We start from the raw sequence: 57671 nt of genomic DNA, 5'->3' as shown, positions 1-57671 counted from the left end.
GCAAGCCAATGCCGAGAAGAAGGTGTAACGCGTGTGATGTCGCCCTCTGAAAAGTTCGTTGCACAAATCTCATCAAAGAAACTTTTGTTTCACACGCCCACTAGCATTAGCAATAACGAGACCAGCCGCAGGGAAAGCAGCGCAACAACAGTGCGTTAGGTTACAATCAGTCAGGAGAGCACGCAGGGTAACCCAGCGTGCGTTCAGTAAAGCGATTACATTTGGTGCATCAGGCAGTCAAAGCGCACCATTATTGATGGGCGTCCCAATCGACGCTCATGATGGGCGATGCCAGCTCGTTCAACTCAGCATAGTGGTCGCTTATCGCGCTGATTCGCTCGCGGCCCTCCGCTAAGCGCTGGTGCAAAACGGCATTTGCCAACAGGCAAATCACGCTGTTGGCGGTGGCATAGCTATCGAACGCCGAGAGACTCTCTAACGGTACTTCCAACCACCACGTCACTTGCGAAGCAAACGGAGAGGCGGTGGGGTCAGCGATCAACAACACCTTGGCAGGCGAGCGTTCAAGGGCGTCCACTAACGCGCCAAATGCCGATGGACGACGGCGAAAACCAAACAGCACCACGGTGTCGTGTTCAGTTAAATCCACCAGCTCTTCGGCCAACGACTGGTTCGGCTGCGGCGCCAAGCGCACGTGGCGACGGGCTTGCACGAGCTGCTGACGTAAGTGCAGTGCCAGCGGATAGCTGTTGCGGAAACCGACGATCACGACCTGCTGCGCCACCGCTAACGCCTCGACCATCGCAGCAAATTCCTGGGGGACAAGGCTCGCGAAACAGCGCTGCAGATTCTCCTGCTCCCGCTGCAGGTGGCGCTGGAACGAGGTGCCGCTCTCGCTCTTCTCCTCCATGGCATGGGCGTCGATCACCAACGGCACGCCCAAATTACGCAGCTGTCGAGCGTGATCCTTTACCGTGCGATAGCTTTCGAACCCTAGTCGCTTGAATAGGCGGCTGACGGTGGACTTTGACACCCCGGTCAAACGCGCCAAGTCGGCGGCGCTGTACACGGCCAAATCATCGAAGTGATCCAGAATGAAACTCGCCACGCGCTGCTCTTGGGCGCTGAGCGCATCAAACTGGGCGGCAATCCGTTGTCCGATATGGGGTGTCATGGTGTCCTGTTTGTTTATTTGGGTGCTGGGTGATGCTCTGCCCAGTGACGGGCGATATCGACCCGTCGGGCTACCCACACACGGTCGTGGGCTTCGATATGGTCTAAAAAGCGCTGCAGCGCCCGGAAACGCCCAGGGCGGCCCAGCAAACGGCAGTGCATACCAATAGAGAGCATTTTCGGCGAATCCTCCCCTTCGGCATACAGTACATCAAAGGCGTCGCGCAGATAGGTAAAGAAATGATCCGCCGTGTTGAACCCTTGTGGAGCCGCAAAACGCATGTCGTTGGTATCTAAGGTGTAGGGCACGATCAGGTGGTTATGCTCCGCGCCTTGGCTATCGCTCACCGTGGCCCAGAACGGCAGGTCGTCGCCGTAATAGTCGCTGTCGTAAAGAAAGCCACCTTCGTCCAGAATCAAACGGCGCGTATTGGGGCTGTCGCGCCCGGTGTACCAACCTTGGGGCTTTTCACCGTACAAGCGCTGGAAGATCTCCATAGCCTTTTGCAGATGCTCGCGCTCGATATGCTCGGGTACTTCCTGGTAGTGGATCCAGCGGTAGCCGTGGCACGCCACTTCATGGCCCAGCTCTTTGAATGCCTGGGCCACGTCCGGGTGGCGCTCTAGCGCCATGGCCACGCCAAATACGGTGAGCGGCAACCCGCGGCGCTCGAACTCGCGCAGAATACGCCACACGCCAGCGCGGGAGCCGTATTCGTAGATGGACTCCATGCTCAAATGGCGGTCTGGATAGCTGGCTGCACCAATGATCTCGGACAAAAACTGCTCCGAGCCTGCATCGCCATGCAGTACGCAGTTTTCCCCGCCCTCCTCATAATTCAGCACGAATTGAACGGCGATCTTGGCCTTGCCTGGCCAGTTAGCGTGGGGCGGCGTACGGCCATAGCCGATGAGATCGCGAGGGTAATGAGAGGTCATGGACAGGCTCCTTGATAAAGGCAGAGCGTTTTATTTTGTATACAAAATAGCCATTTTGAATAGTCATCGCAATTCAACGCAGGGCTAATCAATTGAGATGACGGCGCTTTTCGGCTCAATAGCACGCTAACCCTTTGAAACTTGAACACTTGGTCAACTCTTCCAGCGCCTACACGTCGCATGAAAGGGCTTGCGCATCGCAGAAAAGCGCCCTATTTTCGTATACAAGATAGAAAATATTGTTCACATGCGAGTATCACCCCGTGCATATACGCCTGATTAACCCCAACACGACGGCTGCCATGACAGCGACGATTCGGCAAGCGGCCGAACGATTGGCGGCTCCTTCGACCACCGTGAGCGCCACTCAGCCCGACGCGGGACCGGTTTCTATCGAGAGCCATTTCGATGAAGCCGTGAGCGCGGTGGGCGTGGCCGAAGAGGTTTTGAAAGGCGAGCGAGAGGGCAACATCGATGCTTACGTCGTGGCCTGTTTTGGTGATCCCGGCCTACTGGCTGCCCGCGAACTGACCCGCGCGCCGGTGATCGGCATTGCCGAAGCCGCCTTTCATATGGCGACCCTGATTAGCACGCGCTTCTCGATCGTGACCACGCTAGGCCGCACCGGGATTATTGCCGAACACCTGCTCGAGCAGTACGGCTTTAGCCACCACTGCCGCCGCATTCGCGCCGCTGAAATCCCGGTACTGGATTTGGAAGACCACCCTGACGCCGCCTTCAGCCGGATCGTGCAAGAGTGCTGCCGTGCCCGCGATGAAGATGGTATTGGCGCGATCGTGCTGGGCTGTGGCGGGATGGCGAACCTCACCCACGCCATTAGCCGAGAAGTGAGCCTGCCCGTGGTGGAAGGGGTCAGTGCGGCGTTGAAGCTTGCCGAATCGCTGGTGGGGCTGGGCTTATCTACCAGCAAATACGGCGATTTAGACTACCCGCGCCCGAAACCTTTTACCGGCAAGTTTGCGGATTTTTCAAACCTCACCTTGCCACCTACACGCCGTTGAGACATTCCGCATCACACTAACAATAGGCTACACAGCACGACTAAAAAAGATAACAACACAACGACTACCGCCATCAGCACGCCACGCCGCAAGCGTCTCCTGGGCCAGTAGCGCCCAGGTTACCAATAACATCGATAATCTTGCGAGGACGGTAACATGAGCACTTCAACCTCTGCTCTTACCTCAGATGAAGCGCCGGGAGCAACTAGCCCCGCCACCGCCAAAGCCGTTGGGGCCGAAAGCCTAGCTCCGCAAAGCACCCGCATCATGGGGCGCACCTCCTATTTTTTAGCCTGGTTTGGGGGGTGCGTGTCGATTGGCACCTTCGCCATGGGCTCAAGCGTAGTGGGCACGCTCAACTTACTGCAAGCCACCCTGGCGATTGCCATTGGCTGTTTTGTGATTGGCGTGGCGCTCGCCATTAACGGGGCCGCTGGTTATAAATATGGCATTCCGTTCATGGTGCAGGCCCGCAGTGCATTTGGTTTTACCGGCACGCGTATTCCCGGTTTGGTGCGCGCCGTGCCCGCCATCGTCTGGTACGGTTTTCAAAGCTGGATTGGCGCGGGCGCCCTCAACATGGTGTCGGCGACGCTGTTCGGTTTCGATAACCTGATCTTCTATTTCATTGCCTTTCAGTTTTTGCAGATTGGCCTTTCGGTACTCGGCTTTCAGGGCATCAAGTGGCTGGAGAACATTGGCAGCGCCTTCATTCTCTGCTCGCTGATGTACATGTTTTACGCCACGGTGCAGCGTTACGGCGACGAGCTTTCCACCAGCCTGCTGACCATGGAAGGCTCTTGGGGGATGCCCTTCTGGAGCGCCACCATGCTATTTTTGGGCATCTACAGCACCATGATGCTCAACGTTAGTGACTACTCCCGGGAGCATAAAAAGGGCACCGGCCCAGGGCTATTGACCACCATTTACGCGATGTCGATTCTACCCTGCACGCTGTTTATGGGCCTGATTGGCTACATGGTGTCGCAAGCTACCGGCACCGCCGACCCTATTCAGGTGTTCGCCAACGCGGTAGATAATACACCGCTACTCATGATCACCCTGCTGTTCATCGCCTTCGCCCAGGTGACCACCAACGTGCTGAACAATGTGGTGCCGCCCACCTACGTGCTGATGGACGTGTTCAAACTCAAGTTCTCCGTTGCCACCGTTATCGTGGGGCTGCTGGCCTTCGCCACCTTCCCTTGGAAACTGGTGCAGCCGGAATCCGCCGCAGGCCTACAGCTCTTCGTGCAAACCTACTCCGCATTCCTTGGCCCCATCTTCGCTATTCTGGTGGTGGACTACTACGTCATTCGACGCCGCACGCTGGATATCGGCAAGCTCTACGATGAAAACGGCCCCTATCAAGGCATTAACCAAGCGGCGTTAATAGCGACAGCGGTAGGGATTATCGCCGCGCTCTCGTTCTCGGCGGTCTCTTGGTACGCCAGCCTAATTCCTGCCGGGCTGACTTACTACCTGCTGATGAAACACTGGCCCGCCTGCCAGCGCTTCACCCAATAATCCGCCCTACCCGCGCCTGTCACCTTCGTGGGGCAGGCGGCCATTCCCGGATAACGAGCCTTGCCATGAATGAACAGCCCAACCAAAGCGATCTCAACATCCAGCAGATCGATCCAACGCTCTATAACGACGACCTCGCCCCGCTAAAGCCAGAGCACCGCACCTGGGGCGCATTCGAGATTTTCAACGTCTGGTCCAACGACATCCAAAGCCTGTTTGGCTATACCCTGGCAGCGTCGCTGTTTCTCTCTTACGGTCTGAACGGCTGGGCCGTGATGGCCGCGATCATTCTGGCCGGGGTGGTCGTCATGTTTCTAGTCAACCTGACCGGCAAACCCAGCGTGAAATATGGCATTCCCTTCCCGGTGATGGTGCGCGCCAGCATGGGCGTGCGTGGTGCCAACCTGCCCGCCATGCTGCGCGCCATCGTGGGGATCTTTTGGTACGGCGTGCAGACCTACTTCGCCTCCACCGCGGTGGCGCTGCTGATTACCGCGCTGTTTGGTGTAGGCAACGGGGGGACTTTCCTCGGCCTTTCCGGAGTGGCGTGGCTTTCGTTCGTGATCGTGTGGCTGTTTCAGATCGCGATTTTTTGGCAGGGCATCGAGCGCATCAAGCACTTCCTGAACTGGGCAGGCCCGCTGGTCTATGCGGTGATGGTGGTGTTGATGCTCGTGGTATGGATGCAAGCTGGTAGCGAGCTGCTCCCCGCCATTAGCACCATTTTTAGCGGCAGCGGTGAGCAGGGTGGCCTGGGGGCGTTTCTCGCCATCGTGGGTACGATGGTGGCCTACTTCGCCGCGGTGGTGATCAACTTCGGCGACTTCACCCGTTTTGTGAAAACCGAGCGCCAGATGAAGCTGGGCAACCTGCTGGGCCTGCCGTTAAACGTGGCATTCTTCTCGTTCATTGCGCTGATCATCACCGCGGGCACGCTGGTGCTGTTTGGCGAAGCGCTCACCAACCCAGCGGATATCGTGGAGCGCGTCGATTCGCTGCCGCTGACCATCGTGGCCGCTCTCACCTTCTTTGCCGCCACGGTGGGTATCAACTTGGTCGCCAACTTCATTCCCCCCGCCTACGACCTCGCCAACCTGTTCCCCAGCAAAATCAGCTTCAAAATGGGCGGCTTGATTACCGCCGTGATTGCCTTTTTCGTCGGTGCACTGTGGATCTCGGTGATCAGCCAAATTGGCGTGCCGGGCTTCGTGAATGCGCTGGGCGCTATCGTCGCGCCGTTTTACGGCATCATCGTGGTGGACTACTACCTGATCAAACGCCAGCACCTCAATATGCAGGAGCTATTCTCCTCAGCCACCGGCAGCGCTTACTACTACGTCAACGGCTGGAACACTCGCGCCCTCATCGCCTTTGGCGTGGCGGCGATGTTCTCGCTATCTACCGTATTGGTACCGGCCTTATCCAGCCTGGGCGGCTACGGTTGGCTGATCGGAGCAGGCTTAGGTGGGATATTTTACTACGGGCTAATGAAGCGGTTTGAGGCAGCACCTGTGATGGCTGAGCAGAAAACGCACTAAGCCATGACGTGATGACTCACAGAAAAACGCAGTAACCACTCAACACGCCACAGGATGAGCTTTGGTGGCGTGTTGACGTTAATAGAAAGCCTCAAAAACGCTGCCTAACCGTCATTGCCGTTGAGCAGAGCGAGCAGAGCGGCTACGTCGCTAAACGCCAAAAATCTGCTGCAGATCCGGTACGTTTTCCTCCTCTTCGACCATGGAAAGCGACGCCTCGATGGCTTTGAGATGACGGCTCATGAAGGCTTTGGCGCGCTCTCCGTTGCCGGTTTCCAAATAGCCAATCAGGTCGTCATGGTCGTGGGATTCGCAGCCTAGGTGGCCGCGATGCCCGTAGACGGCGAGGATCAGCGAAGAGCGGGAGCAGAGGCGTTCCACGAACTCCGCCAGGGTGGCGTTGCCGGAGAGCTGAGCGAGCCGCACGTGAAAATCCGCCGAGAGGCGAATGGCCACGCTCTGCTGACCGCTGCGCAGGGCTTGGCGCTCTTGGCGGGCCATCTCGCGAAGCTCCGCCGCTGCGGCGGTGTTCATTCGCCTGGCCACATCGGGCATGAGGCCGCATTCGATCAACTGGCGGGCATCGAACACGTCTTTCGCTTCCTCGGCGGTAGGTCGCGTCACGCTAGCCCCACGACGCGGGGTCAAGGTTACGAGCTGCTCCAGCGCCAGCCGCTGGAGAATTTTACGAATCCCCGTGCGGCTAATGCCGAACACCTCCGCGAGCGCATCTTCCCGCAGCCGAGCGCCGGGTTTGAGGCGTTGCTCCACAATGGCATCGCTCACTGCCCGGTAAATCGCTTCGTGGCGCTCGTCACCCTCTTTCTCAGTGGGTCGTCGTTTTAACGCCGCCTGCGCATCGCTCATAGTGTCTCCTGTCCGCGACTGTGATCACTCCTTCCAGGCCGCAATGATATCGCGCTCTTCGTCACTCATGTTGGTGATATTACCCAATGGCATGTAGCGACTGCCAACGACCTGCTGGATGTGCGCTTTGTGGCCTAGAATATCGTCCCAGCTATCGAAGGCATAGCCTGCCGGTGGCGCGGAGAAACCGGCGTGCTCAGGGTTGCGGGCATGGCACTGGGTGCAGTGTTGCTCAATCAATCCAGAAATCTGTGCTTGTGTGGGCGCACCGCCAGTGCTTTCTGCGGTGCTACTTGGGCTGGGCGCCGCCATCCAGAACGCGAGCAGAATCAGTCCAACGCCCACCGCCGGGTAAGCAGGCTGAATCTTCCCGGCATGCATCAGCACGAAGAACTGACGAATCAACGCACCGGCAAAGATGAACAGCACCATCACTACCCAAGCAAGTTCATGGGCGTAGATAAAGGAGTAGTGATTACTCACCATCAGCAGCACCACGGGGAGCGTGAAGTAGGTGTTGTGCACCGAACGCTGCTTGCCGCGCTTGCCGTCTAGTGGGTTGGGAGCCTCGCCCGCCTTCATGGCTTTCACCATGCGGCGCTGGCCGGGAATGATCCAGAAAAAGACGTTGGCCGACATGGCCGTGGCCATCACCGCGCCAGTGAGTAGAAACGCCGCACGTCCGGTGAACATCTGGGTACTTAGGTAGGCCACCACCACCATCATCACCGCCACGGCAATGCTCAGCAGGCCATCGCGCTCCATGTTGGGACTGATGCGCTTACATAGCTCGTTATAAACCACCCAGCCGCCGAGTAGGAAGCCAAGCGCCAGCAGGTTCGCCTGCCAACCGGTCAGGTTAGCCGCCCAGGCCCAGTTGCTGTCCGGGTTCACCAAGTAAAAACCGGGATTCACCATGTAAAGAATGACGAACAGCGCAAACCCCGATAGCCACGTGGTATAGGCTTTCCAGAACGACCAGTGCAGGTCGTTGGGCAGCTTGGCGGGGGCCGTCGCGTATTTCTGGTTATGATAGAAACCGCCGCCGTGGACGGCCCACATCTCACCAAAGATGCCTTTCTCACGATCTTCAGCGGCTTTGGGAGTGCGCAGGCCGTTATCGAGCATGACGAAGTAAATCGATTCGCCGATCCAGGCAATGGCCGCAATCACGTGCAGCCAGCGCAGCAGCAGGTTGACGAATTCGATGATGTACGCTTGCATGATCTGCCCTCTTAACTACCGCGATAGGTCGAGTAGCCATACGGCGAGAGTAGCAGCGGCACGTGGTAGTGCTGGCTTGCATCGGCTACGCCAAAGCGCAGCGGAATCACGTCTAAAAAGCGTGGCTCGGCGGCTTCGATACCCTGACGGCGTAAATAGTCCCCCGCGTGGAACACTAACTCATACTCACCGGGCGTGAGCGCATCGCCTTCTAACAGGGGCACATCACAACGGCCATCGCTGTTGGTGACGGTGGAGCCTAAGTGCTCGCGGTGGCCGCTCGCTAGCCGAAAGACTTCAATGGTAATGCCTTGGCCGGGCTGCCCTTTGGCGGTATCCAGCACGTGGGTAGTTAAGCGTCCCATCGTCACTCCTTACATTGGCGAGATTGTTGGCGTTATGAATAGACGTTATGAGTAGGGTTTGACCTATTGGTCAAAGAGTACCGTCGATGCTATTTATTGTATACAGCATTTCCCTTTTCGCACGCCTGGAGAATTTTTGTGTCAACCGCCACCTCACTCACGTTATTCCCTCTTCCCAGCCAATCCAACTTGGAAACGTTCATTGCCCACTATGGTGATGTGTATGAGCACTCCCCTTGGGTGGCGGAAGCCGCTTGGCAACACGGCTTACGCCAAGAGCATGATGCCCCTGATGCACTGGCCGAATTGATGGGCTTGATGCTTCGACAAGCTACTCCTGAGCAGCAGATTGACGTCATTCGCGCCCACCCCGATCTAGCGGGCAAGGCAGCGTTGGCGGGCGAGTTGACCCACGACTCCACCAGCGAGCAGGCCGGCGCAGGGCTCGACCAGTGCTCGCCCGAGGAATTTACTCGCTTCGAACAGCTGAACGCCGCTTATAAAGAGAAATTCGGCTTTCCGTTCGTGATTGCGGTGAAAGGTCTGGATCGCTACGACATCCTTGCGGCGTTTGAAGAGCGTTTGGATAACGGCTTGGCCCAGGAACGTGAAACCGCGATTCAACAAATTATTCGCATCGCGCGCTTCCGTCTTCGAGCCCGTGCTGACGAGGCATCCTAGTCATCTTTCCTACATCCCAACAAAAAATGCCGCACCCAGAATCGGTTCTGGGCGCGGCATTTTTGCCATCAGACGGTTGCTTACTGCTTGGCAGTCTCTACCGCTTTCTTGGTGGTTTCTTCGGCCATTTTCTGGCTGTCTTGCATGAAGCTCTGGCTAATGGAGGTGACTTTTTCAGAGTCGCCTTTCATGCGCTCCATCAGATCGGTAGCGGTTTTTTGCTGGCTCTCCATCGCTTTTTTGAAGCTGTCCGCGTCTTTCACGTCTAACCATGTACGCGCTTGGGCGATGGTCATGTCGGAGTAGGCACGGGCTGCATCCATCTGCGCGCCCACTAGCTGCTCGTAGTAGTTCAGCGCAGCGAGCGTGTAAGAACGCATCGGGGACACGAAAACAGAGTCGAACTGTTGGCTGGTTTTTTCTGCGGCCTTGTTCATCACGTAATCTCCTTGAGTGAGATAGTGGTTCGGCCTGCACTGACGCAGGTCGTAAGCGGGCGTTTGCCTTTGCTACCCACAAAGCTAGCAGCGCTTTTTGTGCAGCGCAACATGATTTTTGGTCATACTGCGCTTGCTCATCTGTCGTTCTCTCGGACGCTCGAAAAGGCCGTTTGATTAACGATTTCCAAACAGGTGCTTACGAGCTTCAGCATCCATCGTCACGCCTGACTCGGGGTTCACATCTTCCACTAAGGCATAGGCTTTACGCACGGCGGGGCGTTGCGAGACGTCGTCGAACCAGCGTTCAAGATCGGGAAACTCCTCAAGCGTTTGGCGCTGCTTCTCCCAGGGAACGATCCAGGGATAAATCGCCATATCGGCAATGGAGTAGCGGTCACCGCCAACAAAATGCTGCTGGGAAAGCCGCTGATCCAGCACGCTATAAAGACGATTGGTCTCACGCACGTAACGCTCGATGGCGTACTCGATTTTTTGCGGCGCGTAGTGGCAGAAGTGGTGATTCTGCCCCGCCATGGGACCCAGTCCGCCCATTTGCCAATGCAGCCACTGCAGCACCACGTAACGTTCGCGCCCTTCTGTCGGTAGAAACTGGCCCGTCTTGTCGGCGAGATACTCCAAAATAGCGCCAGATTCGAATAGCGCCATGGGTTGGCCGCCATCTTTCGGGGCATGGTCCACGATGGCTGGGATACGGTTATTCGGCGCAATGGTCAAAAATTCAGGGTCAAATTGCTCCCCCCGACCAATATTGATCGGCTTGACGCGATACGCCAGTTTGGTCTCTTCGAGCATGATGGAGATTTTGTGGCCGTTCGGGGTTGTCCAGTAGTACAGGTCGATCATCGCCATCTCCTTTCACACCAACGACCTAGGTCGTTGGTGTTGCCTGTGGGTCGTCTGACGGCTTATGGCCGTCTCAACGATTATAGATCACGAACAGTGACGGCCTTGCCTGCCTCTGAATCGTGCACCTCTAGCATACGCTTGAACCAAGCCGCGACAGGGTCTTTTTCATCCACTAGTGTTTCGGTTGAAACGGTGTAGGCCCACATCATGCTGCCAAACAGCAAATAATCGGCACCGCTTGGGGTATCGCCATCTAAAAACGGGCTCTCTTTCAACTGAGCATTCACCGGTACCAGCGCTTGCTTCAACAGGTGTCGCCCCTGCTCAGGATCGTTGACGGCCTCTAAAGTAGCTCCAAAGCGCGCCTCACGTGTTTTACGAAAGTAATCACGATCCTCAGGATGAATCGCGGCTAACAGATCTAACGCAACGATCTTGAATAGCGCAGGAGTAATGCTCCGCTCTACCGACTGCTTGAACAGCATCAAGCGCTGCAGACTCATCCCTTCACCCACCACGGGGGCATCTGGGTAAGCGCGGTCTAAGTAGCGCATGATGTCAAAGCTATCGGTGACCACGTTGTCACCATCCGTCAGCACGGGCACTTTGTCGTAATCGGCAAACGCGAGCGCCTCTTTTTCCTGAAAGCGCCAAGCCACGGTGGTGACCTCCAAGCCTTTGTGGGCCAGCGTCATACGTACACGCCAACAATAGGGAGAAAAACGCAGGCGTTCGTCACGGCCGCACAGGTCATAAAGGGTGATTGCCATCGAGTCATACTCCTTTTGTCATTGGGGGGCATCGCCACTACAGTGAGTCTAAGTGATCGACAGCGCAAGCGGCGCGTTTGGCGATGTCGGTGCAAGCGCTTCACACTGTCTATTAGTCTAATGAGGCCCACCTAGCTAGCATGCTAACGCAAACTTTAAAGCTCCATAAAAACAACATCTTATTTTAAAACGACCGCTTGGTTCCCATGCTATCTTGCGCCTATTTACTGGTAAGACCAATTTTCCAATGTAGTCATTCAGCCTGCCTGACCGTATCTTTCACGCTGACCCAACTATCATTGCAATGACAAGTTGGCTTTCGCGGAGCATACCAAATCAATAACAAGGGGCCGTTCCTCCCATGAATGAATCTATACTCGCTCTTCTGGCGTTTCTGCCGCTGTTGCTAGCCGGAATATTGCTCATAGGCTTTAAGATTCCGGCCAAAATAGCGATGCCAATTGTCTTCCTCACGGCAGCCATCATTGGTCTGACCGCCTGGGATATGTCGTTTAGCCGCGTGGCGGCATCCACGGTGCAGGGTCTTATCCAAACCGCTGGTCTATTGTGGATTATCTTCGGCGCCATCTTGCTGCTCAACACGCTCAAGCACTCGGGAGGCATTACCGCGATCCGTAACGGCTTCTCGGGCATCAGCCCTGACCGCCGCGTACAGGCGTTGATCGTTGCTTGGCTGTTTGGTTGCTTCATCGAAGGCGCCTCCGGTTTCGGCACACCGGCGGCTGTCGCCGCTCCGCTGATGGTAGCGCTGGGCTTCCCGGCGCTAGCCGCGGTGGTCGTGGGCATGATGATTCAATCCACGCCGGTATCGTTTGGCGCTGTGGGCACGCCGATCGTCGTGGGTGTCGGCAGCGGCTTGAACCGTGCTGACATTACTGCTCAGCTGGAAGCGAACGGCTCCACCTGGGACGTGTTTTTTCAACAGGTGACCAGTTCGGTGGCGATCACCCACGGTATCGTGGGTATTTTGATGCCGCTAATCCTCGTGCTGGTAATGGTGCGCTTCTTCGGTGCCAACCGCTCTTGGAAAGAGGGGCTCTCGATTGCACCGTTTGCCATCTTCACGGGTGTCTCTTTCGTGGTGCCCTACATGCTAGTAGGCGTACTGCTTGGCCCGGAGTTCCCCTCCATGATTGGGGCAATGGTGGGCTTGGCCATCGTGGTGCCTGCTGCTCGTAAAGGCTTCCTGCTGCCCAAAGAGACCTGGGACTTCCCTGAATCGACCTCGTGGCCTGATGAGTGGATCGGTAATCTGCAAATCAAGCTCGACGATGTGGCCGGTAAAGCCCCGATGTCCACCTTCAAAGGCTGGGTACCCTATGTACTGCTAGCACTGTTCCTGGTGGCCTCTCGTACCATCGAGCCACTGCGGGCGGCGTTGACCTCGGTTAACCTGAACTGGGCCAACATCTTCGGCGAAGCAGGCGTGAGCGGTGGCGTTCAACCACTTTATCTGCCGGGCGGCATCATCCTAGCCGTCGTATTCATCACTTACTTCCTGCATAAGATGAACCCTCGCCAGATGAGCGCAGCAGTCTCCGAGTCCACCAAGACCATTTTCGGAGCTGGTTTCGTACTGATCTTTACCGTGCCGATGGTGCGGATTCTGATCAACTCTGGTGTTAACGGTGCCGACTTAGTCTCGATGCCGGTCATGATGGCGCAAGCGGTGGCTAACGGTGTGGGCGGTATCTACCCGTTCTTTGCGCCTGCCGTCGGGGCAATGGGAGCTTTCATTGCGGGCTCCAATACGGTGTCTAACCTCATGCTGGCAGAATTCCAATTCAGCATCGCTGAAACACTGGGACTATCAACGGCCATGATGGTGGCACTGCAAGCCGTTGGTGCTGCGGCAGGTAACATGATCGCTATTCACAACGTGGTGGCAGCATCAGCGACCGTTGGTCTCTTGGGACGCGAAGGTACCACCATTCGTAAAACGATCATCCCGACCATCTACTACCTGGTATTCACCGGCGTTATCGCGATGATTGCGTTTTATGTTTTAGGGGTGACAGATCCGTTGATGTAGTCCTCTTCTCAACCCCGTAAAACGATTTACCCCCAGGCATTGCCTGGGGGTAAATTTTTTACGACTTACTCACCTCAACCAATCCGCTTCAGAGTCGTTGCATGCTGCTGGCCTCGAATCACATAGCTTTGCGCATTGAGCTTCAGTGCTTCCACCGCCTCCGCCGTCAGCTCTGTGACCACTTTGGCGGGTGAACCGACGATCAACGAGTTTGGCGGAAATACCGCCCCTTCCTTGATGAAGGCCCCCGCGCCTACCAAGCTGTTCTCGCCAATCACGGCGCCGTTGAGCACTACCGCCTGAATGCCGATCAAACAGCCCTCCCCTACGGTACAGCCATGCAGCATCGCCTGGTGCCCGACGGTCACCCCCTTTCCTACCTTCAGCGGGTAGCCGGGGTCCGCGTGCAGCACGGCGCCATCTTGAATGTTGCTCTCTTCACCGATGTCCAGATGGTCGCTGTCGCCGCGCAATACGGCTTGATACCACACGCTAGCGCGAGCCTTCAGGGTAACCTGACCGATGACGTCCGCCGTGTCGGCAATGTATACGTCTTCATGAATAGCGGGCTGATGCTCGCCAAATTGATAGATGGCCACGTAACGCTCCTTTTGTTGGTTATCGCTATCAGGCTAGCGCTTGCGCCAGCAGACGAGCAACGTGAATCGCTTGGCGTCCGCTGCCATCCTGAATTTGATGGCGACAGCTGGTGCCATCGGCCACCAACACCGCCTGCTCATTCGCGCTTCGCACGGCAGGCAACAGCGTCAGCTCTGCCATTTTCATCGAGGCTTCGTAGTGTTCGGCTTCGTAGCCAAAACTGCCTGCCATGCCGCAGCAGGACGACTCGATCGTCTCGACCGCCACGCCAGGAATCCAGCTCACCACTTGTTCTACCGGACGCAACGCATCAAACGCTTTCTGGTGGCAGTGGCCATGCAGCATCACGCGCTGGCCTTCCATGGGCTTGAGCGTTAACGACAGCGCTCCTGTCGAGTGAGCATGTAGCAAAAACTCCTCAAACAGATAGGCAGCTTCCGACAATGCCTGCGCCTGTTCGCCAAAGCCATACTGCAAGAATTCATCACGCATGCTGAGCAAGCACGAGGGCTCCAACCCCACCACGGCCACGCCACGCTCCACGAACGGCATCAGGAAATCCAGCGTGCGCTGTGCCTCGGCCTTGGCTTTCTCGAACTGGCCCGAAGAGAGGTAGGTGCGGCCACAGCAGAGCGGCCGCTGACCTTGGGTCACGTTAAGATGAACCTGATAACCAGCGGCCTCCAGCACTCGCTTGGCGGCGGAGGCATTGTCGGCCTCCATATAGTTATTGAAGGTATCCACAAACAGCAGGACTTCTTTCTCTGCAATTGGCCTCTCTGCAATTGGCCTCTTAGCGATTGACGAAGAGGCCGCCGTCGCCAGGAAGTTGCCGTTAAACGCGGGGAGCGCTCTTTGCGGGGCGAGCTTGAGCGCCTGCTTGATGCGCTTCGCCAGCCAGGGAGCCCGTTCGATACCGTTCACCAAACCTGAGAACCGGCTAGCCCAAGGGGCGTAACGGGGCATTTCGCCAACCATGCGATCACGCAACGTGAGGCCTTTGGCGCGCACCCGGGCCGCCCGCGCTTCGATCTTGAACTTGGCCATATCAACGCCCGTGGGGCAGTCGCGTTTGCAGCCTTTACAAGAAACGCATAGGTCCAGCGCTTCTTTCACCTCATCGCTGGCGAGTCCTTCATCCCCCAACTGCCCCGAGAGCACCTGTCGAAGCGTGTTTGCTCTACCTCGGGTCAGGTGCTGCTCCTCTTTGGTGATGCGGTAGCTTGGGCACATGGTGCCTGCATCGAACTTGCGACAGTGGCCGTTGTTGTTGCACATCTCGACCGCCATGGCCAAGCCATGGGTCGTGTCTCCGGCACTGCCAGGAGGCGTTTGCTCACCCGTGAGCGGATCTCGCTTCACGTTCCAGGAGGACCAATCGAATACCGGTGTCATCGGAATACGCTGATAGGTGGACGGAAAACGGAAGTAGCGCTCGTCATCCATTTTCGGGGTATCGACGATTTTTCCAGGATTGAGCAGGTTCTGCGGATCAAAGAGCTGTTTCACTTCGCGGAAAGCGTCATTGATGGTCTCGCCAAACTGCCAAGCAACCCACTCGCCACGGCAAATACCGTCGCCGTGCTCACCCGAGTACGCGCCCTTGTACTCACGTACCAGCGCAGAGGCCAGCTCTGCGATTTCACGCATTTTTTGCGCCCCGTCGCGGCGCATGTCCAGAATGGGGCGAACGTGTAGCGTGCCGACCCCCGCATGGGCGTACCAGGTGCCCTCTGTGCCATAGCGATTGAATACCTCGGTGAGCTTTGCGGTGTACTCGGCAAGGTGCTCGAGAGGAACGGCGCAATCTTCGATGAAGGAGACCGGCTTACCATCGCCTTTCATGCTCATCATGATATTGAGCCCAGCCTTGCGCACGTTCCACAGCGCTTTCTGCTCGGCCGCCTCCGGCATATTCACCACGCTGCCGGGCAGTCCTAAATCACTCATCAACTCGTTCAAGCGGCGTAACGCTTCAAGCTGGGCATCTCGGTCTTGCCCGGCAAACTCCACCAGCAAAATGGCTTCCGGCTTGCCGATTAGCGCTTTTTCGATCACCGGCCTGAACGCCGGATTCTCAAGCGAGAGCTCGATCATCGTGCGGTCGACGAGTTCGACCGCCATAGGCCCCAGCTTGACGATATGCTGGGTAAAATCCATGGCTTGATAGAACGTGGGGAAGTTGACGACCCCCAGCACTTTTTGTTCGGGGAGCGGCGACAGCTTCAGCTTGATACGGCGGCTTACCCCGAGCGTCCCTTCAGAGCCGATAAGCAAGTGCGCTAAATTCGCCCGCCCATTCGGGTCATAGGGGATAGGGTTTTGGCAGTCGAACAGGTCGAGGTTATAGCCCCCCACGCGACGCAACACTTTGGGAAAGTGGTCGCGAATATCATGGCCGACCCGCTCGGCAATGGCTTTTACCTGCTGGGCAAGTTGGTGTTCTCTTGTGCCCTCAGCGAACCCATCTACAAAGCTGAAATTCACGTCGCATCCATCGGCCAGCGTGGCTTCGATGCCCTCGACGTTGTGCACCATGTTGCCGTAGTAAATAGAGCGCGACCCGCAGGAGTTGTTGCCTGCCATGCCGCCAATGGTGCACTGGGCACTGGTGGAGACATCCACCGGATACCATAGCCCATGGGGCTTGAGCCAAGCATTGAGATGATCCAGCACCATGCCTGGCTCCACCACCACGGTGCGTGCGTCGGGGTCGAACTCCACCACTTGGTTCAGCCAGCGCGTGGTATCGATGACCAATGCCTCACCCACGGTTTGACCACACTGGCTGGTGCCTGCCCCACGTGCCAACACCGGCACGTGGGCGTCACGGGCAATGTCCAGGGCAATTTTCAAATCTTCCTGATGGCGTGGGAGTATCACGCCCACGGGGGTTACCTGATAAATGGATGCGTCAGTGGCATAACGCCCCCGAGTCGCCTGATCAAATAAGACATCGCCTGTGAGCTCTCGTGAAAGCCGTTCAGCCAGACCGCTGATCGGCTTGATCTTGGCATCTCTAGGCGCAGGTTGGCTGGTCAGTGACGTCATGACACTTCTCCCCTTTTTAACGCGCCTGATGGTCGCTTGACGCTTGCAACGGGTTCGCCGCGAAGTACTCCAACGCTGCCAAGACACCGCTGCCGCGCAGTGAAACGCCTGCCAACTTCATGCCCGCTTCGCAGCCGCCCAGCGTGGCAATCAGGGTCAGGTCGTTGCAATCCCCCAGGTGCCCGATCCGGAACATCTTGCCTTTCGCCTTGCCAAGGCCCATTCCCAGCGACAGGTCAAAACGCTCATAGATGATCTTGCGCACGGCATCCGCATCCACGCCTTCCGGCATCACCACCCCGGTGAGTACCGGGGAGTACAGCGCGGGGTCCTGACACTGAATCTCCAATCCCCACGCTTGTACCGCCGCACGCACCCCTGCCGCCCAGCGCTGGTGGCGGGCCAGTACCTGTGGCATGCCCTCATCCAGCAGCATGTCGAGCGCTTCATTAAGGCCGTACAGCAAGTTGGTGCTGGGGGTATAGGGCCAATAGCCGTTCTGGTTGGCTTCTAGGATTTCATCCCAGGCCCAGAAACTCTTGGGCAGCTTGGCCTGTTTGCTCACCTTGATCGCTTTGGGTGAGAGCGCATTGAAGCTGATGCCCGGTGGCAGCATCAGGCCCTTTTGTGAGCCGGACACCGTGACATCCACGCCCCACTCATCGTGGCGGTAATCGGCACTGGCCAACCCGGAAATGGTATCCACAATCAATAAGGCCGGATGATTGGCCTCATCGATGGCGCGACGAACCTCAGCGATGTCACTGGTGACCCCCGTGGAAGTTTCGTTGTGCACCACACAGACCGCTTTGATCTCGTGGTCAGGGTCGTCTTTTAGCCGCTCTTTGATCATCTCGGCCTGCACGCCTTGGCGCCAGCCTTCATACCCCGGCAGACCAATGAATTCCGGCGTTAGATCCAGACGCAGCGCCATCTTGTGCCACAGCGTAGCGAAGTGGCCTGTTTCGAACATCAGCACCCGGTCGCCAGGCGACATGGTGTTGGCAAGCGCCGCCTCCCATGCGCCCGTGCCAGAGGCGGGGTAGATCACTACCGGGTGCTCGGTCTTGAATACCTGCTTGGTCTTGGCCAGCAGTTCGCGGCCCAGCGCGCCGAACTCTGGCCCGCGGTGATCGATCGTTGGCAGGCTCATGGCGCGCAGGATGCGGTCGGGCACCGGCGATGGGCCAGGAATCTGCAGAAAATGACGACCGGAGGGGTGAAAATCGAGTTTCAACATGATGTCGCTTCCTATTGTTGTTGTGAGGCGGTTGTCGCGAAACAGCACGGCACAAAATTGGATAATGAATTCAAACTGTATTTTTAAAAAAACTACTTTATGCACCCTTCGGCACGCAGTGTGTCACGCTCTTCATCCGACAGGCCCAATTGCTCGAGCACCTCGTCGGTATGCTGAGCAAAGAGCGGTGCTGAAGAGCGGATCTGAGCAGGTGTGCGTGAGAACTTGCTGGGAAAGCCGATGGTTTTCATTTTGCCGATCACCGGATGGTCCATCTCCTCCACCATGCCACGGGCCAAGTAGTGCTCATCCTGCATGGCCTGGGCAAAGTCATTGATGGGGCCTGCCGGTACGCCTGCGGTATCGCAGAGTGTCAGCCACTCATCGACGGTCTGGTGGGCCATCAGCTCTTCGAGCAGCGCCTCCAGTTCATCCACATGCTGGCCACGATCATGGTTGGTCAGAAAGCGGGGGTCTTCCATCAGTGCGGGACGTTTCAATACATCGCCGCAAAACCGCTCCCAGGTTCGTTGGTTGGCGCAGCCCAGCATCAAATAACCATCCTTGGCCTTCACCGCCTGATAAGGCGCAGACACCCGATGGCGCCAGCCAGTGGGGCCAGGCACGGTGCCTTCAGAGAAGTAAGCCGCCGCTTCCCAGGTAAACCAGGGCAACCCGCATTCGGTAATGGCGATATCGATATGCTGCCCTTCCCCCGTCTTCATCTTGTGGATGTGGGCGGCCAAAATCGAATAGACCGCCGTGATGCCACCACCAATGTCGTAGACCGCGATACCGGTTTTTAGCGGGCGCCGCCCGGCTTCGCCGGTCATCGACATCAGCCCGGTCATTCCCTGCGCCACCAGATCGAATCCGCCTCTGTGGCTGTAGGGCCCGGTTTGGCCATACCCCGAAATGGAGCAGTAAACGATACCTGGGTTGATGGCTTTGATGGTGTCGTAGTCGATCGACAGTGACTGGGTGACCCCCGGCCGATAGTTCTCGACGATGACATCCGCATCGGCTGCCAGTCGATAAAAGATCTGGCGGGCACGCTCGTCTTTCAGGTTGAGTGAAATGCTTTTCTTGTTGCGGTTGATTTGCGAAAAGCAGGTCGACTCGCCATTCACATACGGCCCCATCTGACGGCTGTCATCACCGCCATTGAGCTTCTCTACTTTGATGACCTCGGCCCCCATATCCGCTAGCACCATGGTGCAGTAAGGGCCAGCCATGATTTGTGACACATCGAGGACTTTTATATCTTGTAAAGGAAGCATGCGCTTTCCTCCTCAAGCCTGTGATAGGCATCTACTGAGCAGAGCGGCAGCCTTACTGGCCGCGCCACTCAAAAGGCGTTTTATTGACGAATTTGTTCACCGCTGCCGAGAAATCCTGGCTCAGGTAGCAAGTGGCCACCCAATCGTCGCTGGCATCGGCCGGGAGCCGCCGCTGGGCCTGCACGCGATTGATCAGCGCCTTGCTGGCCTGCAGGGTCAGGGGTGCACGTTTGGCAAATTCGGCGGCAATGATGGCAACTTCGGCGTAGATATCCGCCCCATCGAACAGCTGATTGACCAAACCCGCGCCCAGCGCCTCTTCTGACGTCACCAGTTTCGCCATCATCAACACTTCTTTCGTGCGCGGGATTCCGACCATATCCACCAGTCGAGACACGTTGGTAATGGAGAGCGTATTGCCCAGCGTCTTGGCAATGGGCACGCCAAATTTCAGCGTGTCGGTGGCATAGCGAAAATCACATACCAGCGCCAACGCCGCGCCACCGCCTACACAGGCCCCTTCGATCAGCGCCAGCGTGGGTTTCGGAAAGGCTTCCAGCTTTCCCACCACGCGGTCGATGCGCCGCTCGTAGCCAATGGCATCCTCCGCTTCCGCAAAATGTGCAAACTGGGTGATGTCGGTACCCGCCACGAAGGCTTCCCCGCCGACACCGTGAAGCACCAGGGCGTGGATCTCGGTATCGTCGGCTAACGTGTCGCAGTAGTACTCCAAGGCGTTGTACATTTCCCACGTCATGGCATTGCGGCTTTGCGGACGGTTGAACCCTAGCCAGGCCACACCGTCTTTCACCTCGAAGCGCACACTCTCAGTGGTGGGTGCTTGTCGTTGCTGTGTCATGGAGCACCCCTTATCCGTAGATGAAGTTGACCAATGCCAGAGCAAAGGCAGGAATGTAGGTATTGATCATCAAAATCGTGAACAGTACGGCAATGAACCAGAGATTGGTTCTGGACGTGGCCCAGATGTCTGATTTCGCAATGGAGCAGGAGGCAATCAATACGCTGGCAACCGGCGGGGTCTGCTGCCCAATGGCCAGGTTCAGCGTGACGATCAGACCGAAGTGCAGCGGGTCGATACCCACTTCCAGTACCAGCGGCAGCACGATAGGGACGACCAGAATGATGGCGGCTGCCGAGTGCAGGAACACACCGAGAATCAGGAAGATGATGTTCAGCAGTGCCAGGATCACATACTTGTTGCTGGTCAGGTCGCTGATTTGCAAAGCAATGGCCTGAGGAATACGGGTTTCGGTCAGATACCCGCCCACCACCGCAGACGCCGCCACGAGCAGCATGACGACGGCAGTTTGCACACCCGCGCTTTTGCACGAGTCGATGAAGTTCTTGAGGGTAAACTCGCGATAGACCACCGCACTGATGAAGATGGCGACACACACTGCCAGCGCAGCACCTTCCGTCGCCGTCACGAAGCCGCCGAAAATCCCACCCAGAATGATGACCGGAATCAACAGCGCCCAAACGGCCTCTTTCAGTGCCTTCCAGAGTTGCGACACCCGGAAACGACCTTCAGAGGGGAAGTTGTACTTACGCGCCAGGTAGTAGCACATGGCCGCCAAGCCCATCGCCCCCAGCAGGCCAGGAAAGATACCGGCCACGAACATCTGAACGACCGACTCCCCCGACATGACCGCGTACAGAATCATGGGTATGGAAGGCGGAAGGATAATTGCCAGACTGGCCGCCGAAGAGGAAATCGAGGCGGCAAACTCTTTGGAGTACCCCTTCTTGCGCATGGCAGGAATCAAGATACTGCCAATCGCCGACACGCCCGCCACCGATGACCCGGAAATTTCGGCAAAGAACACCGACGCACCGATGGTCACCATCGACAGGCCACCCTTGATGAACCCCACCATGGCCATGGCCAGATCGATCAAGCGTCGCGAGATGCTGGAGGCGTTCATGATGGCACCTGCCAGAATGAACAGCGGGATGGCAATCAACGGAAAGTTGGTTGCCCCCTCGAACATCGTCATACCCACCGTCGGCATCGCCATGCTGCCGTAGGTAATGAAGGTGGCGATCGTCCCCACCAATGCCAGAGCGACCGCCACAGGCACATTGATCAAGATCAGCGCAATCAGTGCAATGAAGATATAGAGAATGATCATGATGGTTACTTATCCTCGCGGCTGGGTGCTAACGGCTTCAATGTCGTCGGCATCGATACCGGCCTCTTCAAGCTCGTGGTCGATGAAGCCTTTGCCGCGGGCACTTCTCACTATGTCGGGTAGCCGTAGCAGCTCCGCGATGATGAACAGCACCGATGCAATGGGAATGGCCGACTGCACCACTTGCATGGAAATAGCCGGCAGACTCACCATGTTCATGCCGTCGAGAATCATCATGACTTGATAGCTCGCCAGCCCCAGAAATATGAAAAAACCAATGGTGATCGCTTCGGCGAGTAATGCGGCTGGCACACGAATGGAGGGCGGACACATATTCAGTACACTAGGACATGTAATGTGAGCCCCTTTAGCGGCCGCCAAAGCCGCCCCGTAATACGTTACCCAAGCCAATAGAACGGCCGCCAATTCGTCATACCAACTCAACGGAGAACCTAAATAGCGAGAAACGAAGCCAATGGTGACCACCCCCGCTAACGCAATCACCAACACCACAACGATACCTTCAAGAAATGCAAAGTAAGCATTCTTGAATTTGGTATAAGCGCTCATTGAAACCTCCTTTAGGAAGAGACGCCCACCTCCAAAGAGGTGGAACGCCGCTTCGAGATGATGGCTTGGTTATTCGCGCAGGGCAGCGACGGCATCCAGCATTTCCTGGCCGCCTTCGACATCATTGGCAAAGGTGTCATAAATGGACTGAGAGGCGGCCACGAAGGCATCGAAGTCTACTTCGTTCACTTCCATTCCCGCATCACGCATCAGAACCAACGTCTCATCATCCAGACGCTGCCCCTCTTCCAGAGCAAAGTCTTCGAGTTCAAGAGCGACTTCCTGCAGCACGTTACGGACATCGTCAGGTAGGCGATTCCAACTGGCACCGGCGGTTAAATAGGCGGGGGTATAAACGTGATTGGAAATAGAGAGATAGTCTTGCACTTCGTGAAAACGCGAGGAGTAGGTTTGAATCAGCGGATTCTCTTGACCATCCATGGCTCCTGTCTGCAGGGCTACAAATACTTCGGAGAGCGACATGGGAGAAGGCGCGGCACCATAGCTGCGGAACATCTCTATCCGCCAAACACCGCTCGGGGTGCGTAATTTGATGCCGCCAAGATCTTCAGGAGTGGTAATAGGGCGTACGTTATTGGTGATTTGGCGGAAGCCATTTTCCCACACGGCAATGATGTTAAAGCCCTTGGCTTGGGCCGCCTCATAGAGCGGGCCACGGACGACTTCATCGCGAACGCGTTTCATGTGCTCGCGATCCTCAATCAGATAAGGCATTTCAAACAGTGCAAACTGCTCGGCTTCTGAGCTCATGACCGTTGAGGGAATCGCAAGATCGAGCGAACCAAGACGCAGACGACGCATCATGGACTCGTCGCTACCTAACTGGCTATTGCCATAGACATTCACTTCGGCAGCGCCGTCCAAGCGTTCATTGGCCAGCTCAGCAAAGCGGTTAGCAGTAATTTCAAACAGCGAGCCAGGCCCACCGACGTGGCCAAGCCTCACCTCGAGGTTAGCGCTGGCAACCGATGCGTGTAGCCCGAAGGTAACGGCAGCTGCCGCTAGCGCAGTCTTGATAAATTTCATGGGGTACTCCAAGTGAACCGTTGTTGTTGTTGGGTCTTCACCGTTTCAATTTGAATTCAAAATTCAAAATTAGGTATTAAACTTTCGTCTTGAAGCAGCCTCCTAAGCGTCAACTTACTGATACACCTAGCATTTAAAAAAGTGATGACATAAAAAAAGCAGCGTTCGACGAACGCTGCCTGCTTGAACGACCACCTCGTTGGCCTAATGCTCTTCGCCACCGGGCGCTAACCCCCAGTGCAAATCGGCCGCTTTGATACCGGCAATGGCGACTTGCTGATCCTCTTCTGACGAAGCGCCACTCACCCCCACGGCACCTATGACACATTGCTCTCCATCAAGAATAGGCACGCCTCCCGCCACCGGCACAAAATGCCCTTTCGAAGCCGCTGCAACGCTAGCAAGAAACGCAGGGCGTTCGATATTGCGTTCACCAATAATGCCGCTGGCAATGCCCATACCCAGTGCGGCGTGTGCTTTTCCCTGAGCCACCGGAAAACGTAGTGGCGCGCAGCCATCTTCACGCTCGGCAGCCACCACATGGCCACCTCCATCCAGCACTACGAGCGTGAGAGGCGGAAGACCGACTTTTCTCGCCTGTGCCCTCGCCCCGTCTAAGATGGCTCTGGCCTGCTCTCGACTCAACTGAACGCTACACATGAAAATATTCATTGCCATACATTGGCTCCTACATGGTTATTGATTGTTATGGGGAGCAGTTGGGTCACTGCCGCCTATCTAGCATAGCTCGACTTGCTACAATTGAATTCATAATTACTTTTGCGAATCATACAAAGAGTCGCCAATATAAGCGTATGGCTTTGTGTTCAAATGGTGTTTACAAAGCGGCACCCGTCGCTTGGTGGATACCAAGCGGATACACAAGAAGGGACAGAACAATGACGAAAATTTTACAGCGTAATCTTTATCGTGAAGTCGCTGACCGCATTGGTGAGCTGATTGAGCACGGTGAACTGGCCCCGGGTGAGCGGATCTCAGAAAAGCAGCTTTGCGAACGGTTCGGCGTATCACGCACGCCGCTTCGAGAAGCACTCAAGGTGCTGGCCACAGAGGGGCTTATCGAGCTGCTGCCCAATCGAGGTGCGCGGGTGGTGCGCTTGACGTTCAAAAAAGTGAAAGATACCTACGACTTAATGGCAGCATTGGAAGGTTTGTCCGGCGAGCTCGCCTGCCAGCACATCAGCGACGCTGAAATTGCGGCTATACGTGCCTTACACGATGCCATGCTCGAACACTATCGCCATCGAGATCTGGCCACTTATTTCGAGATCAACCAGCAGATCCATGAAGGCATTTTGGCCGCTTCGCGTAATGAGGTGTTGCAAGAGATGTACAGCAACCTCAGTCAGCGCGTAAAGCGAGTGCGCTACTCGAAAAAAATGACCCAAAAATTTTGGAGCCAAGCCGTTCAAGATCACGAGAACATGATCTCCGCGCTCGAGCAGCGCGACAGTAAACGACTTGGGCAAATTTTACGCGACCACCTGTGCAACAAGCTGGAAGTGGCCACCTTGGCAGGCGTCATTGAGGATGACAGCCTGAGTGCGGCCAACGCTTAACCTGCTATTGCCACTGTTCGAGGCGCATTGCTGAACGCTCTAAACGATCATGCTCCGCTTCTAGCTCACGAAGTAGCTCGCTGATACTGGTCAAGTGTTCCAACGCAATCTGTCGCGCCTGCTCGGCATCACCACTTACCACCGACTCATGCAGCCGAGCGTGCTGCTGATTAATCATCTCGCGAGGACCAGGCCGATGGTAGAGATGCTTTACCGAAGCAAACACGGAGCTGAGCAGCAAATCGGTCAAACTCTGTAAGGTATGCACCAAAACCGGGTTATGGGAAGCTTGCGAAATGGCGAGGTGAAACGCATGATCTAGTCGGGCCAGATGCTCTACCTCTAACTCATCTGGCGAGGCAGCAGCATACGCCGCCATTTCGCGGTAGCGGCGAGTGATCAATACTCGATCCATCGATGTTCCCCGCCGTGCGGCCAGATAGGCGGATTCTCCCTCCAATAAGGCACGCACTTCGAGCAAATCAAACAGGGTACGCGGATGGTCGTTAAACAAGTGCATCAGCGGGCTTTGCTGGTGCATGGGGAGCAGCGACGCCACGGTCGAGCCGTGACCCTGGCGGGTATTGATAATGGCTTTACTGCGCAGAATGCGCAGCCCTTCCCGCAGCGAAGCCCGCGAAACGCCTAGTCGTTCGCACAGACGCCGCTCGGAAGGCAGCAACTGCCCAGGCCGAAAAACACCTTCCAGTATCAACTCTTCCAGGCGAGCAGCCACATGCTCGGGCGTGCGCCGCCCCATGGAGATATCGTCTCTGCTAAACGCCATACGCCGCTCCCTTGGATCAATTGGCCATCTCAACTGGGTAAGACCAAGTCATTCAGGCTCTTCTACAGACTTACCACCGCCCTACTATCGACCAATTACTGGTCAGACCATTGCACCACAACCTAGACAGGCGCACAAAAAAAGCTCAAATTGAGCGCCATGGTAAAGCAACGCTACCGTTACTTTTAATGATAAAAACTTAGGGATGTCGTTATGAATATCCTTTTCGACGAGCGCCTCGATGGCGAGCTTGTCCACCGTGATAAAGCTGACGTACTCAGCGACCTGCAAGGCGCTGTCCCCTCTTTGACGCTATTGCATCGCGAGGAGGATTTACGTCCTTTCGAGTGCGATGGCCTCGCCGCCTATCGCGTGCTGCCCATGTTGGTGGCGCTACCGGAAACGCTTCAACAGGTCGAAGGCCTGTTGAAGCGCTGCCACGCGCTGGGCGTACCGGTGGTTACCCGCGGCGCAGGCACCGGCCTGTCCGGCGGTGCGCTACCGCTCGAACAGGGCGTGCTGCTGGTCATGTCGCGGTTCAACCAGATCATCAGCGTTGATCCTGATGCTCGCATTGCCCGCGTGCAACCAGGAGTGCGCAATCTTGCCATTTCAGAGGCGGCCGCCCCTTACGGGCTCTACTACGCCCCGGACCCCTCCTCACAAATTGCCTGCTCGATTGGCGGCAACGTGGCTGAAAATGCAGGCGGCGTGCACTGTCTGAAGTATGGTCTTACCGTGCATAACGTCATGCGCGTGGATGTCCTGACCATTGAAGGCGAACGTATGACGCTGGGCTCTGAAGCCCTGGATGCCCCCGGTTTCGACCTTCTGGCTTTGATGAACGGGTCAGAAGGCATGCTAGGCGTGGTCACGGAAATTACCGTGAAGCTGCTGCCCAAGCCGGAAACCGCCAAGGTATTGATGGCCAGCTTCGATGATGTGGAAAAAGCGGGCCGCGCGGTGGGCGACATCATTGCCGCAGGCATTATCCCCGGTGGCCTGGAAATGATGGATAAGCTCGCCATCAAAGCGGCGGAAGATTTCATCAAGGCAGGCTACCCCGTGGAGGCCGAAGCCATTCTGCTCTGTGAGCTGGATGGTGTGGAAGCCGACGTGGACGACGACTGCGAGACCGTGCGCCGCGTACTGGAAAAGGCTGGCGCCACTAACATTCAACAGGCACGTGACGAAGCCGAGCGCGCCAAGTTCTGGGCCGGGCGCAAGAATGCTTTCCCTGCCGTAGGCCGCATGTCGCCGGACTACTACTGCATGGATGGCACGATTCCCCGCCGCGAGCTGCCGCGCGTGTTGAAAGGCATTGCCGCACTTTCAGAAGAGAGCGGCCTACCCGTGGCCAACGTCTTCCACGCGGGTGACGGCAATATGCACCCGCTGATCCTGTTCGATGCCAACAAAGAGGGTCAGCTTGCCCTGGCGGAAGACGTAGGCGGCAAGATCCTGGAGCTATGCGTGGCCGCCGGTGGCTCGATTACTGGCGAGCATGGCGTAGGTCGCGAAAAAATCAACCAGATGTGCAGCCAGTTCCAGCCCGATGAGCTGACGGTCTTCCACGCGCTGAAAGCGGCGTTCGACCCCAAACGGCTGCTCAACCCAGGGAAAAACATTCCCACCCTGGCGCGCTGTGCCGAATTTGGCGCGATGCATGTGCATAACAACGAGTTACCGCATCCGGAGCTGCCACGCTTCTGATGCTATAAGGAACCACCATGACCGAACTAGCGATACACGCTGCCGACCGAGACATTGCCATTGATCTGAGCGAACAGGTTCGCAGCGCCTACCACGACCGTACTCCGCTGCGCATCGTGGGGGGCAATACCCGGGCCTTTTATGGTCGTCCGGTGGAAGGCACGGAACTCAGCGTCGCTGCCCATAGCGGCATCGTCTCTTACGACCCTATCGAACTCGTCGTCACGGTACGGGCAGGCACCCGCCTGAGCGCGCTGAACGCGGCGCTGGCAGAAAAACATCAGATGCTGCCTTTCGAGCCGCCCATTTTTGGCGACGCCAGCACCATTGGCGGCGCGGTGGCCACCGGTATGTCAGGCCCTCGTCGCCCTTGGGCAGGTGCCGCACGGGATTTTGTCCTGGGCACTCGAGTGATTACCCAAGAGGGCAAACTGCTGCGCTTTGGCGGCGAAGTCATGAAAAACGTGGCGGGCTATGACCTGTCCCGCATGATGGCAGGTGCCCAGGGCACGCTGGGCGTGCTGGCCGATATCTCGTTTAAGGTGCTGCCCATTCCCACCGCCAGCCACAGCCTGCGCCTTGACATGGGCTTGCAAGATGCCTTAGCGAAGCTCTCTGAGCTTGGCCGCCAGCCGCTGCCCATCACCGCTGCGGCATGGCACGCAGGCGAGCTTTTTATTCGGTTGGAAGGCGGTGAAAGCTCCGTCAAGGCCACCAAAGAGAGCCTGGGCGGTGAAGCGCTGTCTGCGGATTTCTGGCAGCAGCTGCGTGACCAGCAGCATGGCTTTTTCAGCCTCAATGAAGGGCAAGCACTGTGGCGCCTCTCGCTACCGCCCCATACCCCAGCGCTAGAACTCGCCGTTGATGAAAGCGATATCTTCTATGATTGGGGCGGCAGCCAACGCTGGGTGAAAACCGCACTACCCGCAGACACGCTGCGCGATGAATGCCAGAAGGCCGGTGGCCACGCTACCTGCTATACCCCGCATGCCCAAGGGGGTGCAGAGTCACCCTTTACGCCACTGAATCCTGTGGTCGAGAAGTACCATCGCAACCTGAAGGCCGAGCTGGACGCCCACGGTATTTTCAACCCTGGTCGTCTTTATGCGGCATTTTAATCAGGAGAGCTGACATGCAGACGCACTTTACCGATGCCGACCGCCAGAAACCGCATATTCAGGAAGCCGAGCGCATTCTGCGCACCTGCGTACACTGCGGCTTTTGTAACGCCACCTGCCCTACCTATCAGCTACTGGGCGATGAGCGAGACGGACCGCGCGGGCGCATCTACTTGATGAAAGAGTTGCTAGAGAGCCGCGATGACGATGACCAAGTCACCGAAGAGACTCGTCTTCACCTCGACCGTTGCCTAACCTGCCGCAATTGTGAGACGACCTGCCCCTCTGGCGTGGAGTACCACAAACTTTTGGACATTGGCCGCGCCGAAATCGACCGCCGCGTGCCGCGACCAGCCGCCGAGCGCGCCCAGCGCTATGCGCTGCGCAAAATGCTGGTGGACCCGAAACGCTTCAAAGCGCTACTAACGCTAGGGCAAACCTTCAAGCCTCTAGTGCCCGGCAAACTGCGTAGCAAAATGCCGCCTGCACCGGTCGATGCAGGCCAGCGACCCAACAGCCAGCGCCATGCCCGCAAGGTGTTGATTCTAGAAGGCTGTGTGCAGCCCGGCCTGTCGCCCAACACCAACGCAGCCACGGCGCGCCTGCTCGACCGTTTGGGCATTAGCGTCACACCGATTAGTGAAGCTGGCTGCTGTGGTGCTATCGACTTCCACCTCAATGCCCAAGAGGCGGGCCGCGAGCGGATGCGCGCCAACATCGATGCCTGGTGGCCGCAAATCGAGCAGGGAGCCGAAGCCATCGTACAAACCGCCAGCGGCTGCGGCGCGTTCGTCAAAGAGTATGCTGACATGCTCAAGGACGACCCCGCCTACGCTGAAAAGGCCAAAAAAGTCAGCGCACTGGCGAAGGATATCGTCGAAGTACTGCGCGACGAGCCGCTCGAGTCGCTGCAGCTTAAAGAGCACCAGCGCTTAGCCTTCCACTGCCCCTGCACGCTGCAGCACGCCCAGAAACTCAACGGCGCAGTGGAAGGCGTGCTTAGCAAACTCGGCTTTGCACTAACGCCCGTGAAAGATGCCCACCTGTGCTGCGGCTCAGCAGGCACCTACTCGGTCACACAGCCAGAGCTCGCCACTCAGCTGCGCGATAACAAGCTGAATGCGCTGGAGGCAGGCAACCCTGAGGTGATCGTGACCGCCAACATCGGCTGTCAGACGCATCTCGCCAGCGCCAACCGCACGCCGGTACGTCACTGGGTGGAAGTCGTGGACGCTGCCCTGGTATAAACCTCTAACACTTGCGGCGCTCGGCACAACGCTAACCGTCGTGCGCCTCGCTTCACCCCCGATGACAAAAAGGAATCTTCGATGCAAACCAAAGCTGTTTTAGGCCAAGCAGACGTTATCCAAGTTCTCGACGCTGCCCAGAAAGAAGCTGACAACAACGGCTGGCCGGTCACCATTGCCGTTACTGACGATGGTGGCCACCTACTGGCACTGCGCCGTTTAGACGGTGCTGCCCCGTTCAGCGCCGATGTTGCTACCCAAAAAGCGCGTAGCGCGGCCCTGGGTCGTAAGGAGACCCAAGTGTTTGAAGAGATGATTAACGGTGGCCGTACGGCGTTTGTCTCTGCACCGCTACAGGGTCTGCTATCTGGCGGCGTGCCGATCATCGTGGATGGTCACGTCGTCGGCGCTGTCGGCATCTCTGGCGTCAAGCCAGATCAAGACGTGCAAATTGCCAAAGCAGGCGTCAGCTCGATCGCCTAACGCTTACCTAGTCAGTAACAGCAGCGTGCAGCGTATTGACTGCACGCTGTTCGTTAACGTGTGGTGTACACGCAATAAAAAAGCCCGAATCAAGATTCGGGCTTTTGGGAATTTGTTCGGCTTTATCAAACGATTGCCGATGAGTGCTTAATGGCGGACCGGACGAGACTCGAACTCGCGACCTCCGGCGTGACAGGCCGGCATTCTAACCGACTGAACTACCGGTCCACTATAAGACACATAACCATTCAACAGACAATTTAAGCGGTTCAGAGGCGCATAAATGTGAAACTGAATGGTGGGTGGTACTGGGTTCGAACCAGTGACCCCCAGCTTGTAAGGCTGGTGCTCTCCCAACTGAGCTAACCACCCAATATACTGAAAGCTCATTGCTTATCAATATTGCTGCTTATCAAGTTATCGTGGCGGACCGGACGAGACTCGAACTCGCGACCTCCGGCGTGACAGGCCGGCATTCTAACCGACTGAACTACCGGTCCGAATAACGATAACCAACTGCAGGCTTATATGATGATGGCGGACCGGACGAGACTCGAACTCGCGACCTCCGGCGTGACAGGCCGGCATTCTAACCGACTGAACTACCGGTCCACTAATGCATCATTGACTGCGTTACGTTTCCAGGGCACCAAATGAATGGTGGGTGGTACTGGGTTCGAACCAGTGACCCCCAGCTTGTAAGGCTGGTGCTCTCCCAACTGAGCTAACCACCCGCTGGTCACGTGGCGCTGCATTCTACAGAAGCCTGCTTGAATGTCAACACATCGTGTTTAAATTTATGATTTAAACCAGTGTGCTGCACCTACTCAAGGCAACCGCTTACTGAGCGCGGACGAAGGATGCCGCAACTATGGCGGCTTCGTCAATCAAAACCTGCTGATTGACGCCAGAACGTCGTCGCGGTTTAAAGTCATGGTCACCATCGGTGAGCCAATGAATGCGTAGCGAGTCAGGTAACGCATAACAGGCTACCTCTTCACGCATGCCGAATGGGTCACGCTCACCTTGTAGAATGAGCATGGGCACCGAGAGCTGAGAAAAGTGGCCGGTGCGAAGTGACTCAGGCTTTTTGGGAGGGTGAAATGGATAGCCTGCTGCGATGACGCCTGCGCAAGGATATTGGATGGCAAGCAGCGAGGCCACTCGACCGCCCATCGATTTCCCTCCCAACCAAAGCGGCGTATCGTGCAGCGGCGCGAGCAAGTCATACCAAGCGGCAAAATGATCGACAGATGTCGCCACGGGCGGTGGAGGCCGACGTTTCGCTTGCTCGCTCATCTGCTGCATATAAGGAAAGTCGATGGCCCAGACTTGAAGCCCTTGGCTAACCAGCATCGCGGCAAATTGCCGCATGAAATCGGACAGGTGACCTGCACCAGCACCATGGGCCAGAAGAATTCTTCCCCCTACGGGCACTCCCGAAACGCTCACCGGTCCAACACCCTCCACGACGAACCGCTGAACTGCGGGGCTAGCGGGCCGTGCCTTCAGGTCATTTGGAGCGACAGCCTCGAAACCATGATCGGCGTAGTACGACACCCTGCTCTCCTAATAATTCAGCGTTACATCCATTGGCGTGTTCAGCTTAGGGCGCGGCTGCGATAGAATCTAGGCCGGATCTTGACCTGCATCATCAAGCGGGTGGCCGCACCCGTGCACAATGCGATGGCAGCGTGCGATTGCAAAATGCCACGGGTTACCCCCTAACCGCGTTCGATGGGAACATGAAATGAGCACAGCATTGGAACACCCGACCTACAATTACAAGGTAGTTCGGCAGTTCGCGATTATGACCGTTGTGTGGGGCATCGTAGGTATGACGCTTGGCGTTATCCTTGCCTCCCAGCTGGTCTGGCCGCAACTGAACCTCGGCCTACCTTGGACGAGCTTCGGGCGTCTTCGTCCGTTACACACTAACGCCGTTATTTTCGCCTTTGGTGGTTCAGCGCTCTTTGCGACGTCTTACTACGTCGTGCAGCGTACCTGTCAGACTCGCCTGTTCTCTGACAAGCTCGCAGCATTCACCTTTTGGGGGTGGCAAGCGGTGATCCTGTCGGCGGTAGTCTCTTTACCGCTGGGCTACACCACGACCAAAGAGTACGCAGAGCTCGAATGGCCGATCAACATCCTGCTGGCGGTGGTGTGGATCAGTTATGCGATCGTGTTCTTGATGACGATCAAAAAGCGCACCACGTCGCATATCTATGTGGCCAACTGGTTCTTTGCTGCGTTCATTTTAACGGTTGGCGTTCTGCACATCGTGAACAACGCCGCGATCCCCGTCACGCCCATGTACTCCACCTCCATTTATGCCGGTGCCGTCGATGCCATGGTGCAGTGGTGGTACGGCCACAACGCGGTGGGCTTCTTTCTGACGGCGGGCTTCCTGGGCATGATGTACTACTTCGTACCCAAGCAGGCTGAGCGTCCGATCTACTCTTATCGTTTGTCCATCGTCCACTTCTGGGCGCTGATCATGATCTACATGTGGGCGGGCCCGCACCACCTACACTACACCGCACTGCCGAACTGGGCGCAGTCGCTGGGCATGATCATGTCGATCATTCTGCTGGCACCGTCTTGGGGCGGCATGATCAACGGTATGATGACCCTGTCGGGCGCTTGGCATAAGCTGCGCACCGATCCGACCCTGCGCTTTTTGGTCGTCGCGCTGTCGTTCTACGGCATGTCGACGTTCGAAGGCCCGATGATGGCGATCAAGACCGTCAACGCGCTATCGCACTACACTGACTGGACCATCGGTCACGTCCACTCAGGCGCACTGGGCTGGGTAGCGATGATCACCATCGGCTCCATGTACCATCTGATCCCGCGTCTGTTTGGCCGCACCGAAATGTACTCCGTCAACCTGATTGCCGTGCACTTCTGGCTAGCGACCATCGGCACCGTACTCTACATTGCCGCCATGTGGGTCAACGGTATCATGCAGGGCCTAATGTGGCGCGCCATCAATGCTGACGGCACGCTAATGTACACCTTCGTGGAATCAGTCGAGGCCAGCGGCCCAGGCTATTTCGTGCGCATGGTGGGTGGCCTTTTCTGGGTAACCGGTATGCTCTTGATGGCCTTCAACGTGTATATGACCGTGAAGCGCCGCGAAGCCATTGGCCTCACTGCGCCACAAGCCGCCTAAACCGGGGAAGTTAAGACCAATGAAACACGAGATTGTCGAAAAGAACGTTGGCCTACTCGCCGTATTGATCCTGGTCGTGATCAGCTTTGCCGGTTTGGCCGAAGTCGTTCCGCTGTTCTTCCAAAAACAAACTACCGAGCCGGTCGAAGGGCTACGCCCGCTGACGGCGCTCGAATTGGAAGGTCGCGATATCTACCGCCGCGAAGGGTGCGTGGGCTGCCACTCACAGATGGTCCGCCCCTTCCGCGCCGAGACCGAGCGCTACGGCCACTACAACGTTGCCGGCGAGCAGGTGTATGAGCACAATTTCCTGTGGGGCTCCAAGCGCACTGGGCCAGACCTGGCGCGCGTAGGCGGTCGTTACAGTGATGATTGGCACCGAGCCCACCTCTACAACCCGCGCGATGTGGTGCCAGAATCGATCATGCCAGCCTACCCCTGGCTGTTTGAGCGTACCCTCGACGGCGAAGCCACACCGGATAAAATGCGCACCCTGCGTCAGCTCGGCGTGCCCTACACCGATGAGGACATCGCCAATGCTACCGCTGACGTACGCGGCACCCAGGAAATCACTGCCCTGGTCGCCTATTTACAACAGTTAGGAACCGTGCTCGAGGGCACACGTTAAGTTATGGATACGGGAACTTTCCGCGGCCTGATCACGCTGATTTTGATCTTCGCTTTTATTGGCATCTTTTTCTGGGCCTACTCGAAGCGACGCAAGCCAGACTTCGACGAAGCGGCTAACCTGCCCTTTGCCGACGATGATGAGCAGCCGACCCGTGACAAGCATGCTTCGACCAAACACGAAGCGGATTCCCGCCACGACAGGGGAGATAAGAATAGATGAATAATTTATGGGGTGACTCCCTATCCAGCTTCTGGAGCGCCTGGATCATCGTCATCACACTGGGCACGATCGCGCTAAGCGTTTGGATTTTGCTAGCCAACCGCCGCACCGACAAAACCCCAGACGCCGATGGCAATGTCGAGACCACTGGCCACGCAGCTGATGGCATCGAAGAGTATGACAACCCGCTGCCACAGTGGTGGTTCAAACTCTTCATCTTGACCGTGGTGTTTGCGCTCGGCTACTTGGTGCTCTACCCCGGCCTGGGTAACTATGCCGGTATCCTGGGCTGGTCCCAGGAGAGTCAGTGGGAAGAGGAAGTGGCCGAGGCCGAAGAGCGCTTCACGCCCATTTTTGCTCAGTATCAGGAAGTGCCCATCCCCGAGCTGGCGCGTGATGGTGACGCCATGCAGGTGGCCGAGCGTATCTTCCTGAACAACTGTGCCGTGTGTCACGGCTCGAACGCCCAAGGCGGCTACGGCTTCCCCAACCTGACCGACGATGACTGGCTTTACGGTGGCGAACCCGAGAACATTCTGACCACGCTGAACAACGGCCGTAACGGCCTGATGCCGTCCTGGCAGCAGCTCGGTGAGAACAACATCGAAAACCTGACTCAGTACGTGCTGTCACTCTCCGGTGAGGAGCATGACGCCGAGCGCGCTGCCAGTGGTGAAAGTACCTTCCTGGCCGCCTGTGCGGCGTGCCACACGCCCAGCGGCACGGGGAACACTGCGCTTGGTGCGCCGAACCTGACCGACGACGTGTGGCTCTACTTGGCCCCAGGCCAAAGTGTGGCCGACTCGATTCGTCAAACGCTGCGTAACGGCCGTAACGGCCACATGCCTGCCCAGGCAGCGTATATCGGTGAGGAACGCGTCCATCTCGTCGCCGCTTACGTGTATAGCCTGCGCTTCAACGACTAGTCCCGTTGACAGGCGTTTAACGCAAGCGTGAACGAAGGGGTGCGGTTACATACCGCACCCTTTCTACATCTAGCGACCGCTCAGCCGCCCGACGATCCGTTACACTATCGCTAGTCATGTGCGAACAACGACTCGGCATAGCACAACGCAACCTGCGCTGTGTGTTGACGTCGAGTTTGCCGGGCTGATGTCCACTCCTGCCTATTGAGCTGCGATCACCGCCATGGAAAAAATACCTAGCCACGATATTACGCCGCCAACCGTTGGGCACCACACGCCGGGTGACACCACCACGCAAGAGATGTACGCCAAGCGGCGACATATCTATGTGCGTGAGATCAAAGGGCTGTTTCAAAAGGTACGACGCAGCGCCAACTGGGCGCTCATGTTGGGCTTCTTTTTGCTGCCTTGGGTGAACTGGGGGGATCGCCCCGCCGTATGGTTCGATCTGCCAGGCCGCGAATTTCATATTTTTTCGGCGACCTTCTATCCGCAGGAATTCATCCTCTTATCGTGGCTGCTGATCATTTGCGCCTTTGGATTGTTTTTTATTACCGTTTTCGCTGGGCGCGTTTGGTGTGGCTATACCTGCCCGCAGAGCGTCTGGACCTTTCTGTTCATCTGGCTCGAACATCGCATCGAAGGGTCGCGCAATCAGCGCATGAAGTTGGATAACCAACCAATGAATGCCCATAAAGCCTGGCGCAAAGGCGCCAAACACGCCGCCTGGTTGCTGATCGCCCTGGCCACCGGCGTGACGTTCGTCGGCTACTTTACGCCGATTCGAGACCTGGTCACGGAGCTCCCCACTTTGGAAGCCCACGGCTGGTCCTATTTTTGGGTAGGCTTCTTTTTAGTCTTCACCTATCTCAATGCGGGCTGGCTGCGCGAGCAGGTGTGCATCTATATGTGTCCCTATGCCCGCTTCCAGTCGGTGATGTTCGATCGCGATACGCTGATCGTTTCCTATGACGCCGCGCGCGGCGAACCCCGTGGCCATCGTAAAAAATCCCTCGACCACGCCCAGGTTCGTGAAGCGGGCTTGGGCGACTGCATCGATTGCGAACTCTGCGTTCAAGTTTGTCCTACCGGTATCGATATCCGCGACGGGCTGCAGTACGAGTGCATCACCTGTGCAGCCTGTATCGATGCCTGCGATAGTGTGATGGACAAAATGGGCTACCCCCGCGGCCTCGTTCGCTACACCACCGAAAACGCGCTGGAAGGTAAAAAGAGTCATATCCTGCGTCCGCGTTTGATCGGCTATTTCGTCGCACTGCTGGTGATGATAGCGACCTTTGCCTGGGCGGTGAACGATCGTACGCCGCTGAGTTTCGATGCCGAACGCGAGCGAACGCAGCTCTATCAAGTCACTCGCGATGGGCTGATCAGCAACGTTTATAGCCTCACCGTACGCAACCTGGATTCGCAAGATCACACCTACGTGATCAGCGCCGCCGGGCTCCCCAACCTACAGGTGGACAACACCTCGCTGCGGGTACCCGCAGGCGAGTCGCGCATTCAGGTCATTACCGTACTGGCAACCCCAGATACGTTGAGCGAGCCTAGCCACGCCATCACCTTGACGCTGCAAGCGCAGCAAGACGAACAGATTCAACAGACCCGTGAAGCGCGGTTCTTGAGCGACATCAGGAGATAAGTACGTCATGTCCGACACCCCCATTCCGCCTTGGTACAAACAGTTCTGGCCGTGGTTTTTACTCGGACTGCTGTTTTCGTCCATCCTCTTCAGCACTGGCTTCGCCATCATGTCGATCAAAAGCTACGACGGCATGGTGGTTCAGGAGGATTACTACGAGCACGGTAAAGCCATCAACATGGTGCTAGCGAAGCAGGAGCGCGCACGCGAACTCAACTTGAGCGCCGATCTGCGCATCGATCCACTCACCAGCGATATCGTCATCGACCTGACTGGGGACGCTCGGCCAGATAAGCTCTATCTCGATCTGATCTTCCCCACCGAAGATGATCGCGATCAATCCTTCGTACTGGAGCACGTGCGGGAGGGCCGCTATATCACGCAAGGTCCAGATAACCTGCGCTACCGGTGGTACCTTCAAATTCAGCCCGAGCAAGGCAACGACGCGGACTGGCGTCTCATTGGCGAAGCTCGCTTTCCCAATGAGCAGACTATTGCGCTGCTACCGGGAGGGCGGTCAGAGAGCGAATGAGCACCCACCCGCAAAGCTGCTACCACTGCGGTAGTCAGGTGCCTGACGGGGCGACATGGCGCATCGTCGTCGATGACACGTCCCACCCCTTGTGCTGCCCCGGCTGCGAAGCCGTGGCACACGCCATTGTGGATGGCGGGCTAGAGAGCTACTACCGCTACCGCACCGAACTACCCGAGCGGCCCGACGAGCGCCAAGCGGCCAAAGCGGAAACCTGGTCCGTGTTCGACGACCCTGGACTTCAGGCGCAGTTCGTTCACCCGGACGGAGAAGAGGGCCACGTCAGGGCAACGCTGGCCATCGACGGCATTACCTGTGCCGCCTGCGCCTGGCTCATCGAACACCGCCTGAACGCACTCGAAGGAGTCGCTTCCAGCGCGGTCAACCTGACCCATCACCGCCTACGCGTCTCCTGGGATCCCAGCGCCATCAAGCTCTCCCAGCTCTTTGCCGAGCTTGCCGCCATCGGCTACGAGGCACAGCCCTACGAGCCCGACCACGCCCAAACGCGCTTGCAGCACGAAGAGCGCATGAACGTGCGCCGGTTAATCGTGGCAGCGGTAGGAATGATGCAGGTGATGATGTTTTCCATCCCGATCTATGTGTCAGGGCCTGGGGAACTCAGTGAAGATTTCTTTGCGCTTTTTCACTGGCTCTCGTTCGCGCTGGCCACTCCGGTGGTCTTCTTCTCAGCACTACCCTTTTTCCGCAACGCCCTTCGTGATCTCAAAACGGGCGTCTTGGGCATGGATGTGCCCGTCTCACTGGCCATCGGCGGTGCCTATCTGGCCAGCAGCTATGCCGTGCTGTTCAACGTTGGCGAGGTCTATTTCGACTCTGTCGCCATGTTCACCTTCTTCCTACTATTTGGCCGCTACGTAGAAGGACGCGCGCGGCGGCGCAGTGGCCACAGCGGCAATGCATTAAGTGGCGTGCTGCCAGTTTCTGCTACCCGACTGGAGGCAGACGGCAGCGAACGCATTCTACCCGCCAGCGAGCTGGCTCCCGGGGATCGAGTGCTCATCAAGCCCGGCCACGGTGTGCCCGCCGATGGCATCATAGAAGATGGTGAATCCAGCCTGGATGAGTCGATGCTAACCGGCGAATATCTACCCGTCACTCGCCGAGTAGGCGAACAGGTCGTGGGCGGCAGTCAAAACATGGAAAACCCGCTCACGGTGCGGGTTACCCATGCCGGCAGCCATGCGCGCGCGGCGGGTATCGTGGATTTGACCGATCGGGCCTTTGCCAGCCGCCCAAGGCTGGCCCAGATGGCAGCGCGAATGGCGCACCTATTCGTTCTACGCCTACTGGTGGTCACCGCCTGTGTCACCGTGGCGTGGTGGTTCATCGACCCGTCCCGTATGCTCTGGGTGCTGCTGTCGGTGCTCGTGGTCACCTGCCCGTGTGCACTGGCGCTCGCCACTCCAACGGCTCTCACGGCAGGGCATGGTCAGTTGCGCCAACGCGGCGTCCTGATCACCCGAGCCGATGCTATTGAGTCACTTTCGAACGTGACACGGGTGATTTTTGATAAGACCGGCACGCTGACCCGTGGCGAGATGCAGCTCACCCAGACGCATCCGTTAACCGAGCAGAGCAGCGAACGGCTACGCGCGATCGCTGCCGCACTAGAAGCTCACTCCGAGCACCCGATTGCCCGCGCTTTTCGACCGTATAGGGACGCCACGCTGCAAGCGCGGCAGGTCAAAAGCGTTACCGGCAGCGGACTGGAGGGCATACTCGACGGCGCTACATGGCGCTTGGGCAAGCCCGATTTTGCAACGAGCCAAACACTCAGCACGCCTGGCCGCGGTCAGTGGCTACTACTTAGCGAAGACGATGCACCACGCGCCTGGTTCAAGCTCCATGACGGTGTCCGGGAAGACGCTGCGCACACCGTTGCCGCCCTACAAGCGAAAGGGCTTACCGTGGAGCTACTCTCCGGCGATACCCAAGAAGCGGTAGAAAGCCTGGCCGAGCAGCTCGATATCCCCGTATGGCACGCGGGCAAGTCACCGGAAGGCAAACTCGAGCGGCTGCGCGAGCTACAGGCCCAAGGCGAGCGCGTGGTGATGATTGGGGATGGCATCAACGATGTGCCGGTCTTGGCCGGCGCCGATGTGGCCATTGCCATGAACGGTGCCACCGACTTGGCGCGTACCCGCGCCGATGCGGTCTTGCTCAGCCCACGTTTGATGCGTATTTTCGAGGCCATCGAGATTGCCAACGCCACGCGACGCATCATGCGTCAAAACATGATCTGGTCGGTGTGCTACAACTTCTCTGCACTGCCTCTGGCTGCGATGGGGTTGGTGCCGCCCTGGCTGGCGGCCATTGGCATGTCGCTCAGCTCACTCGTGGTCGTGGGCAATGCGCTGCGCTTGACCCGCTGGCGTAGCTCGACCGTTTCCCAGGCAGCTCCCGCGAGACCGGTGACCGCATGACGATTCTCTATTTATTGATTCCACTGTCGCTGATTTTGCTAGGGCTCGCAGTGTGGGCCTTCTTCTGGGCGGTGAAGAATGACCAGTTCGACGACTTGGAAGGCCCTGCCCATCGCATTCTGTTCGACGACGATGAGAACGATCTCACCCCCGAACAGCGCGCCGAGCGCAAAAAAGGCACCAAGCCACCCCGTGACCGTGAGCCACCGCCGTGAACCCGACCGGACTTGACTTGCCGCCACTGCTGGCAGCCTTCGTATTTGGCTTGATGGGGGGTGCCCACTGCATTGGCATGTGCGGCGGCATCATGAGTGCGCTCACCTTTGCCGTGCCACCCAGCATGCGACACCCTGCACGTATGGGTGGATTATTGCTCGGCTATAACCTAGGGCGCATCATGAGCTACATGACGGCTGGCGCTTTGGTAGCCGGACTAGGCACCTTGATCTCACTATCGCCTCAGGCGCGTCTCGCGCTACAGGTCGTCGCGGCGGTGATGCTGATGTTGATGGCGCTGTATATCGCTAACTGGTGGAAAGGCTTATTGAAAGTGGAAGCGATAGGGCGCAGGCTTTGGCGCCATATCGAACCCATCGGCAGGCGCTTGATGCCCGTCGTGTACCTGCCCCAGGCGTTTGCTTTAGGCGCCCTGTGGGGCTGGCTACCCTGCGGATTGGTCTACTCGATGCTTGCTTGGAGCCTAGCCATTGCCGATCCGTTACAAGGGGCGCTATTGATGGGTGCCTTTGGTTTGGGCACCCTGCCCGCGCTGCTTGCGACGGGCCTAGCGGCACGCCAGCTCAGCCACTTGATTCGCCACCGTGCCACGCGCAGTATCGCCGCGCTGACCATCATCAGTTTTGCGCTGTGGCAGCTCTGGACGCTGTTCTCTCCTACCGGGCACTGAACCTATCGGCGGGCCGCACTTTCTCACCTTTCTAACTAGCTTAGCCGCTTCGGCATGGGCTTTTACGCCATTGCTTGATACAGCTCAACGCATTGCGCTGCCCCCTGGCGTAGCATGAACGCATCCGTTCACTCGCTTGTGCTGTTACACCGGAGCGTTGCCTATGCCCGTTCATGCTACTGCTGCCCACGCTCAGCCCACTTCATCAGTGGCTGAGGCCACTGCATGGGACGACGCCCTGATACGTCGTTATGACACGAGCGGCCCGCGCTATACCTCTTATCCGACAGCGCTGTCGTTTCACGACGGCTTCACCGCCGACGATATGGCCCAGGCACTAGAACGCAGTAACGCCAGCCAAAAGCCACTGTCGCTCTATGTCCACGTCCCATTTTGCCGCAAGATCTGCTTCTACTGTGCGTGCAACAAAATCGCTACGAAAAATACGTCGCTGGCCGAGCCCTACCTGTCTCGGCTAGATCGTGAGATGGTGCTCACGTCGCGCCATTTAGATACCCAACGACCGGTGCAGCAACTGCATTGGGGCGGCGGCACGCCGACGTTTCTTACCTTGGCGCAAATGAGCGATTTGGTCGACCGGCTTGATGCCCGTTTTGGGTTATCGAACGCGCCAGATCGGGACTATGCCATTGAAATTGACCCACGCGAAGCGGATGTCTTTACCCTGCGACATCTCCAATCGCTAGGATTTAACCGCCTAAGCCTTGGCGTTCAAGATCTCGATCCGCAGGTTCAAGCGGCGATCAATCGCGTGCAGCCCCGGGTGCTCACCGAAACGCTCATGGACGAAGCGCATCGGCTCGGCTTTCGCTCGCTCAACCTCGATTTAATCTATGGCCTTCCCTTTCAAACCGAACGGCGTTTTGCCGAAACGCTTCGTCAGGTCATCGAGCTGGGACCAGCACGATTATCGGTCTTCAACTACGCCCACATGCCAGCCCGCTTTGCGCCCCAGCGACGTATCCAGTTGGCCGACCTGCCCAGCGCCGATGAAAAGCTGGCCATGCTGCACACCACTATCGAGATGCTCACCCAGGCGGGCTATGTGCATATTGGCATGGACCACTTTGCACGCCCCGACGACAGCTTGGCCCAGGCGCAGCGCAACGGCACGCTGCAGCGTAATTTTCAAGGCTACTCCAGCCACGCCGAGTGCGATTTGATTGGTTTGGGCGTATCCGCCATTTCTCGGGTCGACGATATTTACGCCCAAAACCCTACTCAGCTCGCCCACTATGAAGCCGCCTTGGATGAAGGTAGGCTGGCAACGATAAAAGGACTACGCTTAAATAAGGATGACCTAATAAGAAGAGACGTCATCGAGCGGTTCATGTGCGATATGGCCATCGATCTCGACGCGATCGGTCAGCGTTGGCATATCGATGCGGCAGACTACTTTGCCACTGCCTTCGAGCGACTGGCGACCGCCGAACGGGATGGCCTCGTACAGCGTGAGGGCCTTCGGCTGAGCGCCACGCCGATCGGGCGATTGCTCATTCGGCATTTGGCCATGGCCTTCGACACTCACTTACAACGTCAGGATGGTCAGCGCTACTCGAAGATCGTGTGAGCGCCTTGAGCCGCCTGCCCCCTGTGCCTATGATGGCGAAAGAAGAAGGGAGACTCCTATGCCATATCCTGCCAGCCAACGACGTTCACTGCTGCAAGAGGCGCGCTGCCAGACGTGTAGTCTAAGCTCGCTGTGCTTACCGCTCGCCTTGGAGCTCGAGGATATGAGCCAGTTCGATGCGATCATTCGCCGCCGCTCGCCGTTGAAGAAAGGCGAACCCCTGTTCCGCCAAGGGGACGCTTTCACCAGTGTCTATGCGGTGCGCTCGGGTAGCTTGAAGCAGGTCACCAGCGAAGGCAACGGCCATGACCAGCTCACCAATTTCTTTCTACCCAGCGAACTGGTGGGTTTGGACGGCATCGACGAAGAGCACTACCCCGGCACGGTGATGGCTCTGGAAACGACGACGGTGTGCGAAATTCCATTCGACCGCCTGGACTCGCTCTCCGAGGAGCTGCCCGAGCTGCGCGGCCAGCTCTATCGCAGCATGAGTAAAGAGCTGCGCGACGATCGGCGAATGATGCGTCTACTGTCGCGTAAGACCGCGGATCAGCGGCTGGCGAGCTTTTTGATTACGCTCTCTGATCGCTTCCGGCGGCGGGGCTACTCGCCGTACAGCTTCCGCCTATCCATGTCCCGGGCCGATATGGGTAACTACCTGGGCCTAGCGGTCGAAACGGTCAGCCGCATTCTTAGCCGCTTTCAGCAGCAGGAAGTCGTGGCCGTCTCAGGGCGCGAGGTCAATATTTTGGACATGCAGCGCCTCATTACCCTGGCAGAAGAGGAGGCGCCAACGGTCACACGTTGAAGGCTTGGATGCGTCCTTCCATCAAGGCCGCCTGCTTGGCTTCGAGACCGGCAAAGTCGAATAGCTCGCGATCGGCAAGCTGCGAGGGTGCCACCTTGGTGACTGCTTTGAACATGCTCTCCAAGCGCCCAGGATGCTTCTTGTCCCACTCCGCCAACATCTCTTTGACGATTTGTCGCTGCATGTTCGGCTGCGACCCACACAGATTACAGGGAATGATGGGAAACGCCATCTGCCGCGAAAACTCAGCAATATCCGCCTCTTTACAGTAGGCCAGCGGGCGGATCACGATGTTTTTACCGTCATCCGAGAGCAGTTTCGGCGGCATGGCTTTTAGCGTACCGCCGAAGAACATGTTCAGAAACAGCGTTTCTAGAATGTCTTCGCGATGGTGGCCGAGGGCAATCTTGTTCGCGCCGATCTCTTCGGCAAACCCATACAGCGAGCCGCGGCGCAAGCGCGAGCAGAGCGCGCAGGTGGTTTTACCCTCCGGGGTTTTCTCCTTTACCACCGAGTAGGTGTCACGCTCGAGAATGTGATACTCCACCCCCAGCTTATCCAAATACTGGGGCAAGACGTGCTCTGGGAAACCAGGCTGTTTTTGGTCCATGTTGACCGCCACCAGCGAAAAATCGACCGGCGCGTTGCGTTGCAAGTTGCGCAAAATCTCCAGCATCGTGTAGCTATCTTTGCCGCCGGAGAGGCACACCATGACCCGATCGCCATCCTCGATCATGTTGTAATCGATGATCGCGTTTCCCACTTCGCGCCGCAGGCGTTTTTGCAACTTGTTGAATTCACGCTTCTGCTTGGCATCCTGCAGCTCGTGCTGCGTGGCGGTAGGCTCGTCAGACGCGCTGTCTGACAAAGTAGGGTCAAAGTAGTCAGGTGATAACATGGTCGTCGCACTGCCGGTGGGTAAAGGAGCAGTATGTATTCTAACAACACTCCGAAGCTCTACCCAATACAAACCCTAGGCGGTCAGGGCGATCTCGCGCTGCAAACGTAGATACAGAAGTGCACTCGCGGTGGCTTCGCTGGTCACGCTAGGCCAGATCAGCCGTGGCAGCCGCCAACGGGTCAGCGCCTCGCCAAGCGATTCGAGGGTATCGACCTGCGGATGCAGCCGCCGTAGCTGTCGCCCGTGCAACTTGGCAACGTCGACCTGGGCGTTGGGTAAACCGAACCCCAATACGCGTTTGAATAGCCCGTTGAGCGGCTCGATCGTGCGCTCTAACTGCCAACCGACGAGCGGCCGATTCTCGATGAATTCGGCCAGCTCTGTCAGGCATTCGATATCTGGGGAGCGCGGGGTATCCGTCGCGTGTAACTGCTGATGGCGGCGCAGGGTGGCAGACACTGGCACGGGAGATTCTGACAGTGTGGCCCACCAGATACGGCTAGTGTGCACACGCCGCGGACTAAGCACGACGGCCGCCACGCTGACGACATTGGGCTGACCGTCACTCACCTGGCAGGCCATCGCGACGGACTCCTCGCCCATGTACGGCTGAAATAGCCACGCGTAGGGCGAATCGGCCCATCGGCGTCGATCGCTTTCCCGCTGCAGCAGCGTTCTTAACGAGCCGCTCAGCAGCGTCATGTGTCGATCTAACAAGCGCATTCCGCTCACGAATACTCCAAATGATAGCGGTGGGAAAGGCGCTGCTTGAAGTCCTTCACAATGTGGAGGGCTTCTCGCAGCAGGTCTCGCTCCAGCGAAGAGAGCTCTTGCACTACGACCCGGTTAGTGCGCTTGGCGTGGGCGCTATCCAGCTCCTGAAGCTGCTGACGCAGGCGCAGCTCGGTGAACAGTGCCAGCGCCTCACCCACATCGTCGGCAAAGCGTCGATCCAGACGCCCGTCGGTGGCCAGATCATCCAAACGATCCAGCGTCGAAGTGACCGTTATCCGCCGCTCGAGGGCCATGGTGCGCACGCCGTGCACGATGGGGAAAATCCCGCCTTTTTTGATATCGATACCGTGCTGCGGCTTCTTCAGTGAGCCAAATAGGGTCAGCGGCGTCGAGAAGCGCAGTGCCGCACGGGCAAAGTACGAGAGCAGCAGCTCATCGTGGGAGCAGTGCTCGAACAGCGCGTGGCGGACTTGGTCGAGCAGCGTCGGATTGCCCGCCACGCCATGAGAGTCGAGCAGAATGGCCAGTTTCATCAAACTGTCACCATCGCGGGCACTGACCCATTTGGCGATACGCTGCTGCCACTGGGAGACCGTGCCCACCCACTCAGGGTTGGACACCATGATATTCCCCGGACAGGGCGGGTAACCCAGCGTTATCAACGTTTGGGTCAAGGTCGCCATGTCGTCAGCGACCGTGGGCCACTGGCAGTCGTCAGCGAGGATCAAACCGTTATCCTGGTCGGTTTTTAGGATTTGCTCGCCGCGCCCCTCACTGCCCATCACCATCAGGCAACTTTGGCGGTGATACTGCTCGGGCACCGTAAAACCCCAGGCTTTACTCATGATGCGGCCATTGAGCGCTGCCAGTAACTCCATGGCAAAGCGCAGCTTCACGCCCTGCGCCATTAGCGCGTTGACCAACTCTGGGGTACGTTGGCTGGCAGCCGCCAAAGCTTCCAGGCCATTGGCTTGCTCGACCTGTAAACTCACCACGTAGCTACGGCTGGAGAAAAAGCTCAGCACGTCCATCAATTCCACGACGCCTCGGGCGTGCTCATCCTCCATTACCACTACGCGAGCGACCTTATGCCGAGTCATCATAATCAGTGCTTCGAACAGGTATTGATCGGGCGCGACGGTGACCAGTGATTGGTTGGCCAGCGACGCCACAGGCGAGTGCTGGGTACTCTCCCCCAATACCAACCCATTGAGCAGGTCGGTTTTAGTGACCATGCCCAGCGCCTCTTGCGTATTCACCAGCAGGCTATCGGCATGGCTATCGTTCAGTTGGCGAACGGCGTCGTGAATGGTGCTCGATGCATCGATGAGTACCGGCTCGCGCATACATTCGCGCACTTTGGCCAGCATGAAACCCGCCATCGTGACGCCACCATCAGCGCGTTTTTCCGTTAGCAGGCGCGCTTTGTGTGACAGCGACTGCTTGAAAAACTGTTCAAACGGTGGGTAGTGACGGCAGAGCTGGGTAAACAGTGCTTTGGGCATCACATAGCACAAGCACTCCTGCTCGGCTTGGAAGCGGTAACGGCTCTTGCCATTGAGAATACTGATCGCTCCGAACAGATCACCGGCGGTGTAGTGACCAATTCGCGCGCTAGCGGCAGGCAGCGTGGGGTCCAACTCAGCGACCTCCCCCTTATGAATCAGAAACACCGACTCGCCTGCCTGCCCCATCTCGAGGATGACTTCATCGCGATCGAAGAAGGCAAGATCCATCCCACGACGAACATGATCACGCCCGGCGTCATCGATCAGCGTAAACGGCAGCTGGGAGAGATCCACGTCTACCATGGGCGACCTCGCTTAAGGGCAGTGATTGAGACATACCACCCACGGGGTGGCGAACGTTAGACATATCGACTCATTATACTTTTAGCTATAGCGCTTACGTCTTAACGACCTTTGTTTAGCGACGAAAGTAGTGACTTTCCCGAACGTTTTAAATTCGGCTAAACACCTTTGGTTAAGGTAGCAAACATTGTTTTTAAGCGAGCCATAGACCATTGTCCTATCGCGACATGAATGGCGTTAAAATAACGCTTAAAATTCATCAAAAATAATGCTTTATGTCTTCACGCCCGGCTCTTACCCCGCCATTTAAACACCCTGATACCAAAGTCTGGGATTTATTTTTGGTGATTATTGCCCAGTATTACCCATGAGTCATACAGGGTAATCGCATGCCGCTTGTCTTATGCACTTCAAGCCGCTAACGATAACTTGCCGACCACCCCTTAACGACATAAACGGCTTAACAATAAGAAGGTGACGTGTTTGGCAGCACTGTTTTACCGCTCACTCAACAGCGCGGTTTTCCATGCGGGGTTGCCCTGATGAACCACACGCTATCTTGAGTTCACTTTCCAACCCTAAAAATCACAACTGGAGAGCAACACAATGGCAGACGATAAATCCAATGCTGCTGAATACTGGAAGGCCAACGTCCGGCTGATCTTCGGATGCCTCGTAGTCTGGGCATTTGTCTCCTACGGCTGCGCCATCCTCTTTCGCCCACTGCTCGCGGGCATTCCCGTCGGCGGTACGGATCTGGGCTTCTGGTTTGCTCAGCAAGGCTCCATTCTCACCTTCATCGTGCTGATCTTCTTCTACGCCTGGAGAATGAACGCGCTCGATAAAAAATACGGCCTGGGGGAGTAAGCCAGCATGAGCCAGTTTGCAATCAACTTACTGTTCGTTGGCGCCTCGTTTGCGCTCTATATCGGCATTGCGATATGGGCGCGAGCAGGCTCCACCAAAGACTTCTACGTTGCCGGCGGCGGCGTACACCCGATCACCAATGGTATGGCCACGGCGGCCGACTGGATGTCGGCGGCGTCGTTCATCTCCATGGCGGGCCTGCTCGCGTCGGGCGGCTACGCCAACTCCACGTTCTTGATGGGCTGGACCGGTGGCTACGTCATTCTGGCGATGTTGCTGGCCCCTTACCTGCGTAAGTTCGGCAAGTTCACCGTGCCAGACTTCATTGGTGACCGCTTCTACAGCAACACAGCGCGTTTGGTCGCGATCATCTGCTTGATCGTGGCTTCCGTCACCTACGTTATCGGTCAGATGACTGGTGCGGGCGTCGCGTTTTCCCGCTTCCTGGAAGTGAGTAACACCTGGGGCATCTGGATTGCCGCTGCCATCGTCTTCATGTATGCCGTATTCGGCGGTATGAAAGGCATCACGTATACCCAGGTAGCGCAGTACATCGTACTGATCATTGCCTATACAATTCCGGCGGTGTTCATCGCCATGCAGCTCACCGGCAACCCGATTCCGATGTTCGGCATGTTCAGCACCCACACCGAGTCCGGTATCCCGCTGCTGCAAAAGCTGGATGACGTCGTGAATGCACTCGGCTTCCGTGACTACACCGCCGACGTGGACAACAAGCTCAACATGGTGCTGTTCACCCTGTCGCTGATGGTCGGTACCGCCGGTCTGCCCCACGTGATCATTCGCTTCTTCACCGTACCGAAGGTCGCCGATGCACGCTGGTCGGCAGGCTGGGCACTGGTGTTCATCGCCCTGCTCTACCTGACAGCCCCCGCGGTTGGCTCCATGGCACGCCTGAACCTGATGACGACCGTTTATCCGGAAATGGCTGGCCAAACGGAAAACTACGAAGAAGCTGCGCGTAACCCGATCCTCTACGAAGATCGTCCTGAATGGTTCCGCACCTGGGAAGAGACCGGCCTGATCACCCACAACGATCTGAACGACGATGGCCGTATCCAGTTCTACAACGGTGCTGCTGACTATTCAGACCGCGGCTGGGAAGGCAACGAACTGGAGGTCAACAACGACATCCTGGTACTGGCCAACCCTGAAATTGCCAACCTGCCCGGCTGGGTAGTGGGCTTGATCGCGGCAGGTGGTATCGCAGCGGCACTCTCCACGGCAGCGGGTCTGCTCTTGGCGATCTCGTCAGCGATCAGTCACGATTTGATCAAAACCATGATCAACCCGAAAATCTCTGAAAAAGGCGAAATGCTGGCAGCCCGTATCTCCATGGGCGGCGCGATCTTACTGGCGACCTACTTAGGGCTCAATCCGCCTGGGTTTGCCGCACAAACGGTAGCACTTGCCTTCGGTATTGCCGGTGCCTCGCTGTTCCCTGCGCTGATGATGGGTATCTTCTCTAAGCGCATGAACAACAAAGGCGCGGTTGCCGGTATGCTGGCGGGTCTCATCTGCACCCTGCTCTACATCTTCACCTACTTGGGCTGGTTCTTCATTCCGGGCACCAATATGCTGGCCAACACGCCGGATAACTGGATGCTGGGTATCTCACCGCTCTCGTTTGGTGCCGTAGGTGCGATCATCAACTTCGCCGTGGCCTTCATTGTCTCCAACGCCACCGATGCACCGCCGCAAGAAATTCAGGACCTGGTGGAAAGCGTACGTTATCCGAAAGGTGCTGGTGCTGCGGTCGATCACTAAGTCATAATCGTTCCACTCTATTGCGCCGTGGGCCAATAGCGAACGGAACCACCCTCCATCGGGCTTCCTTAGGGAAGCCCGATGGCTTTTCAGAAGGAAAACGTATGATTTGGCACTTAGTGGCCGCCGTGTTTGCAGGTCTTGCCGCGGCTGGGATTGGCCTTCTGCTTCGCACTTTGAGCCGCAAGCGGCTTCCCAAATGGATTGTGCCAGTGTTTGGCGGACTGGGCATGCTGGGCTATCAAATACAGTTCGAGTACGGCTGGTATGAGCATAAACAACAGCAGTTACCGGAAACGGCCAAAGTGATCTCCAGCGATACCACTCGCCAGATCTGGCGGCCGTGGACACTACTGTTTCCCATGACGACTACCTTCAGCGTGGTGGATAGCGACAACGTGCGTTCGCAAACCGTCGAGGGCGACATCATCGCCGAGTTCATTTTGTACCAGTTCGAGCGTCGCCATACCGACCTGATCACCACGCAGCCCTATCTTCTCAACTGCGCTAGCCGAGAGCTGATTCCCCTCAACCTAGAGAGCGGAGAAGCAGATCTCAACGAGCTTCGCCCTCTACGGGAAACGTCCCCCCTACTGACCACCGTTTGCCAACTAGCCAACGAACGGCAGACGTAGCGCCTCACCTTCGCCTAGAATGGAGCCCTTTACTGGGCGAAGGGCGGTTTAAAGCTCCGTTCAAAGCAGGATGGGTGAGGAGACACTATGTTTCATGGCGGGCTGCTGGTCGCAGTGTCACTGCTCTATATTGCAGTGCTGTTTGGAATTGCCTGGTTTGGCGACCGGCGGGCGCGTACTCATGGCGCCAGCCGCCGCCGCCCCCTCATTTACAGTCTGGCGCTCGCCATTTACTGCACCTCATGGACCTTCTACGGCGCGGTCGGCCAGGCTGCCACGGCGGGCTGGTCGTTTGCCAGCATCTTTGTCGGGCCCATTCTGACGTTTTTGCTCTTCTGGCCCGTGCTGGCGAAGATGATCCGCGTTGCCAAGCACCAGAACGTCACCTCCATTGCCGACTTCATCGCTTCTCGCTACGGTAAAACCCAATCTCTAGCAGCCTTTGCGAGCCTAGTAGCCCTGATCGGCACGCTGCCTTATATCGCGCTTCAGCTAAAGGCCGTTTCGACGACCTTTAGTGTCTTGACCGACACCCCCGACATGTCCCACGCCCCTCTGTTTGGCGATACGGCCTTTTACGTAGCGGTGGTGATGGCCATTTTTGCCATTCTGTTTGGCACCCGGCACACCGATGCCACCGAGCATCACGAAGGGTTGATCCATGCGGTCGCCTTCGAGTCGCTGGTCAAACTGGTAGCGTTCTTGGTGCTGGGTGCCTTCGTCACCTGGGGGATGTTCGACGGCCTTGGCGAATTGATGGGCCATGCCGAAAGCCAGCTCGAATTGCAGCGCCAGCTCGCCAACCAAGACTTTGGCCAAAGCTTCTGGGCGCAAACATTGCTCGCCATGCTCGCCATTTTGTGCCTGCCGCGCCAGTTTCACGTGGCCGTGGTGGAAAACATCCATCCAGACGATGCCACCAAAGCGCGCTGGTTGTTTCCACTCTATTTGCTGGCCATTGCCTTCTTCGTCGTGCCACTGGCGGCCGCTGGCTTGCTGCTGTTCTCAGAAAGCGGTGTAGAGCCCGATACCTATGTGCTTGCCCTCTCCATGGCCTCCGGCCAGCAGTGGCTCACGCTGCTGACCTTCATCGGCGGCTTCTCTGCCGCCACCGGCATGGTCATCGTGGCGGCGGTAGCGGTCTCGATCATGATCTCGAACGAGATCGTGATTCCCGCGCTCTTTAGATTGCGCTGGTTCGACACCAAGGCCCGCGACTATGGCCGTTTGGTACTGCGCGCTCGCCGCTTGACCATCGTGGCCGTGCTGGCCATGGCGTACGGCTTTTACCAGCTGATTGGCGAGTTCACCTCGCTGGCCTCCATCGGCATGCTCTCGTTTGCCGCAGCGGCCCAGTTTGCCCCCGCGCTGATTGGCGGGCTGTACTGGAAGCGCGGCAACCGCTTGGGCGTGATCGTGGGCATGAACGTGGGCTTTGCCATTTGGGCGTATAGCCTGCTGATGCCCGCCATGATCAATGCCGGCGTGCTGCCACAAGCTTGGTTAGCGGGCGGCCCGCTGGGGCTTAACTGGCTGTCACCCACGGCGCTATTTGGTTTGAACCTGGGGGACACCTTTACTCACGGGGTCATGCTGTCACTCGGCATCAATCTGTTTTGCTATATCTTCGTCTCTCAGGTGACGTCTCAACGAGTGGTAGAGCGCATTCAAGCGTCGCTGTTCGTCGATAGCGTCGAAACCCGACAAACCTCGGTGAATCGCCCCTGGACGGGGGCCACGACGGTGGGCGATTTGAAAGTGCTGTGCGAGCGCTTCCTGGGTGCAGGTCAGGTCGACCGCGCCTTCGATGATTACGCTCGCCGAGCGGGCAAGCCGCTGGATGATGGCACCCGCGCCTCCATCGACGTGATCCAATTCACCGAGCGGTTTCTCGCCTCTGTCTTGGGGGCATCGTCGGCGCGGATCGTAGTGAACTCGGCCCTTCAGGGGCGTGGTATCGGCATTTCCGATGTGATCTCCATCGTGGATGAAGCCTCCCAAGTGCTCGAGTTCAACCGCGCCCTGCTGCAGGCGACCATCGAGAACATCAATCAGGGCATTAGCGTGGTCGACCAGAACTTACGCCTGGTGGTGTGGAACCAGCGCTATCTGGAGCTCTTTCGCTTCCCCGACCACATCATTCGCGTTGGCGCACCGATGGACCGTATCTTCCGCTACAACGCCCACAACGGCGAGTACGGGCCCGGCGATCCCGAAGAGCACGTTCAACTGCTGCTGGACAACATCCGAGAAGGCCAGCCCCACCGCTACGTGCGTTACCGCCAGGACGGCAGCGTGCTGGAAGTACAGGGCAACCCCATGCCCGGCGGCGGCTTCGTCTATACCTATCAAGACATCACCCAGCAAAAGCGTATCGAAGAAGCGCTGATCCGCTCAGAAAACAATATCCGTATCTATACCGATAACGTCCCGGCCCTGATCGCCTACTTCGATAAAGAGAGCCGCTACCTGTTTACCAACCGTGCCTACGAGCAGGCCTTCAACATCGACCGCAACGCGGTGATCGGGCGTCGCTACGAGGACGTGCTACCGGTGAAGCAAGCCGAAGAGCGGGTGCCCTGGGTACAGCGCACGCTGGCCGGTGAGCGGGTGAGTTTTGAAGTTTCCATGCGGGTCAACGACGCCATGCGCTATATGTTGGTGACCTACACCCCGCACTTTGGCGATAGCCAGTCGATTCTGGGCTTCTTCGCGCTGTATCAAGACATTACCGAGCGCCGCCAAGCAGAAATTGCCCTCAAAGAGACCAACGAAACCCTGGAAGAGCGGGTGCGCGAGCGTACCCAGGCGCTCTCCGAAGCCAACGCCGCGCTTCGCCAAGAGAACCGCGTGCGTGCCGAAGCGGAGCAGGCCCTGCGCCAGGCCAAACAGCTAGCGGAAGACGCCAATGCTTCGAAAACGCGCTTCCTGGCGGCCGCCAGCCACGACTTGTTGCAGCCTCTGAACGCGGCGCGCTTGTTTACCTCGGCACTGATGCAGAACGTCACCGCCAGCGATACCCAGCGCACCATTGGCCATATCGACAACTCGCTACAGGCCGCCGAAGAGCTGCTGGGCACGCTGCTGGACATCTCCAAGCTGGATGCAGGGGCGCTGACGCCTCGGCGCAGCCACTTTGCCCTGGCCGATATTTTTCGCCCGCTGCGCGCCGAATTCGACGTCATGGCGGACGATCGAGGGCTCGATTTGGTCGTGGTGCCCACCCAGCAATGGGTGGATTCCGACCCGCAGATGCTGCGCCGGATCGTGCAGAACTTCCTTTCCAACGCAATTCGCTACACTCAAGAGGGGCGCGTGCTGCTTGGCTGTCGCCGCCAAGGAGGGCGACTGCTGATCGAAGTATGGGACAGCGGGCCAGGGATACCTGAATCCAAATTGACGGAGATCTTTCAGGAGTTCCGACGCCTCGATCAGGTTTCCCGTCATAAAGAGAGTGAAAAAGGCCTGGGGCTGGGGCTCTCCATCGCTGATCGCATGAGCCGAGTGCTCGACCACCCCATCAAAGTGCGCTCCTGGGAAGGCGTTGGTACGGTGTTCTCGGTCAGCGTGCCTATCGTAGCCGCTCGGGAAGTGTCCGTTGCCGAGCAGGAACCCAGTAGCCGTCGCAGCGGCAATAAGCTGGCCGGTACACGGATCGTGTGTATCGATAATGAGACGCTGATTCTAGAAGGGATGACCGCCATGCTCAGCGGCTGGGGCTGCGAGGTATTCACTGCCACCAGCATTGGTGGGGCCAAATCCATTCTGCGCAACATGGATGGCGACCCTGATGCTATCTTGGCGGATTACCATCTGGATAACGAGGTCACCGGCCTGATGGCGCTAGAGGCACTGAGCGAGCGTTTTGCTGGTGCCGTTCCTGGAATTGTGATCACCGCCGATCGCACCGAAGCAGTCGCCGAAGAGGTCAAGCGTGCAGGCTACCAGCTGCTGCTGAAACCGGTGAAGCCCGCCGCACTTCGCGCACTGCTCACCCGCACCCTCCAGGCCAGCCGCGCCAAAGCGTGACTGGACAAGGAGTTCCAACCAAAACGACGGCGCCGCGCTTAGCATTCTCTAAGCGCGGCGCCTCTGATCGACCGTCCGCCGTTACGACTCGACTTTTGGCGGCTCCACTTCCAGTTTCTGTGCCGCGATCACCGCTTGGGTGCGTGAATGGACACCCAGCTTGCGCAAAATGGCCGTCACGTGGGCTTTGATGGTCGCCTCCGAAACGTTTAGCTCGTAGGCAATCTGCTTGTTCAACAGCCCTTCGGTGAGCATATTGAGCACGCGGAACTGCTGCGGCGTGAGCGAGGCGATCGCCTCGGCAAAGCGCGACTCCTCTTCGCTGGTCTCTTCGAGGACGTTGGCCAGCGCCTCCGGCAGCCACACCTCCCCCTGCAGAATCTCACCCACCGCCTCGGCAATCAGCTGCAGCGATGACGACTTGGGAATGAAGCCAGAAGCACCGTAGTCGATGGCACGACGTACCACGTAGGGTTCATCGCTGCCAGATACTACGGCGACCGGAATATCCGGCATCTGACCGCGCAGTTGAATGAGGCCCGAAAAGCCGTGGGCACCGGGCATGTGCAGATCCAGCAGAATCAAATCTGCATCGGGGTGTCGATTGACGACCTCAGTGGTGGCTTCCATGGTGTCGGCTTCGACAATCTCAGCCTGGGGGGCCAACTGGCGCAACGCCTGGGTGAGTGCTGCACGAAACAGCGGATGGTCGTCAGCGACGATAAACTTATGGGCTACTGCCATGGATATTCCTCCGGTTCCTCGAGCAGCGGGGTTGCCTGCCGCCGCGACGCTAGGCTCATACGGTTGAAGCATGGTACCCCATGGGCTTCATCATGCCCAAGCATCACATGCACAATTTGTCGTTGAGACGTCATCCGCACAAAAACAGCAGTGCCGGCCCTGTGGCCGGCACTGCATCGGGTAAGCGCAGTTTGCCTGACAGCAATGCGCCAATGCTTGACGCCCGTCATTGAATACCCCCACTGCCATGGGCAGCGGGGCGAGTCGATTACTGATTGGCCCGATGCTCGATCAAATCGTCGACGACCGACGGATCCGCCAAGGTACTGGTATCGCCCAGACCATCGCACTCGTTGGCAGCAATTTTACGCAAAATACGCCGCATGATTTTACCCGAGCGCGTTTTCGGTAGCCCCGGAGCCCATTGAATCACGTCGGGTGATGCAATCGGCCCGATATCTTTGCGTACCCACTGGGTCAACTCTTTCTTCAGCTCGTCCGTGGGATCGATACCGTCGTTCAGGGTCACGTAGATGTAGATGCCCTGGCCTTTGATATTGTGGGGGAAGCCCACTACCGCCGCTTCGGCCACGGCAGAGTGCGCCACCAGCGACGACTCGATCTCGGCGGTGCCCATGCGGTGGCCGGAGACGTTCAGCACGTCGTCCACCCGGCCGGTGATCCAGTAGTAGCCATCCTCATCACGACGGCAGCCGTCGCCCGTGAAGTACATGCCGTCGTAGGTAGAGAAATAGGTCTGAACGAAGCGCTCATGATCGCCCCAGATAGAGCGCGCTTGCCCCGGCCAGGAGTCCAGAATCACCAGGTTGCCCTCGGTGGCTCCTTCGAGTTGGTGGCCTTCGTTATCGACCAGGGCAGGTTTGACGCCAAAGAAAGGCGTGGTCGCCGAGCCTGGTTTCAGGTCGGTGGCCCCCGGCAGCGGTGCAATCATGATGCCGCCGGTTTCGGTCTGCCACCAGGTATCGACAATCGGACACTTCTCATTGCCGATGACGCGGTAGAACCACTCCCAGGCTTCGGGGTTGATCGGCTCACCTACCGAGCCCAACAGTCGCAGTGAATCGCGTTTGCTAGAGTCCATCACGCCGTCACCGTGAGCCATTAGCGCACGCACGGCGGTGGGCGCCGTATAAAGGATATTGACCTGATGCTTGTCGACGATCTCGCCCATGCGGCCGTGGGTCGGATAGCTCGGTACGCCCTCGAACATCAGCGTCGTGGCGCCGTTTGCCAGCGGACCGTAAACGATATAGCTATGGCCGGTCACCCAACCCACGTCCGCCGTACACCAGTAGATCTCGCCCTCCTGGTAGTCGAAGACGTACTGATGCGTCATGGCCGCGTAAGTCAGGTAACCGCCGGTGGTGTGCTTCAAGCCTTTTGGCGCGCCGGTGGAACCGGAGGTGTAGAGAATGAACAGCGGATCTTCGGCGTTCATCGCCTCGGCCGGGCACTCGGTTGACTGCTTATCGACCAGCTCGTCGAACCAGATATCGCGACCTTCCTGCCAATCGATATCGCCGCCGGTGCGCTTCACCACCAGGACGTTCTTGCATACGTCGGTGCCGTCACGCTTGAGCGCGGAGTCGACGTTCTCTTTGAGCGGTACATGCTTGCCACCACGCACTGACTCATCGGCAGTGATGACCAGCTTGGAGTCCGCACCGATGACCCGCTGGGCCACCGCGTCGGGGGAGAAGCCGCCAAACACCACCGAGTGCACCGCGCCGATACGGGCACAAGCCAGCATGGCCATGGCCGCTTCGGGTATCATCGGCATGTAGAGCGTGACAGTATCGCCTTTCTTTATACCCAGAGATTTCAGGCCGTTGGCTAGCTGGTTCGTTCGCTCGTAGAGCTCACGGTAGCTAATGTGCTTGGATTCATTGGGATTATCGCCTTCCCAAATGATCGCCGTTTGGTCACCGCGCTTCTCCAAGTGACGATCCAGACAATTCGCCGCGACATTCAGCTCGCCATCTTCGAACCAGCGAATATCGACGTTATCGCGGGCAAACGAGGTGTTCTTGATCTTGCTGGGCGGTTTGATCCAGTCAAGGCGTTTGGCCTGCTCGCCCCAGAAACCTTCCGGGTCGTCCATGGACTGCTGATACATTGCCGCATATTTATCTTTATCGGCCCATGCCTTGGCAGCGATGCTATCGCGCACTGGATAGACGTTGTTATGCTCGCTCATGAAATTGCCTCTGTCCGTGAAGTTGCACTCTCTGGTAAGTGTGGTCGGTTTTGTTATTGGCTGCACCGACGCGCGTAATATTTACCTAGCATAAACCTGTCCCGATCGGCTTCCCTTTAGACATTGGTATTAACAATTTTTATTTAAAAAACAGTAGCTTAAAATAACAATTACGAACTAACGAAAGCACGATAGACCAAGGTCTGATCGCAATGACGGCAGCGGTAGCGACGCCCCTTTGCGACTAAGGCATGACGTCTCGACGTAAAGCGATGCACCCGACAGCCACACTCATAGTGAAAAGGGCGCGGTTGCGAGCGCTGAATATCGAAACGGTGGGTGACCCGAGGCGCGAGCCCAAACAGATCCCGCATGACCGTCTGCCACTCGCGGCCATGCGGTTTAAAGCGAGTCCCCTGGGCCAGATGAAAGACCAGCCAGTGGGCCATCTCATGAGGAATCACCTCGTCGAAAAACGCCTCGCGATTATCGGCCAGCAGCACCGGATTGAAGCGCAATCCGCCCCGCCCAAGGTGTGCCTGCCCCGCCGATGCGCCCTTTAGATCAAACCACACCTTGGGCGCGGGCAGCGCGGGATGTACCTCTCGACAGCGTGCCAAAGCTTGCTCGACCCGCTCTTGGACGGCGCGAAGCAGTGCCGGATGAGAAAGCGCCGATAGTTCATCGCGCGGCCAAGGGGGGAGTGGAGACGTCTTCATTAGTGATAAACTAGCCATTAGTGACGTTGATC

50 protein-coding genes and 5 tRNA genes are annotated in these 57671 nt (G+C 57.6%); 25 read left to right on the top strand and 30 right to left on the bottom strand.

The window, feature by feature from the left end; genetic code table 11:
• Positions 1 to 250 precede the first annotated feature (250 nt).
• A complete protein-coding gene (locus MHM37_RS04225; RefSeq protein ID WP_139526419.1) occupies positions 251 to 1135 on the bottom strand; it encodes a MurR/RpiR family transcriptional regulator in 885 nt (294 codons plus the stop codon).
• Positions 1136 to 1149: 14 nt separating this feature from the next.
• A complete protein-coding gene (gene puuE, locus MHM37_RS04220) occupies positions 1150 to 2073 on the bottom strand; it encodes an allantoinase PuuE (RefSeq protein WP_239296004.1) in 924 nt (307 codons plus the stop codon).
• A gap of 263 nt (positions 2074 to 2336) precedes the next feature.
• Between puuE and MHM37_RS04215 the strand changes: the two genes are divergently transcribed.
• The 3 genes from MHM37_RS04215 (at position 2337) to MHM37_RS04205 (ending at position 6160) form a co-directional block, all read left to right on the top strand.
• Positions 2337 to 3095, top strand: a complete 759-nt coding sequence (locus MHM37_RS04215; protein WP_343218241.1) for an aspartate/glutamate racemase family protein — start codon at positions 2337 to 2339, stop codon at positions 3093 to 3095.
• Between the two features lie 156 nt (positions 3096 to 3251).
• Positions 3252 to 4622, top strand: coding sequence for an NCS1 family transporter (locus MHM37_RS04210; protein ID WP_153842530.1), 1371 nt, complete (start codon positions 3252 to 3254; stop codon positions 4620 to 4622).
• Positions 4623 to 4687: 65 nt separating this feature from the next.
• Positions 4688 to 6160, top strand: coding sequence for an NCS1 family nucleobase:cation symporter-1 (locus MHM37_RS04205; RefSeq protein ID WP_153842529.1), 1473 nt, complete (start codon positions 4688 to 4690; stop codon positions 6158 to 6160).
• Positions 6161 to 6310: 150 nt separating this feature from the next.
• On the opposite strand, the gene MHM37_RS04200 is transcribed toward MHM37_RS04205, so the two are convergent.
• The 3 genes from MHM37_RS04200 to uraH are packed head-to-tail and all read right to left on the bottom strand — an operon-like array spanning position 6311 to position 8616.
• Complete coding sequence (locus tag MHM37_RS04200) at positions 6311 to 7027, bottom strand: GntR family transcriptional regulator (RefSeq protein WP_219861696.1); 717 nt, start codon at positions 7025 to 7027, stop codon at positions 6311 to 6313.
• Between the two features lie 24 nt (positions 7028 to 7051).
• Positions 7052 to 8251, bottom strand: coding sequence for a urate hydroxylase PuuD (locus MHM37_RS04195; protein WP_219861698.1), 1200 nt, complete (start codon positions 8249 to 8251; stop codon positions 7052 to 7054).
• Between the two features lie 11 nt (positions 8252 to 8262).
• Positions 8263 to 8616: a hydroxyisourate hydrolase gene (uraH, locus tag MHM37_RS04190; protein WP_153842528.1), complete on the bottom strand. Its 354-nt coding sequence runs from the start codon at positions 8614 to 8616 to the stop codon at positions 8263 to 8265.
• 138 nt (positions 8617 to 8754) lie between these two features.
• Here uraH and uraD point away from each other — a divergent pair, with 138 nt between their 5' ends.
• Positions 8755 to 9297 carry a 2-oxo-4-hydroxy-4-carboxy-5-ureidoimidazoline decarboxylase gene (uraD, locus tag MHM37_RS04185; protein ID WP_139526411.1) on the top strand — a complete coding sequence of 181 codons (543 nt, stop codon included), beginning with the start codon at positions 8755 to 8757 and terminating at the stop codon, positions 9295 to 9297.
• Positions 9298 to 9377: 80 nt separating this feature from the next.
• Here the strand turns inward: uraD and MHM37_RS04180 are convergent, their stop codons facing one another.
• The 3 genes from MHM37_RS04180 to MHM37_RS04170 all read right to left on the bottom strand — a co-directional run bounded on the left by MHM37_RS04180 (position 9378) and on the right by MHM37_RS04170 (position 11374).
• Complete coding sequence (locus MHM37_RS04180) at positions 9378 to 9734, bottom strand: phasin family protein (RefSeq protein ID WP_139526410.1); 357 nt, start codon at positions 9732 to 9734, stop codon at positions 9378 to 9380.
• Positions 9735 to 9911: 177 nt separating this feature from the next.
• Entirely contained in the window at positions 9912 to 10601 is a 690-nt protein-coding gene (locus MHM37_RS04175) for a glutathione binding-like protein (RefSeq protein WP_139526409.1), read from the bottom strand.
• 80 nt (positions 10602 to 10681) lie between these two features.
• Positions 10682 to 11374 (bottom strand): glutathione S-transferase N-terminal domain-containing protein, encoded by a 693-nt coding sequence (locus tag MHM37_RS04170; RefSeq protein ID WP_239296006.1) that lies wholly within the window; start codon positions 11372 to 11374, stop codon positions 10682 to 10684.
• A gap of 361 nt (positions 11375 to 11735) precedes the next feature.
• On the opposite strand from MHM37_RS04170, the gene MHM37_RS04165 reads away from it, so the two are divergent.
• Entirely contained in the window at positions 11736 to 13427 is a 1692-nt protein-coding gene (locus tag MHM37_RS04165; protein WP_139526407.1) for an L-lactate permease, read from the top strand.
• A 74-nt stretch (positions 13428 to 13501) separates the two neighbouring features.
• Here the strand turns inward: MHM37_RS04165 and MHM37_RS04160 are convergent, their stop codons facing one another.
• The 9 genes from MHM37_RS04160 to MHM37_RS04120 form a co-directional block, all read right to left on the bottom strand.
• A complete protein-coding gene (locus tag MHM37_RS04160; RefSeq protein WP_239296008.1) occupies positions 13502 to 14026 on the bottom strand; it encodes a gamma carbonic anhydrase family protein in 525 nt (174 codons plus the stop codon).
• A 28-nt stretch (positions 14027 to 14054) separates the two neighbouring features.
• Complete coding sequence (locus MHM37_RS04155) at positions 14055 to 17078, bottom strand: FAD-binding and (Fe-S)-binding domain-containing protein (protein ID WP_153842526.1); 3024 nt, start codon at positions 17076 to 17078, stop codon at positions 14055 to 14057.
• A gap of 16 nt (positions 17079 to 17094) precedes the next feature.
• On the bottom strand, positions 17095 to 18318 hold the full coding sequence (locus MHM37_RS04150) for an aminotransferase class V-fold PLP-dependent enzyme (RefSeq protein ID WP_153842525.1): 1224 nt from the start codon (positions 18316 to 18318) through the stop codon (positions 17095 to 17097).
• Between the two features lie 92 nt (positions 18319 to 18410).
• Complete coding sequence (locus MHM37_RS04145) at positions 18411 to 19598, bottom strand: CoA transferase (protein WP_139526403.1); 1188 nt, start codon at positions 19596 to 19598, stop codon at positions 18411 to 18413.
• Between the two features lie 52 nt (positions 19599 to 19650).
• On the bottom strand, positions 19651 to 20457 hold the full coding sequence (locus MHM37_RS04140) for an enoyl-CoA hydratase (protein WP_239296010.1): 807 nt from the start codon (positions 20455 to 20457) through the stop codon (positions 19651 to 19653).
• Positions 20458 to 20467: 10 nt separating this feature from the next.
• A complete protein-coding gene (locus tag MHM37_RS04135) occupies positions 20468 to 21751 on the bottom strand; it encodes a TRAP transporter large permease (RefSeq protein ID WP_176558224.1) in 1284 nt (427 codons plus the stop codon).
• Between the two features lie 9 nt (positions 21752 to 21760).
• Complete coding sequence (locus MHM37_RS04130) at positions 21761 to 22321, bottom strand: TRAP transporter small permease (protein WP_239296012.1); 561 nt, start codon at positions 22319 to 22321, stop codon at positions 21761 to 21763.
• A gap of 69 nt (positions 22322 to 22390) precedes the next feature.
• Positions 22391 to 23368 carry a TRAP transporter substrate-binding protein gene (locus tag MHM37_RS04125; protein ID WP_139526400.1) on the bottom strand — a complete coding sequence of 326 codons (978 nt, stop codon included), beginning with the start codon at positions 23366 to 23368 and terminating at the stop codon, positions 22391 to 22393.
• Between the two features lie 204 nt (positions 23369 to 23572).
• Positions 23573 to 24046 (bottom strand): heme-binding protein, encoded by a 474-nt coding sequence (locus MHM37_RS04120; protein WP_219861709.1) that lies wholly within the window; start codon positions 24044 to 24046, stop codon positions 23573 to 23575.
• A 221-nt stretch (positions 24047 to 24267) separates the two neighbouring features.
• Here MHM37_RS04120 and MHM37_RS04115 point away from each other — a divergent pair, with 221 nt between their 5' ends.
• Positions 24268 to 24948: a GntR family transcriptional regulator gene (locus tag MHM37_RS04115; protein WP_239296014.1), complete on the top strand. Its 681-nt coding sequence runs from the start codon at positions 24268 to 24270 to the stop codon at positions 24946 to 24948.
• Positions 24949 to 24952: 4 nt separating this feature from the next.
• Here MHM37_RS04115 and glcC read toward each other — a convergent pair whose 3' ends face one another.
• Positions 24953 to 25735, bottom strand: a complete 783-nt coding sequence (gene glcC / locus MHM37_RS04110) for a transcriptional regulator GlcC (RefSeq protein ID WP_139526397.1) — start codon at positions 25733 to 25735, stop codon at positions 24953 to 24955.
• Between the two features lie 213 nt (positions 25736 to 25948).
• Between glcC and glcD the strand changes: the two genes are divergently transcribed.
• The 4 genes from glcD (at position 25949) to MHM37_RS04090 (ending at position 30296) form a co-directional block, all read left to right on the top strand.
• The gene (glcD, locus tag MHM37_RS04105) at positions 25949 to 27448 is read left to right on the top strand and encodes a glycolate oxidase subunit GlcD (RefSeq protein WP_239296016.1); all 1500 of its coding nucleotides are present in this window, start codon (positions 25949 to 25951) and stop codon (positions 27446 to 27448) included.
• A gap of 17 nt (positions 27449 to 27465) precedes the next feature.
• Positions 27466 to 28566, top strand: a complete 1101-nt coding sequence (gene glcE, locus MHM37_RS04100; RefSeq protein WP_239296018.1) for a glycolate oxidase subunit GlcE — start codon at positions 27466 to 27468, stop codon at positions 28564 to 28566.
• Positions 28567 to 28580: 14 nt separating this feature from the next.
• A complete protein-coding gene (gene glcF / locus MHM37_RS04095; RefSeq protein ID WP_219861713.1) occupies positions 28581 to 29813 on the top strand; it encodes a glycolate oxidase subunit GlcF in 1233 nt (410 codons plus the stop codon).
• Positions 29814 to 29894: 81 nt separating this feature from the next.
• The gene (locus MHM37_RS04090) at positions 29895 to 30296 is read left to right on the top strand and encodes a heme-binding protein (RefSeq protein WP_219861715.1); all 402 of its coding nucleotides are present in this window, start codon (positions 29895 to 29897) and stop codon (positions 30294 to 30296) included.
• Between the two features lie 151 nt (positions 30297 to 30447).
• Here the strand turns inward: MHM37_RS04090 and MHM37_RS04085 are convergent.
• From MHM37_RS04085 to MHM37_RS04060, 6 genes are all read right to left on the bottom strand, one after another.
• A tRNA-Asp gene (locus tag MHM37_RS04085) sits at positions 30448 to 30524 on the bottom strand.
• Positions 30525 to 30592: 68 nt separating this feature from the next.
• Positions 30593 to 30668, bottom strand: a tRNA-Val gene (locus tag MHM37_RS04080).
• Positions 30669 to 30719: 51 nt separating this feature from the next.
• A tRNA-Asp gene (locus MHM37_RS04075) sits at positions 30720 to 30796 on the bottom strand.
• A gap of 35 nt (positions 30797 to 30831) precedes the next feature.
• Positions 30832 to 30908, bottom strand: a tRNA-Asp gene (locus MHM37_RS04070).
• Positions 30909 to 30954: 46 nt separating this feature from the next.
• Positions 30955 to 31030, bottom strand: a tRNA-Val gene (locus tag MHM37_RS04065).
• A 106-nt stretch (positions 31031 to 31136) separates the two neighbouring features.
• Positions 31137 to 31856 (bottom strand): alpha/beta fold hydrolase, encoded by a 720-nt coding sequence (locus tag MHM37_RS04060; protein ID WP_239296020.1) that lies wholly within the window; start codon positions 31854 to 31856, stop codon positions 31137 to 31139.
• Between the two features lie 190 nt (positions 31857 to 32046).
• Here MHM37_RS04060 and ccoN point away from each other — a divergent pair, with 190 nt between their 5' ends.
• The 11 genes from ccoN to fnr all read left to right on the top strand — a co-directional run bounded on the left by ccoN (position 32047) and on the right by fnr (position 43192).
• Positions 32047 to 33471, top strand: coding sequence for a cytochrome-c oxidase, cbb3-type subunit I (ccoN, locus tag MHM37_RS04055; protein WP_139526391.1), 1425 nt, complete (start codon positions 32047 to 32049; stop codon positions 33469 to 33471).
• Between the two features lie 19 nt (positions 33472 to 33490).
• Entirely contained in the window at positions 33491 to 34099 is a 609-nt protein-coding gene (gene ccoO / locus MHM37_RS04050) for a cytochrome-c oxidase, cbb3-type subunit II (protein WP_153842519.1), read from the top strand.
• Positions 34100 to 34102: 3 nt separating this feature from the next.
• Positions 34103 to 34321 (top strand): cbb3-type cytochrome c oxidase subunit 3, encoded by a 219-nt coding sequence (locus MHM37_RS04045; RefSeq protein WP_139526389.1) that lies wholly within the window; start codon positions 34103 to 34105, stop codon positions 34319 to 34321.
• Positions 34318 to 35247, top strand: coding sequence for a cytochrome-c oxidase, cbb3-type subunit III (gene ccoP / locus MHM37_RS04040; RefSeq protein WP_139526388.1), 930 nt, complete (start codon positions 34318 to 34320; stop codon positions 35245 to 35247). The genes MHM37_RS04045 and ccoP overlap by 4 nt, the downstream gene beginning before the upstream one ends.
• 223 nt (positions 35248 to 35470) lie before the next feature.
• A complete protein-coding gene (gene ccoG / locus MHM37_RS04035; protein WP_139526387.1) occupies positions 35471 to 36907 on the top strand; it encodes a cytochrome c oxidase accessory protein CcoG in 1437 nt (478 codons plus the stop codon).
• Between the two features lie 7 nt (positions 36908 to 36914).
• Complete coding sequence (locus tag MHM37_RS04030; RefSeq protein ID WP_139526386.1) at positions 36915 to 37439, top strand: FixH family protein; 525 nt, start codon at positions 36915 to 36917, stop codon at positions 37437 to 37439.
• Positions 37436 to 39886, top strand: coding sequence for a heavy metal translocating P-type ATPase (locus MHM37_RS04025; RefSeq protein WP_219861721.1), 2451 nt, complete (start codon positions 37436 to 37438; stop codon positions 39884 to 39886). Before MHM37_RS04030 ends, MHM37_RS04025 begins: the two co-directional genes overlap by 4 nt.
• On the top strand, positions 39883 to 40101 hold the full coding sequence (gene ccoS / locus MHM37_RS04020) for a cbb3-type cytochrome oxidase assembly protein CcoS (protein ID WP_044628710.1): 219 nt from the start codon (positions 39883 to 39885) through the stop codon (positions 40099 to 40101). The genes MHM37_RS04025 and ccoS overlap by 4 nt, the downstream gene beginning before the upstream one ends.
• The gene (locus MHM37_RS04015) at positions 40098 to 40793 is read left to right on the top strand and encodes a sulfite exporter TauE/SafE family protein (RefSeq protein ID WP_219861724.1); all 696 of its coding nucleotides are present in this window, start codon (positions 40098 to 40100) and stop codon (positions 40791 to 40793) included. The genes ccoS and MHM37_RS04015 overlap by 4 nt, the downstream gene beginning before the upstream one ends.
• A 163-nt stretch (positions 40794 to 40956) precedes the next feature.
• Positions 40957 to 42384, top strand: coding sequence for an oxygen-independent coproporphyrinogen III oxidase (gene hemN / locus MHM37_RS04010; RefSeq protein WP_239296021.1), 1428 nt, complete (start codon positions 40957 to 40959; stop codon positions 42382 to 42384).
• Positions 42385 to 42442: 58 nt separating this feature from the next.
• Positions 42443 to 43192 (top strand): fumarate/nitrate reduction transcriptional regulator Fnr, encoded by a 750-nt coding sequence (gene fnr, locus MHM37_RS04005; protein WP_239296022.1) that lies wholly within the window; start codon positions 42443 to 42445, stop codon positions 43190 to 43192.
• Here the strand turns inward: fnr and ttcA are convergent.
• The 3 genes from ttcA to MHM37_RS03990 all read right to left on the bottom strand — a co-directional run bounded on the left by ttcA (position 43182) and on the right by MHM37_RS03990 (position 46639).
• Positions 43182 to 44090, bottom strand: coding sequence for a tRNA 2-thiocytidine(32) synthetase TtcA (gene ttcA / locus MHM37_RS04000; RefSeq protein WP_239296023.1), 909 nt, complete (start codon positions 44088 to 44090; stop codon positions 43182 to 43184). The genes fnr and ttcA overlap by 11 nt on opposite strands.
• 75 nt (positions 44091 to 44165) lie before the next feature.
• Complete coding sequence (locus MHM37_RS03995; RefSeq protein WP_139526883.1) at positions 44166 to 44816, bottom strand: DNA polymerase III subunit epsilon; 651 nt, start codon at positions 44814 to 44816, stop codon at positions 44166 to 44168.
• A gap of 5 nt (positions 44817 to 44821) precedes the next feature.
• A complete protein-coding gene (locus tag MHM37_RS03990; protein ID WP_139526379.1) occupies positions 44822 to 46639 on the bottom strand; it encodes a putative nucleotidyltransferase substrate binding domain-containing protein in 1818 nt (605 codons plus the stop codon).
• Between the two features lie 606 nt (positions 46640 to 47245).
• Between MHM37_RS03990 and MHM37_RS03985 the strand changes: the two genes are divergently transcribed.
• The 4 genes from MHM37_RS03985 to MHM37_RS03970 all read left to right on the top strand — a co-directional run bounded on the left by MHM37_RS03985 (position 47246) and on the right by MHM37_RS03970 (position 53958).
• On the top strand, positions 47246 to 47506 hold the full coding sequence (locus MHM37_RS03985) for a DUF4212 domain-containing protein (RefSeq protein WP_054641318.1): 261 nt from the start codon (positions 47246 to 47248) through the stop codon (positions 47504 to 47506).
• Positions 47507 to 47512: 6 nt separating this feature from the next.
• The gene (locus MHM37_RS03980; RefSeq protein ID WP_139526378.1) at positions 47513 to 49294 is read left to right on the top strand and encodes a sodium:solute symporter family protein; all 1782 of its coding nucleotides are present in this window, start codon (positions 47513 to 47515) and stop codon (positions 49292 to 49294) included.
• A 104-nt stretch (positions 49295 to 49398) separates the two neighbouring features.
• A complete protein-coding gene (locus MHM37_RS03975; protein ID WP_139526377.1) occupies positions 49399 to 49929 on the top strand; it encodes a hypothetical protein in 531 nt (176 codons plus the stop codon).
• Positions 49930 to 50016: 87 nt separating this feature from the next.
• A complete protein-coding gene (locus tag MHM37_RS03970; protein WP_239296024.1) occupies positions 50017 to 53958 on the top strand; it encodes a NahK/ErcS family hybrid sensor histidine kinase/response regulator in 3942 nt (1313 codons plus the stop codon).
• An 81-nt stretch (positions 53959 to 54039) separates the two neighbouring features.
• On the opposite strand, the gene MHM37_RS03965 is transcribed toward MHM37_RS03970, so the two are convergent.
• The 3 genes from MHM37_RS03965 to MHM37_RS03955 all read right to left on the bottom strand — a co-directional run bounded on the left by MHM37_RS03965 (position 54040) and on the right by MHM37_RS03955 (position 57639).
• Positions 54040 to 54702 carry a response regulator transcription factor gene (locus MHM37_RS03965; protein ID WP_016916171.1) on the bottom strand — a complete coding sequence of 221 codons (663 nt, stop codon included), beginning with the start codon at positions 54700 to 54702 and terminating at the stop codon, positions 54040 to 54042.
• Positions 54703 to 54970: 268 nt separating this feature from the next.
• Positions 54971 to 56920: an acetate--CoA ligase gene (gene acs / locus MHM37_RS03960; RefSeq protein WP_239296025.1), complete on the bottom strand. Its 1950-nt coding sequence runs from the start codon at positions 56918 to 56920 to the stop codon at positions 54971 to 54973.
• Between the two features lie 170 nt (positions 56921 to 57090).
• A complete protein-coding gene (locus tag MHM37_RS03955) occupies positions 57091 to 57639 on the bottom strand; it encodes a SprT-like domain-containing protein (RefSeq protein ID WP_239296026.1) in 549 nt (182 codons plus the stop codon).
• Positions 57640 to 57671 lie beyond the last annotated feature (32 nt).

It is taken from the genome of Halomonas sp. MMH1-48 (assembly GCF_022348105.1).
In the GTDB taxonomy this organism is placed as follows: Bacteria; Pseudomonadota; Gammaproteobacteria; order Pseudomonadales; family Halomonadaceae; genus Vreelandella; species Vreelandella piezotolerans.
The sequence above is the reverse complement of the archived record's forward strand: the minus strand, read 5'-3'. Positions and strand labels throughout refer to the sequence as shown.

Bases quoted from the DNA above. Each gene is read 5' to 3' on its own strand.
- MHM37_RS04225 (WP_139526419.1), bottom strand. From the start codon at position 1,135: ATGACACCCCATATCGGACAACGGATTGCCGCCCAGTTTGATGCGCTC.
- puuE (WP_239296004.1), bottom strand. From the start codon at position 2,073: ATGACCTCTCATTACCCTCGCGATCTCATCGGCTATGGCCGTACGCCG.
- MHM37_RS04210 (WP_153842530.1), top strand. From the start codon at position 3,252: ATGAGCACTTCAACCTCTGCTCTTACCTCAGATGAAGCGCCGGGAGCA.
- MHM37_RS04205 (WP_153842529.1), top strand. From the start codon at position 4,688: ATGAATGAACAGCCCAACCAAAGCGATCTCAACATCCAGCAGATCGAT.
- MHM37_RS04200 (WP_219861696.1), bottom strand. From the start codon at position 7,027: ATGAGCGATGCGCAGGCGGCGTTAAAACGACGACCCACTGAGAAAGAG.
- MHM37_RS04195 (WP_219861698.1), bottom strand. From the start codon at position 8,251: ATGCAAGCGTACATCATCGAATTCGTCAACCTGCTGCTGCGCTGGCTG.
- uraH (WP_153842528.1), bottom strand. From the start codon at position 8,616: ATGGGACGCTTAACTACCCACGTGCTGGATACCGCCAAAGGGCAGCCC.
- MHM37_RS04180 (WP_139526410.1), bottom strand. From the start codon at position 9,734: ATGAACAAGGCCGCAGAAAAAACCAGCCAACAGTTCGACTCTGTTTTC.
- MHM37_RS04175 (WP_139526409.1), bottom strand. From the start codon at position 10,601: ATGATCGACCTGTACTACTGGACAACCCCGAACGGCCACAAAATCTCC.
- MHM37_RS04170 (WP_239296006.1), bottom strand. From the start codon at position 11,374: ATGGCAATCACCCTTTATGACCTGTGCGGCCGTGACGAACGCCTGCGT.
- MHM37_RS04165 (WP_139526407.1), top strand. From the start codon at position 11,736: ATGAATGAATCTATACTCGCTCTTCTGGCGTTTCTGCCGCTGTTGCTA.
- MHM37_RS04155 (WP_153842526.1), bottom strand. From the start codon at position 17,078: ATGACGTCACTGACCAGCCAACCTGCGCCTAGAGATGCCAAGATCAAG.
- MHM37_RS04150 (WP_153842525.1), bottom strand. From the start codon at position 18,318: ATGTTGAAACTCGATTTTCACCCCTCCGGTCGTCATTTTCTGCAGATT.
- MHM37_RS04145 (WP_139526403.1), bottom strand. From the start codon at position 19,598: ATGCTTCCTTTACAAGATATAAAAGTCCTCGATGTGTCACAAATCATG.
- MHM37_RS04140 (WP_239296010.1), bottom strand. From the start codon at position 20,457: ATGACACAGCAACGACAAGCACCCACCACTGAGAGTGTGCGCTTCGAG.
- MHM37_RS04135 (WP_176558224.1), bottom strand. From the start codon at position 21,751: ATGATCATTCTCTATATCTTCATTGCACTGATTGCGCTGATCTTGATC.
- MHM37_RS04130 (WP_239296012.1), bottom strand. From the start codon at position 22,321: ATGAGCGCTTATACCAAATTCAAGAATGCTTACTTTGCATTTCTTGAA.
- MHM37_RS04125 (WP_139526400.1), bottom strand. From the start codon at position 23,368: ATGAAATTTATCAAGACTGCGCTAGCGGCAGCTGCCGTTACCTTCGGG.
- MHM37_RS04120 (WP_219861709.1), bottom strand. From the start codon at position 24,046: ATGGCAATGAATATTTTCATGTGTAGCGTTCAGTTGAGTCGAGAGCAG.
- MHM37_RS04115 (WP_239296014.1), top strand. From the start codon at position 24,268: ATGACGAAAATTTTACAGCGTAATCTTTATCGTGAAGTCGCTGACCGC.
- glcC (WP_139526397.1), bottom strand. From the start codon at position 25,735: ATGGCGTTTAGCAGAGACGATATCTCCATGGGGCGGCGCACGCCCGAG.
- glcD (WP_239296016.1), top strand. From the start codon at position 25,949: ATGAATATCCTTTTCGACGAGCGCCTCGATGGCGAGCTTGTCCACCGT.
- glcE (WP_239296018.1), top strand. From the start codon at position 27,466: ATGACCGAACTAGCGATACACGCTGCCGACCGAGACATTGCCATTGAT.
- glcF (WP_219861713.1), top strand. From the start codon at position 28,581: ATGCAGACGCACTTTACCGATGCCGACCGCCAGAAACCGCATATTCAG.
- MHM37_RS04090 (WP_219861715.1), top strand. From the start codon at position 29,895: ATGCAAACCAAAGCTGTTTTAGGCCAAGCAGACGTTATCCAAGTTCTC.
- ccoN (WP_139526391.1), top strand. From the start codon at position 32,047: ATGAGCACAGCATTGGAACACCCGACCTACAATTACAAGGTAGTTCGG.
- ccoO (WP_153842519.1), top strand. From the start codon at position 33,491: ATGAAACACGAGATTGTCGAAAAGAACGTTGGCCTACTCGCCGTATTG.
- MHM37_RS04045 (WP_139526389.1), top strand. From the start codon at position 34,103: ATGGATACGGGAACTTTCCGCGGCCTGATCACGCTGATTTTGATCTTC.
- ccoP (WP_139526388.1), top strand. From the start codon at position 34,318: ATGAATAATTTATGGGGTGACTCCCTATCCAGCTTCTGGAGCGCCTGG.
- ccoG (WP_139526387.1), top strand. From the start codon at position 35,471: ATGGAAAAAATACCTAGCCACGATATTACGCCGCCAACCGTTGGGCAC.
- MHM37_RS04030 (WP_139526386.1), top strand. From the start codon at position 36,915: ATGTCCGACACCCCCATTCCGCCTTGGTACAAACAGTTCTGGCCGTGG.
- MHM37_RS04025 (WP_219861721.1), top strand. From the start codon at position 37,436: ATGAGCACCCACCCGCAAAGCTGCTACCACTGCGGTAGTCAGGTGCCT.
- ccoS (WP_044628710.1), top strand. From the start codon at position 39,883: ATGACGATTCTCTATTTATTGATTCCACTGTCGCTGATTTTGCTAGGG.
- hemN (WP_239296021.1), top strand. From the start codon at position 40,957: ATGCCCGTTCATGCTACTGCTGCCCACGCTCAGCCCACTTCATCAGTG.
- fnr (WP_239296022.1), top strand. From the start codon at position 42,443: ATGCCATATCCTGCCAGCCAACGACGTTCACTGCTGCAAGAGGCGCGC.
- ttcA (WP_239296023.1), bottom strand. From the start codon at position 44,090: ATGTTATCACCTGACTACTTTGACCCTACTTTGTCAGACAGCGCGTCT.
- MHM37_RS03995 (WP_139526883.1), bottom strand. From the start codon at position 44,816: ATGCGCTTGTTAGATCGACACATGACGCTGCTGAGCGGCTCGTTAAGA.
- MHM37_RS03990 (WP_139526379.1), bottom strand. From the start codon at position 46,639: ATGGTAGACGTGGATCTCTCCCAGCTGCCGTTTACGCTGATCGATGAC.
- MHM37_RS03985 (WP_054641318.1), top strand. From the start codon at position 47,246: ATGGCAGACGATAAATCCAATGCTGCTGAATACTGGAAGGCCAACGTC.
- MHM37_RS03980 (WP_139526378.1), top strand. From the start codon at position 47,513: ATGAGCCAGTTTGCAATCAACTTACTGTTCGTTGGCGCCTCGTTTGCG.
- MHM37_RS03975 (WP_139526377.1), top strand. From the start codon at position 49,399: ATGATTTGGCACTTAGTGGCCGCCGTGTTTGCAGGTCTTGCCGCGGCT.
- MHM37_RS03970 (WP_239296024.1), top strand. From the start codon at position 50,017: ATGTTTCATGGCGGGCTGCTGGTCGCAGTGTCACTGCTCTATATTGCA.
- MHM37_RS03965 (WP_016916171.1), bottom strand. From the start codon at position 54,702: ATGGCAGTAGCCCATAAGTTTATCGTCGCTGACGACCATCCGCTGTTT.
- acs (WP_239296025.1), bottom strand. From the start codon at position 56,920: ATGAGCGAGCATAACAACGTCTATCCAGTGCGCGATAGCATCGCTGCC.
- MHM37_RS03955 (WP_239296026.1), bottom strand. From the start codon at position 57,639: ATGAAGACGTCTCCACTCCCCCCTTGGCCGCGCGATGAACTATCGGCG.